This is a genomic window from Chryseobacterium aurantiacum, from assembly GCF_003020585.1.
GTDB classification, from domain to species: domain Bacteria; phylum Bacteroidota; class Bacteroidia; order Flavobacteriales; family Weeksellaceae; genus Chryseobacterium; species Chryseobacterium aurantiacum.
The window spans coordinates 1095760-1153430 of record NZ_PXUE01000002.1 but is presented as its reverse complement, the minus strand read 5'-3'; the positions used below and the strand labels follow the sequence as shown (position 1 = coordinate 1153430).

The 57671-nt window shown below is 35.5% G+C and carries 55 protein-coding genes and 1 tRNA gene (2 of these 56 only partly in view); 40 read left to right on the top strand and 16 right to left on the bottom strand.

The genetic code is table 11. From position 1 onward, the window contains the following. The 3 genes from C7D53_RS11545 to C7D53_RS11535 all read left to right on the top strand — a co-directional run. A protein-coding gene (locus tag C7D53_RS11545; protein ID WP_106916614.1) for a polysaccharide deacetylase family protein crosses the window boundary here: on the top strand, positions 1 to 12 show its 3' end. The gene continues 3387 nt to the left of window position 1, outside the view; 12 of the gene's 3399 nt are visible here — the last part of the coding sequence; its start codon lies beyond the left edge, outside the window; its stop codon occupies positions 10 to 12. 76 nt (positions 13 to 88) lie between these two features. Beyond that, complete coding sequence (locus C7D53_RS11540) at positions 89 to 2146, top strand: M13 family metallopeptidase (protein ID WP_106916613.1); 2058 nt, start codon at positions 89 to 91, stop codon at positions 2144 to 2146. Between the two features lie 302 nt (positions 2147 to 2448). Then, positions 2449 to 4545 carry a M13 family metallopeptidase gene (locus C7D53_RS11535; RefSeq protein ID WP_106916612.1) on the top strand — a complete coding sequence of 699 codons (2097 nt, stop codon included), beginning with the start codon at positions 2449 to 2451 and terminating at the stop codon, positions 4543 to 4545. 69 nt (positions 4546 to 4614) lie between these two features. Here C7D53_RS11535 and C7D53_RS11530 read toward each other — a convergent pair whose 3' ends face one another. Continuing rightward, positions 4615 to 5661: a hypothetical protein gene (locus tag C7D53_RS11530; protein ID WP_106916611.1), complete on the bottom strand. Its 1047-nt coding sequence runs from the start codon at positions 5659 to 5661 to the stop codon at positions 4615 to 4617. Positions 5662 to 6017: 356 nt separating this feature from the next. On the opposite strand from C7D53_RS11530, the gene C7D53_RS11525 reads away from it, so the two are divergent. From C7D53_RS11525 to C7D53_RS11480, 10 genes are all read left to right on the top strand, one after another. Continuing rightward, positions 6018 to 6464 carry a type VI secretion system contractile sheath small subunit gene (locus tag C7D53_RS11525; RefSeq protein WP_228422302.1) on the top strand — a complete coding sequence of 149 codons (447 nt, stop codon included), beginning with the start codon at positions 6018 to 6020 and terminating at the stop codon, positions 6462 to 6464. Positions 6465 to 6485: 21 nt separating this feature from the next. Then, a complete protein-coding gene (locus C7D53_RS11520) occupies positions 6486 to 7847 on the top strand; it encodes a DUF5458 family protein (protein WP_106916609.1) in 1362 nt (453 codons plus the stop codon). A 76-nt stretch (positions 7848 to 7923) separates the two neighbouring features. Next, positions 7924 to 8379 carry a hypothetical protein gene (locus C7D53_RS11515; protein ID WP_228422300.1) on the top strand — a complete coding sequence of 152 codons (456 nt, stop codon included), beginning with the start codon at positions 7924 to 7926 and terminating at the stop codon, positions 8377 to 8379. Between the two features lie 82 nt (positions 8380 to 8461). Continuing rightward, positions 8462 to 9496 (top strand): A/G-specific adenine glycosylase, encoded by a 1035-nt coding sequence (gene mutY / locus C7D53_RS11510; protein WP_106916607.1) that lies wholly within the window; start codon positions 8462 to 8464, stop codon positions 9494 to 9496. A 44-nt stretch (positions 9497 to 9540) separates the two neighbouring features. Then, positions 9541 to 10098, top strand: coding sequence for a gliding motility lipoprotein GldD (gldD, locus tag C7D53_RS11505; protein WP_076353585.1), 558 nt, complete (start codon positions 9541 to 9543; stop codon positions 10096 to 10098). A gap of 27 nt (positions 10099 to 10125) precedes the next feature. Then, on the top strand, positions 10126 to 11049 hold the full coding sequence (locus C7D53_RS11500; protein WP_076353587.1) for a PfkB family carbohydrate kinase: 924 nt from the start codon (positions 10126 to 10128) through the stop codon (positions 11047 to 11049). An 86-nt stretch (positions 11050 to 11135) separates the two neighbouring features. Continuing rightward, positions 11136 to 12503, top strand: coding sequence for a peptidylprolyl isomerase (locus C7D53_RS11495; RefSeq protein WP_106916606.1), 1368 nt, complete (start codon positions 11136 to 11138; stop codon positions 12501 to 12503). 115 nt (positions 12504 to 12618) lie between these two features. Then, positions 12619 to 13125, top strand: coding sequence for a hypothetical protein (locus C7D53_RS11490; protein ID WP_106916605.1), 507 nt, complete (start codon positions 12619 to 12621; stop codon positions 13123 to 13125). 67 nt (positions 13126 to 13192) lie between these two features. Further along, positions 13193 to 14182 (top strand): NAD(P)H-dependent flavin oxidoreductase, encoded by a 990-nt coding sequence (locus tag C7D53_RS11485; RefSeq protein ID WP_228422298.1) that lies wholly within the window; start codon positions 13193 to 13195, stop codon positions 14180 to 14182. A 14-nt stretch (positions 14183 to 14196) separates the two neighbouring features. Beyond that, on the top strand, positions 14197 to 14967 hold the full coding sequence (locus C7D53_RS11480) for an alpha/beta fold hydrolase (protein WP_106916604.1): 771 nt from the start codon (positions 14197 to 14199) through the stop codon (positions 14965 to 14967). A 517-nt stretch (positions 14968 to 15484) separates the two neighbouring features. Here C7D53_RS11480 and C7D53_RS11475 read toward each other — a convergent pair. Beyond that, positions 15485 to 16102 (bottom strand): HD domain-containing protein, encoded by a 618-nt coding sequence (locus C7D53_RS11475; RefSeq protein ID WP_106916603.1) that lies wholly within the window; start codon positions 16100 to 16102, stop codon positions 15485 to 15487. Positions 16103 to 16129: 27 nt separating this feature from the next. Beyond that, positions 16130 to 16429, bottom strand: a complete 300-nt coding sequence (locus C7D53_RS11470) for a rhodanese-like domain-containing protein (RefSeq protein ID WP_106916602.1) — start codon at positions 16427 to 16429, stop codon at positions 16130 to 16132. Between the two features lie 173 nt (positions 16430 to 16602). Between C7D53_RS11470 and queG the strand changes: the two genes are divergently transcribed. The 7 genes from queG to C7D53_RS11435 all read left to right on the top strand — a co-directional run bounded on the left by queG (position 16603) and on the right by C7D53_RS11435 (position 25271). Continuing rightward, complete coding sequence (gene queG / locus C7D53_RS11465; RefSeq protein WP_106916601.1) at positions 16603 to 17547, top strand: tRNA epoxyqueuosine(34) reductase QueG; 945 nt, start codon at positions 16603 to 16605, stop codon at positions 17545 to 17547. 354 nt (positions 17548 to 17901) lie between these two features. Beyond that, positions 17902 to 18585 carry a TIGR02117 family protein gene (locus C7D53_RS11460; RefSeq protein WP_106916600.1) on the top strand — a complete coding sequence of 228 codons (684 nt, stop codon included), beginning with the start codon at positions 17902 to 17904 and terminating at the stop codon, positions 18583 to 18585. 23 nt (positions 18586 to 18608) lie between these two features. Continuing rightward, positions 18609 to 19061: an SRPBCC family protein gene (locus C7D53_RS11455; RefSeq protein WP_106916599.1), complete on the top strand. Its 453-nt coding sequence runs from the start codon at positions 18609 to 18611 to the stop codon at positions 19059 to 19061. 155 nt (positions 19062 to 19216) lie between these two features. Then, positions 19217 to 19549 (top strand): hypothetical protein, encoded by a 333-nt coding sequence (locus C7D53_RS11450; protein WP_106916598.1) that lies wholly within the window; start codon positions 19217 to 19219, stop codon positions 19547 to 19549. 59 nt (positions 19550 to 19608) lie between these two features. Further along, entirely contained in the window at positions 19609 to 20697 is a 1089-nt protein-coding gene (locus C7D53_RS11445; protein ID WP_106916597.1) for an efflux RND transporter periplasmic adaptor subunit, read from the top strand. 28 nt (positions 20698 to 20725) lie between these two features. Then, complete coding sequence (locus tag C7D53_RS11440; RefSeq protein ID WP_106916596.1) at positions 20726 to 23848, top strand: efflux RND transporter permease subunit; 3123 nt, start codon at positions 20726 to 20728, stop codon at positions 23846 to 23848. Continuing rightward, positions 23829 to 25271 carry a TolC family protein gene (locus C7D53_RS11435; RefSeq protein ID WP_106916595.1) on the top strand — a complete coding sequence of 481 codons (1443 nt, stop codon included), beginning with the start codon at positions 23829 to 23831 and terminating at the stop codon, positions 25269 to 25271. The genes C7D53_RS11440 and C7D53_RS11435 overlap by 20 nt, the downstream gene beginning before the upstream one ends. A gap of 327 nt (positions 25272 to 25598) precedes the next feature. Here the strand turns inward: C7D53_RS11435 and C7D53_RS11430 are convergent, their stop codons facing one another. After that, positions 25599 to 26027, bottom strand: a complete 429-nt coding sequence (locus tag C7D53_RS11430; protein WP_106916594.1) for a cold shock domain-containing protein — start codon at positions 26025 to 26027, stop codon at positions 25599 to 25601. 717 nt (positions 26028 to 26744) lie between these two features. Between C7D53_RS11430 and C7D53_RS11425 the strand changes: the two genes are divergently transcribed. After that, positions 26745 to 27500: an SDR family oxidoreductase gene (locus tag C7D53_RS11425; protein WP_106916593.1), complete on the top strand. Its 756-nt coding sequence runs from the start codon at positions 26745 to 26747 to the stop codon at positions 27498 to 27500. Positions 27501 to 27575: 75 nt separating this feature from the next. Here the strand turns inward: C7D53_RS11425 and lgt are convergent, their stop codons facing one another. Next, positions 27576 to 28412, bottom strand: a complete 837-nt coding sequence (gene lgt, locus C7D53_RS11420) for a prolipoprotein diacylglyceryl transferase (protein ID WP_076353615.1) — start codon at positions 28410 to 28412, stop codon at positions 27576 to 27578. 293 nt (positions 28413 to 28705) lie between these two features. Here lgt and C7D53_RS11415 point away from each other — a divergent pair, with 293 nt between their 5' ends. The 15 genes from C7D53_RS11415 to C7D53_RS11340 all read left to right on the top strand — a co-directional run bounded on the left by C7D53_RS11415 (position 28706) and on the right by C7D53_RS11340 (position 45523). Beyond that, positions 28706 to 29401, top strand: a complete 696-nt coding sequence (locus tag C7D53_RS11415) for a VIT1/CCC1 transporter family protein (RefSeq protein WP_106916592.1) — start codon at positions 28706 to 28708, stop codon at positions 29399 to 29401. 242 nt (positions 29402 to 29643) lie between these two features. Next, positions 29644 to 30051 (top strand): type VI secretion system tube protein TssD, encoded by a 408-nt coding sequence (tssD, locus tag C7D53_RS11410; protein WP_106916591.1) that lies wholly within the window; start codon positions 29644 to 29646, stop codon positions 30049 to 30051. 267 nt (positions 30052 to 30318) lie between these two features. Beyond that, positions 30319 to 32178, top strand: coding sequence for a type VI secretion system Vgr family protein (locus C7D53_RS11405; protein WP_106916590.1), 1860 nt, complete (start codon positions 30319 to 30321; stop codon positions 32176 to 32178). A gap of 60 nt (positions 32179 to 32238) precedes the next feature. Continuing rightward, on the top strand, positions 32239 to 33321 hold the full coding sequence (locus C7D53_RS11400; protein ID WP_106916589.1) for a DUF2931 family protein: 1083 nt from the start codon (positions 32239 to 32241) through the stop codon (positions 33319 to 33321). A 10-nt stretch (positions 33322 to 33331) separates the two neighbouring features. After that, positions 33332 to 35143, top strand: a complete 1812-nt coding sequence (locus tag C7D53_RS11395; RefSeq protein ID WP_106916588.1) for a phospholipase effector Tle1 domain-containing protein — start codon at positions 33332 to 33334, stop codon at positions 35141 to 35143. Positions 35144 to 35147: 4 nt separating this feature from the next. Then, the gene (locus C7D53_RS11390; RefSeq protein WP_162926157.1) at positions 35148 to 35849 is read left to right on the top strand and encodes a hypothetical protein; all 702 of its coding nucleotides are present in this window, start codon (positions 35148 to 35150) and stop codon (positions 35847 to 35849) included. Continuing rightward, on the top strand, positions 35837 to 37261 hold the full coding sequence (locus C7D53_RS11385; RefSeq protein ID WP_106916586.1) for a PAAR-like protein: 1425 nt from the start codon (positions 35837 to 35839) through the stop codon (positions 37259 to 37261). Before C7D53_RS11390 ends, C7D53_RS11385 begins: the two co-directional genes overlap by 13 nt. Next, complete coding sequence (locus C7D53_RS11380) at positions 37242 to 38105, top strand: tetratricopeptide repeat protein (protein ID WP_228422294.1); 864 nt, start codon at positions 37242 to 37244, stop codon at positions 38103 to 38105. The genes C7D53_RS11385 and C7D53_RS11380 overlap by 20 nt, the downstream gene beginning before the upstream one ends. Positions 38106 to 38228: 123 nt before the next feature. Further along, positions 38229 to 38537: a hypothetical protein gene (locus C7D53_RS11375; protein ID WP_162926156.1), complete on the top strand. Its 309-nt coding sequence runs from the start codon at positions 38229 to 38231 to the stop codon at positions 38535 to 38537. Positions 38538 to 38556: 19 nt separating this feature from the next. Next, positions 38557 to 38976, top strand: a complete 420-nt coding sequence (locus C7D53_RS11370) for a hypothetical protein (protein WP_162926155.1) — start codon at positions 38557 to 38559, stop codon at positions 38974 to 38976. A gap of 158 nt (positions 38977 to 39134) precedes the next feature. Next, positions 39135 to 40724 carry a helix-turn-helix domain-containing protein gene (locus C7D53_RS11365; protein WP_162926154.1) on the top strand — a complete coding sequence of 530 codons (1590 nt, stop codon included), beginning with the start codon at positions 39135 to 39137 and terminating at the stop codon, positions 40722 to 40724. 517 nt (positions 40725 to 41241) lie between these two features. Further along, positions 41242 to 43584 (top strand): hypothetical protein, encoded by a 2343-nt coding sequence (locus C7D53_RS11360; protein WP_106916582.1) that lies wholly within the window; start codon positions 41242 to 41244, stop codon positions 43582 to 43584. Between the two features lie 34 nt (positions 43585 to 43618). Then, positions 43619 to 44152 carry a hypothetical protein gene (locus C7D53_RS11355; protein WP_106916749.1) on the top strand — a complete coding sequence of 178 codons (534 nt, stop codon included), beginning with the start codon at positions 43619 to 43621 and terminating at the stop codon, positions 44150 to 44152. A 631-nt stretch (positions 44153 to 44783) separates the two neighbouring features. Beyond that, entirely contained in the window at positions 44784 to 45218 is a 435-nt protein-coding gene (locus C7D53_RS11345; RefSeq protein ID WP_106916580.1) for a transposase, read from the top strand. Then, a complete protein-coding gene (locus C7D53_RS11340) occupies positions 45188 to 45523 on the top strand; it encodes a transposase (RefSeq protein ID WP_106916579.1) in 336 nt (111 codons plus the stop codon). Before C7D53_RS11345 ends, C7D53_RS11340 begins: the two co-directional genes overlap by 31 nt. Positions 45524 to 45643: 120 nt before the next feature. Here C7D53_RS11340 and C7D53_RS11335 read toward each other — a convergent pair. Next, positions 45644 to 45723, bottom strand: a tRNA-Leu gene (locus tag C7D53_RS11335). Positions 45724 to 45815: 92 nt separating this feature from the next. Beyond that, positions 45816 to 46583, bottom strand: a complete 768-nt coding sequence (locus tag C7D53_RS11330; protein ID WP_106916748.1) for an MBL fold metallo-hydrolase — start codon at positions 46581 to 46583, stop codon at positions 45816 to 45818. Between the two features lie 54 nt (positions 46584 to 46637). On the opposite strand from C7D53_RS11330, the gene C7D53_RS11325 reads away from it, so the two are divergent. Both C7D53_RS11325 and C7D53_RS11320 read left to right on the top strand, forming a co-directional pair. Continuing rightward, the gene (locus C7D53_RS11325) at positions 46638 to 48065 is read left to right on the top strand and encodes a nicotinate-nucleotide adenylyltransferase (protein ID WP_106916578.1); all 1428 of its coding nucleotides are present in this window, start codon (positions 46638 to 46640) and stop codon (positions 48063 to 48065) included. 13 nt (positions 48066 to 48078) lie between these two features. Next, positions 48079 to 48528 carry a GAF domain-containing protein gene (locus tag C7D53_RS11320; protein WP_106916577.1) on the top strand — a complete coding sequence of 150 codons (450 nt, stop codon included), beginning with the start codon at positions 48079 to 48081 and terminating at the stop codon, positions 48526 to 48528. Between the two features lie 70 nt (positions 48529 to 48598). Here the strand turns inward: C7D53_RS11320 and C7D53_RS11315 are convergent, their stop codons facing one another. The 7 genes from C7D53_RS11315 to C7D53_RS11300 all read right to left on the bottom strand — a co-directional run bounded on the left by C7D53_RS11315 (position 48599) and on the right by C7D53_RS11300 (position 52854). Further along, positions 48599 to 49069, bottom strand: coding sequence for a cupin domain-containing protein (locus tag C7D53_RS11315; protein ID WP_106916576.1), 471 nt, complete (start codon positions 49067 to 49069; stop codon positions 48599 to 48601). A gap of 41 nt (positions 49070 to 49110) precedes the next feature. Beyond that, complete coding sequence (locus tag C7D53_RS11310; RefSeq protein WP_106916575.1) at positions 49111 to 49851, bottom strand: ABC transporter substrate-binding protein; 741 nt, start codon at positions 49849 to 49851, stop codon at positions 49111 to 49113. A 26-nt stretch (positions 49852 to 49877) separates the two neighbouring features. Next, positions 49878 to 51200, bottom strand: a complete 1323-nt coding sequence (gene mgtE, locus C7D53_RS11305; protein ID WP_106916574.1) for a magnesium transporter — start codon at positions 51198 to 51200, stop codon at positions 49878 to 49880. A 157-nt stretch (positions 51201 to 51357) separates the two neighbouring features. Beyond that, positions 51358 to 51531, bottom strand: a complete 174-nt coding sequence (locus C7D53_RS20925; protein WP_162926153.1) for a hypothetical protein — start codon at positions 51529 to 51531, stop codon at positions 51358 to 51360. 36 nt (positions 51532 to 51567) lie between these two features. Continuing rightward, the gene (locus tag C7D53_RS21290; RefSeq protein ID WP_442878623.1) at positions 51568 to 51711 is read right to left on the bottom strand and encodes a bacteriocin-like protein; all 144 of its coding nucleotides are present in this window, start codon (positions 51709 to 51711) and stop codon (positions 51568 to 51570) included. A gap of 152 nt (positions 51712 to 51863) precedes the next feature. Beyond that, complete coding sequence (locus C7D53_RS21285) at positions 51864 to 52016, bottom strand: bacteriocin-like protein (RefSeq protein WP_442878622.1); 153 nt, start codon at positions 52014 to 52016, stop codon at positions 51864 to 51866. 289 nt (positions 52017 to 52305) lie between these two features. Beyond that, positions 52306 to 52854, bottom strand: a complete 549-nt coding sequence (locus C7D53_RS11300; RefSeq protein ID WP_106916573.1) for a pyruvate decarboxylase — start codon at positions 52852 to 52854, stop codon at positions 52306 to 52308. Positions 52855 to 53027: 173 nt separating this feature from the next. Here C7D53_RS11300 and rpsO point away from each other — a divergent pair, with 173 nt between their 5' ends. Beyond that, entirely contained in the window at positions 53028 to 53297 is a 270-nt protein-coding gene (gene rpsO, locus C7D53_RS11295; RefSeq protein WP_045494446.1) for a 30S ribosomal protein S15, read from the top strand. Between the two features lie 101 nt (positions 53298 to 53398). Here the strand turns inward: rpsO and C7D53_RS11290 are convergent, their stop codons facing one another. Both C7D53_RS11290 and C7D53_RS11285 read right to left on the bottom strand, forming a co-directional pair. Beyond that, on the bottom strand, positions 53399 to 53758 hold the full coding sequence (locus C7D53_RS11290) for a DUF4260 domain-containing protein (protein ID WP_106916572.1): 360 nt from the start codon (positions 53756 to 53758) through the stop codon (positions 53399 to 53401). A 126-nt stretch (positions 53759 to 53884) separates the two neighbouring features. Then, a complete protein-coding gene (locus C7D53_RS11285) occupies positions 53885 to 55306 on the bottom strand; it encodes a sugar MFS transporter (RefSeq protein WP_228422292.1) in 1422 nt (473 codons plus the stop codon). A gap of 443 nt (positions 55307 to 55749) precedes the next feature. Between C7D53_RS11285 and C7D53_RS11280 the strand changes: the two genes are divergently transcribed. Continuing rightward, a protein-coding gene (locus C7D53_RS11280) for a polyribonucleotide nucleotidyltransferase (protein WP_106916570.1) crosses the window boundary here: on the top strand, positions 55750 to 57671 show its 5' portion. The gene runs 346 nt beyond the window's last position; 1922 of the gene's 2268 nt are visible here — the first part of the coding sequence; the start codon lies at positions 55750 to 55752; the stop codon falls past the right edge of the window.

Here is a 57671-nt window from a genome sequence, read left to right as displayed (position 1 = left end):
GCAACTTCTTAAGATTTGTTTAAATTTGTTTTCCGGTAAAGTAACAAATAGTAAATAAATCATACATATTGTATAAATTGTTATCATAATGAAAAAACTAACACTTTCTTTGTTTCTAATAGCAGGGATTTGTACTCAAAACACAGTGAGTGCACAAGCTAAAGCTGTGAAAACAGCAGTTGCGAACGCAGATAAAGGTCTAGACCTTAGCTTAATGGACACGTCGGTACGTCCACAAGATGATTTTTATAACTATGTGAGTGGAACTTGGATGAAAACAGCTAAAATTCCATCTGATAAACCGACTTGGGGAAGTTTCAACAAACTTGGAGAAGACACGGATAACAATTCCATGACGATCCTGAACTCTCTTTTGAAAGATAAATTTGCTGATGGAAGCGAGGGTAAAAAAATCCAGGATTTGTATGCTTCTTACATGAACATGCAAAAAAGAAATGCAGACGGAATCAAGCCTATTCAGGAAAACCTGAGTAAAATTGATGCCATCAAAAATATGGCTGATCTTCAGAATTATCTGATCTCTGTAACTAAGGAAGGTGAAAATGTTTTCTACGGATGGGGAGTATATGCAGACCTAAAGAATTCTAATATGAATGCTGTTTATTTAGGTGAAGCATCTCTTGGTTTAGGAAGAGATTATTACCAAAAAGTAAACGAAAAAAATACAGAAGCTATTGCTGAATATCAGAAATATGTAGCTTCAATGTTAACAGAATTAGGATACAAAAATGCTGATGCAGCTGCAAAAGGTATTGTTGAATATGAAAAAAGCATTGCAAAAACATATTTAACAAACGAACAAAGCCGTGATAACACTCTTCAGTACAATCCTCAGACAATGGCTGAGCTTTCTGCCTTGGTAAAAGGAGCAGATATCCCTGCTTACCTTAAAAAAGTAGGTGTAAATACTGATAAAATTATCATCGGAGAACTAGGATACTATAAAAACTTCGACAAATTGGTAAACGCTCAGAATCTTCCTGTAATTAAGGATTATCTGAAGTTCCACATGATCAATGGAAGCGCTTCTTACCTAAGCGAAAAGCTGGGAGATATGAAGTTTAATTTCTTCGGAAAATACCTAAGAGGTCAGCAAGAACAAAGAGCATTGAACAAGAGAGGTTTCGAATTAATCAACAGAAACTTAGGAGAAGCATTCGGTAAACTATATGTTGAAAAATATTTCCCTGCTGAAGCTAAAGCTCAGATGGTAGAATTGATTGATTATCTAAAGAAAAGCTTTGCTGTTCACATCAACAACCTAGCATGGATGTCTTCTACAACCAAGGAAAAAGCAATGCAGAAATTGAATAAATTTACTGTAAAAGTTGCTTATCCAGACAAATGGAAAGATTATTCTAAACTAGAAATTACTCCTGAGTCTAAAGGTGGAACATTATACCAAAACCTTCAGAACATTGGTGAGTGGCAATACAACAAGGATTTAGCTAAAATTGGTAAGCCGGTTGATAAAACAGAATGGGGAATGACTCCACAAACTGTAAACGCTTACTACAACCCGGTATTTAACGAGATTGTATTCCCAGCAGCGATCCTTCAGCCGCCATTCTTCAACCCTAAAGCTGATGCAGCTGTAAACTTCGGTGGTATTGGTGCGGTTATCGGTCACGAGATGAGCCACGGATTTGATGATTCCGGTGCACAGTTTGATGCAGAAGGTAACTTGGTAGACTGGTGGACGCCGGAAGATAAAGCAAACTTCGAAAAAGCTACAAAAGCTCTTGCTTCTCAATATGACAAGTATGAGCCTGTAAAAGGAACATTTGTAAACGGAACATTCACAAACGGTGAGAATATTGCCGATTTAGGGGGTGTAAACATTGCTTATGATGCCCTTCAAATGTATTTAAAAGATAAAGGAAACCCAGGTAAGATTAGCGGATTCTCTCAGGATCAGAGATTCTTCCTAAGCTGGGCAACCGTTTGGAGAACATTATCAAGTGAAAAGTATATGATCAACCAGGTGAAGACAGATCCACACTCTCCGGGTTACTTCAGAAGTTTTGGTCCACTAATTAACGTTGACGCCTTCTACAAAGCATTCGATGTGAAAAAAGGAGACAAATTATACAAAGCTCCAGAGGATAGAATTAAAATCTGGTAAAAAATATAAACCGTTCAGCAATGAGCGGTTTTGTTTTTTTAGGGAGTAGGTAACAGTTGGTAGGTATTAGGGAAAAAGAAATTAGAAGTAAGAATGTGGGGTTGTATTAACTATAATCTATAAGGAACGGCTTCCATCATTCCCGTTTTTGGAGGGGTAGCAAATCGAAGATTTGACGGGGTGGTTACAATTAACAAAATAGCGTAATAATCATTTCTTATTCCACATTTTAATTATCCTCATCATATATTGTTAAAGTTCGTATATTTGATAAGTTTGTGTAAAATCAAAAATTATCTTCAATGAAAAAGCTAAATATTGGTATACTTGCCTTTTCGGGTATTGTATTTCTACATTCGTGTGGTGCAGCAAAGACTGCAGGGACAGAGAAAAAAACTGAGGCTACGGCAATTGCTGCAACGCCCGTAAAAGAACAAGTGAAAGAAGAGGGAATCAATTTATCCCATATGGATACAGCTGTTCGTCCGCAGGATGACTTTTTTAGCTATGTGAACGGAAATTGGGTGAAAACTACTCAGATTCCTTCAGATAAGGCCAACTGGGGATCTTTCAATGCTTTGAGAGAAAATGTAGATGACGCTTCATTGGATATATTAAATAAAATCCTTACTGAAAACTATCCTGCAGGATCTGAAGGGCAGAAGATCCAGAATCTTTATGCCTCTTTTATGGATACAACAAAAAGAAATGCAGATGGATTGGCTCCTATCAAGGGAGATCTTGCCAAAATTGATGGCATCAAAAACCTTAATGACTTGCAGAAATACCTTTTGGAAGCAACAAGATTAGGAGATAACTCATTTTACGGATGGAGAGCCGGAGCAGATATGAAGAATTCTAATATGAATGCAGTGTATCTTGGAGGTCCGGATCTAGGTTTGGGAAGAGATTATTATCAGAAAGTAAATGATGCCAATACCAAGACATTAGGACAATATCAGACCTATATTGGAAAACTATTTGGCGTTTTAGGATATAAAAACTCAGCTCAGGCAGCACAGAATGTTGTGGATTTTGAGAAACAATTAGCAAATTATTTGTTGACTCTTGAGCAGAACAGAGATGCCAATTTAAGATATAACCCTAAAAATGTATCAGAACTTTCAGGTTTGGTTAAGAATGTTGACCTTGCCAAATATCTTAAAGAGGCCGGCGTAAATACAGACAGGGTTATCATTGGTGAGCTGAAGTATTATCAGAATATGGATCAGTTCATAACCCAGAAGAATCTTCCATTATTGAAAGACTATCTGAAGTATCACCTGATTAATGGTAATGCAAGTAACCTTGATGAAAGCCTGGAGCAGATCAGATTTGATTTCTATGCAAAAGATCTACAAGGCCAAAAAGAACAACGTCCTATGAACAAAAGAGGTCTTACCCTTGTAAATACCGTTCTTGGTGAGGCTTTTGGTAAATTATACGTAGACAAATACTTTACTCCGGAAGCAAAACAGCAGATGGAAACCTATATTGATTATCTTCTAAAATCATTCAAATCTCATATTGCCAACATAGACTGGATGTCTCCTGAAACAAAAGTAAAGGCTCAGGAAAAACTATCCAAATTTACAGTGAAGATCGCTTATCCGGATAAATGGAAAGATTATACCCAATTAAAGGTTGAATCTCCAAAACAAGGAGCTTCATTATACTCTAACCTGCAAAATGTATCAGCTTGGCAGTACCAAAGAAGTTTGGATAAAGTAGGAAAACCGGTTGATAAAACAGAATGGGGAATGTCTCCACAAACAGTGAATGCATACTACAGCGGATCAAACAACGAAATTGTATTCCCTGCAGCAATTCTTCAACCTCCTTTCTATAACCCTAAAGCTGATGCCGCTGTAAATTTTGGTGGAATAGGGGCTGTTATCGGACATGAGATCTCTCACGGATTTGATGACAGTGGTTCTCGTTTCGATGGCGATGGAAACCTAAACAATTGGTGGACAGATACTGATCGTAAGAACTTTGATGCAAAGGTAGGTCAGTTGGCTGCTCAGTATAGTGGTTATGAACCTGTAAAAGGAAGCTTTGTGAATGGTAAATTTACAAGTGGAGAAAATATCGGTGACTTAGGCGGAGTGGCAGTAGCTTACGATGCCCTTCAGATGTACTTAAAAGATAAAGGAAATCCAGGAAAAATTAGTGGATTCACTCAGGATCAAAGATTCTTCCTTAGCTGGGCAACTGTTTGGAGAACAAAAGCAACAGATCAGTACATGATCAATCAGGTGAAGACAGACCCGCACTCTCCGGGGATGTTCAGAGCTTTTGGTCCGTTAGTAAATCAGGACTCATTCATCAAAGCATTTGACATCAAGCCAGGAGATAAAATGTACAAAGCTCCTGAAGACAGAATAAAAATCTGGTAGAATTATTACCAACAAAATTGTTAGAAAAGAAAGAATCCGTCTCCATTACATGTGAGGCGGATTCTCTTTTTAATAGGCTTTCTTATAATTTCGGATAACAAACTTTATTCCGGTTTCTATAATATCTCCCATGGTTTTGCAATACTTGAAATTGACATCATAGGTGAGTTTTTGCAAAGCTGTTCTTAGCTCTATAACATTGGCCTCCGGAGCAATATTTTCTTTTTTCATAATAGAAATAAGTTCATCGAATCTGTTTTTGCTGCTCGTCACCCTTTTTACAATTTGTGATCGTACTTCTTTCCGGTACTGCTCTATAGAATTGGGTTTCAGTTTTTCCAGGACCATATTAACCATAAAGCTGTTTTCTTTGAAATACTGAGGAAGATAGACTTTTAGGTTTCCCTCATAGCTTTGCTGATCAAAATCAATGGGACGAATTCTGTAAATAACCTGATCAAAATCGTGTATAGGAATAATAACATAATTGTAAGAACGCATATCGCCCAACAATCCAATAAGACAACGTTCATTGAACTTTACAAATTCCTTTGAAATCTGTGCCTTCTCCAGCTCTGTACAATTCGATAAGTGTTTCTGAATAAATACATCCCCGGGAATCCCCAAAATATGCTCTTCTATTAAGGTGTTTTTGTAAATTAGAAAATTAATTCTATTGGGAGAAAGCAGGTCTTCAAGTTCCAGTCCATAGATGCGGGAAGCATCAGCCTGTTTAATGTAAAAATTAGTATAATTATCATTCAGAATATTTCTTACCCTAATTCGGAAAGGTTTAGAATTTCCAAAAGTACAAAAATCGATGGTATCCACTTTCAGATAAGGTAAAGTCGCCTCATCTCCGTCAGAATGAAGCAGAGTGTAAATCTTATTCAAATTAGCCTCAATTTCTTTAAACTCATACTCCGAATATAATACACCAAGCCACAAAGTATCCTTACCCTCCTTATCCAGAATATTCACACTATCACTGAATCTTAGCAGGTCTTCATATAAAAAATGAATTTTTGTAGTTCTGTTATGTTTTTCCAAATACTGTTCCAATGCTTCCGAAACAGGATATATTGGTTTTCTAAAAGCAATCTTTACATCTTTCATTACGCTTTTTACTTTATTTAAATATAAAGAATATTTTTTTTCTTACACTGGAACAATTCCTATTTTAACACCTGTTTCATGTTTTTCCTAAATGTAAAATGCGCTACTATTTTATTTTATCCATCTATGGTTTATTTTTATTTATTTTTTCATAGCTTAGTGACATCATAAGAATTTGATTTTATGTTAAATAAGTGTAGTTAAATTTAAATAATTCAAGAAAAATCTTGACAAAATTTTGTATGTTACAGTTTTTTTTTAAATTTAAACATTGGATTGGTAATTTATTTGATACGTCTGTAAATTATTCAAAAACAGATCCAAACCAAAATAGTAAATCTCAAAATAATAATAATATGGCAATGTTTAATTATGGTGTTGGCGGAAACGAAGTAAAAGTAGACGCTAATGAAGCTATTCAGGAAATACAGGAAAATAAATCACTGATAGTAAGCCAGCTTACAACAGAAGAATCTTACACCCCTGAAATTGTAACAGGATTAAAAACAGTGGAAGATGTTTTCAAACACTTTCAGCCTTCTGTATCTGTACAGCATGAAACAGAAGATGGAGGAATGGTTGAAGAAGAATTCCGTTTTCAAAATCTTGGAGACTTTACTCCCAAAAGCCTTACTCAGAAATCAGACTATCTACAGCAACTGAGCATGGAGCAGGAGCAGTACAACAAAATTGTACGCCAACTGAAAACAAACAAAATTCTACGCAATATGCTGGAGAACGATCAGACAAGAGCTGCGTTCATAGAAGTATTGAAAGATGTGGCACAAGAACTTGAAAAATAATTAAAGACTTTACATTAAATCATGGATAGCAAATTACAGGCGCAGGAAAGCCAGCAGCAGGGTCAACAACAACACTCAGGACAACCAAAGGGTAATCCGCTTGCGGAACTCAACAAAATGGGAGGCTTTGGCTTTGTTGAATCCGTTGTAGACGGTATCGCCAATATGAACCCAACAAGAAAAGCTAGGAAAGAAATCTTTCTTAACGATGGAAATAAAGCAGAAGAAAGAAAAGAACTTCTTCAAAAGATTGCCCTTTGGGTAAGCCTTTTGGAAGGAAGCGAATCTGCAGATAAAATGGCTGAAACGTGCAAAACAAAAGCACAGCAAGCTGATCAAAACCTAAAGAAAAACCTAAAAAATACACTGGACGAAGTTCGTTTGTTAGAAACTAACTACAGAACTGTTGCTCAATTCTACAAAAATACAGAATTGGACAAAGTAGATAACGTAAGTATCGTTAACGCAAGCATCGATCAGGTTTCAGATCTAGATAATCCTTTATTTATTGATGCTATTTCTGAAGAATTTAAAAACTACTACGACCGTTTAGACCTTAGAGATAACTATTCTATCCTTGCCATTCCAGGATACTTAGGATCCAATAAGGTGATCGAGAAATGGGCAAAAATCTGTAACGAGAATAAAGTAATGATGGTTACAGACTTCGCTAACCTTGATAAACCGGATGACGTAGTAGACCTATTCCATTCTGCAAACCTTACTGGAGGAGAACTTCACAGAAGTAACGTTATTATGACGTGTAACTGGCTGGTAGGACGTGGAAAAGCTGAAGAAGTAGGTGAAGAAGAAAACGTAGAACTTCCACCTTCCACTTCATTGGCAGGGAAAATCCATAAAACACTGATGTCTCAGGTAGCAGCAGGTAAAAAACATGGTAACATCAACGAAGTAGACGCCGTAAAATTCGAGTTGAAGAAAAGTGAAATTTCTCAGTTAGAAAAAATGGGTCTTGTTCCAATGGTTAACGAATATGGGAAAATTATGGCTTTCTCTGCAAAGACATTGTTTACAGGAGACAATATCGGTCTTCAAACCTATTCCGTAGTTCGTGTATTCGACTATGTAACTAAAGTATTGCTAGACTTCCTGAACAGAAGAGCTTTCGAAAACTGGAATGCTAAAAACGAAGACGATTTAAGAAGACAAATTGTAACATTCCTTGATAACATCAAAGGACCGGACAAATTGATCGAAAAATTCAAAATTGTACGTTTCGAGCAAGACAGAGTAAATAAAGACAGAGTATGGCTTGATATCCGTATGACACCTTATTTCCCAACAAAAAGTTTCGTTATTAAATTAGACGGACATAAAGGAGATGATGGTAACGAATGGGATGCAGAATATTCTCAAGAATAAAAAAGCCTATTTTAAATAATAAAAACCGATGCAATTTTACATCGGTTTTTTTCTACCAATATCTATGAAATTGAATATGAATAAAAAGCTTATTATCGGATTACCTGCTTTATTGATGATGTTTTTGGTAAGTTGTGAAAAAAAATACCAAAGCCCGGCTCAATACGAAGAAGATCTTTTTGCAGATGAACGCCAAGAAGGAAAGGCCTATATCATGGACGAAGAAGAATGCTTCGATGGCAGTGAACTGGTTATCGCAAGTTCAGAAGTAAAGCTGGCAGATAGTTCAAAAGGCCGCGGAAAGGCATTTTTTATTTACAAGGTAAGATCCGGAAAAGTATTGAAGACCGTAAGGGATTCTACCTTAGAATTTCCAATGCAGTTTCTTTCTCCTTATCGGTTAAAGCTGAAAAATGATTCCATGTACGTTTATCTGAAAAATCTTGATGGGTACCGCCTCATTGCAAAAGACAGAAACCTTAAATATCAATGGCTAAAAGCAGCACCCGTATATTCTGTGAAGAAAAAGTAAAATAACCCTATCTTTGCAACATTGAAATGATGTTCAGAAATGAAGAGAAAATAATCTCTTTATGGCTTAAATAGATTGGTTTTTGGAAAAGAATAATACAGCCTCAGATTTTCTTCATGTAGGAAACAGGCTTTTGGAATGGTATCGGAATAATGCAAGAGATCTGCCTTTCAGACAGACGAAAGATCCTTATAAAATATGGATTTGTGAAATTGTATTTCAGCAGACAAGGATCAATCAGGGGCTTGGCCATTATAATAATTTCATCAAAAGATTTCCGGATGTAAAAACCCTGGCAGAGGCAGAGGAAAATGAAGTTTTGCTTTATTGGAAAGGACTAGGCTATTACTCCAGAGCCATCAATATTCATAAGGCTGCCCAGCAGATCATGAATGACTATCAGGGTGTATTTCCTGATCAGTATGAAGAGATCTTAAAACTAAAAGGAGTAGGGAAGTACACAGCGGCGGCGGTTTCAAGCATCTGTTTCGGTGGAAGAATGCCGGCTGTTGATGGGAATTTTTACCGTGTACTGAGTCGTTTCTTTGCAGACGATTTTGATATTTCAAACTCAAAGGCTTTTACCTATTTCTCAGAATTGGCAGCTTTGGTAATGCCGGAAAATGTAGGCGATTTCAATCAGGCAATGATGGATATCGGCTCCGAGATCTGTAAACCAAAGAACCCACTTTGTGGAGAATGCCCAATTAATGAAGACTGTATTGCATTTTCTTTGCAAAAAATATCAGATTATCCGGTAAAAACAAAAAAAGTAAAGGCCGTAGATCTGGCTTTAACCTATTATTTTGTTCATAGGAACGGGCAGTTTCTGATCCGTCAGCGAGGTGATGATTTTATCTGGAAAAAATTATTCGAGTTTCCTTCATCCATTTCAGCAGAGATGGAAGCTTTTATTACCCACTCAAAAACGATTTCTCATAAACTGACTCACAAAAACTTAAGCATTGAAATATTTAATGTTAATGTGACTTCAAAGGTTCTTTGGGAGGACTTTATTGCTGAAAATCAATATGAAATTACAGATATTCAGGGTTCCCACGAAAAATCCTTTCCGAAGCCCTTGGAAAATTACATCCAAAACTCATTGAAAGACTGAAATTTGTCTTCCGAAATCTAAAATCTAATTTGTACTTTTGCAAAATGATAAAAAAGGTCATTTTTATTTTTGTATCACTGCTTTTAATTTCATGTGGAAAAGATCCGGTTCCAAAACCTTACGGAGAACTGCGTCTGGAATATCCGGCACCGAAATATCAGAAGTTTGAAAACAACTGTGCCTATACATTTGAATATTCGGATTTTGCCAATATTACAGCTGCTAAAAAGCCCTGCTGGTATTATTTGAATTATCCTAAGATGAAGGCAAAGATTTTCGTGACCTATTATCCGATACAGAATGACTTTGCAGAGCACATTAAAGAAGCCGAAAAAATGGTTTATGAACATACCATTAAAGCAAGTTCCATAGATACAAAATCCTTTGAATATCCGGAAAAGAAAGTGTACGGAAATTTTTATGAACTGAAAGGGCAAAGTGCTTCCAATCTTCAATTTTACATTACAGACAGTACGAAGCACTTCGTTACTGCTTATCTATACTTTAATACGAGACCGAAACCGGACTCTCTGGCTCCTGCAGTAAACTATATCAAAAATGATATGAAGCATCTGCTGGACTCTTTTGAATGGAAAAAATAATTATTTTTAATATACATTGAAAAATATATGAAACTTTTAGTTGTAGGAAGTGTTGCATTTGATGCAATTGAAACACCATTTGGTAAAACAGACAAGATTTTAGGCGGTGCAGCCACTTATATTGGGATCACTTCATCTATTTTAGGGGTTAAATCCGGAATTGTTTCTGTAGTAGGAGGAGATTTCCCACAGGAACACCTTGATATGTTTACAAATAGAGACGTAAATATCGAGGGAATTGAAATCATTAAAGAAGGAAAAACTTTCTTCTGGTCTGGTAAATACCATAATGATTTGAATACCAGAGATACTCTAGCTACTGAAGTGAACGTATTGGAAAATTTTGATCCGAAAATCCCAGATTCAATGCAGGATGCCGAGATTTTATTACTTGGAAACCTACACCCTGGTGTTCAGTTATCTGTATTAGAAAAAATGAACAACCGTCCAAAGCTTGTTATCCTTGATACCATGAATTTCTGGATGGATTGTGCTTGGGACATCCTGATGGATATGATTGCAAAAACAGATGTAATTACCATTAATGATGAAGAGGCAAGACAACTTTCAGGAGAATATTCTTTAGTAAAAGCTGCTAAGAAAATCCACACAATGGGGCCTGAGTATGTAATCATCAAAAAAGGAGAACACGGAGCTTTATTGTTCCACGATAATAAAGTATTTGCAATCCCAGCATTGCCTTTAGAAGAAGTTTTCGATCCAACAGGGGCAGGAGATACTTTCGCGGGAGGTTTTGCAGCGTATCTTGCTAAAAAGGAGAAAATTGATTTCGAAACAATGAAATCAGCTCTAATCGTAGGTTCGGCAATGGCTTCATTCACAGTAGAAAAATTCGGAACAGAAAGAATTCAGGAAGTAGAGGAGTCTGATATGTTCCACAGATTGAGACAATTCAAAGAATTGACTACATTTGATATTGAACTGCAGTAAATAAGTCTTTTTAAGAAATATTTATAATAAAAAATTGAGTGAAATTCGTTAAGAATTCTAAATTTGCAACTTGTTAAAATAGTAAAATGACAAATAAACTAAAAATCACTTATCTTCTTGGGATTTTCATCATGATTTTTTCTTCCAATATGATGAATGCCCAGCTAAAACCAGGAGATTTAGTGGATGGTATTGCTGCTGTTATCGGAGATGAGATTGTCTTGGAATCTGATGTAACCGAGCAGATGAATTATGGAAAGCAGCAGGGAGCTTCAAACACAGATAAATGTGAGTTCCTTGAAAACCTTATCAGCAATAAACTTCTTGTATACGAAGCTAAAAAGGATACATTAATTGAAAACCGTTCTGCGGCAATCAAAGAACAGGCTAATGCAAAATACCGTCAGTTGCTTTCTCAATTTCCGGACGAAAAAACATTACTTGTTGCCTATAAGTTCAGAAACTCATATGAAATGAAAAACGCTATCGAAAAAATCGATACGGATCAATATTATGGGCAGGCAAAATACCAGAGAGTTACTGAAAAGGCAGACGTAACACCTAATGAGGTAACGGACTTTTATAATATGTATAAAATGCAGTTGCCACAGGTGAAAGATGAGGTTACTTTAGCTCAGATTATGATCTATCCAACCTTAACAGAAGCTCACAAGCAAGATCTTATCAACAGATTGAAAAAAATCAAGCAGGATATTATTGGTGGAGAAACTTTTGAAAGCCAGGCAAGAATTTATTCTGAAGATGAAGGTTCTGCTACTAACGGAGGATTATACAAAAACATCAATAAAGGACAGATGGTAAAGCCATTTGAAGCTGCAGCGTTAAACCTGCAGGAAAATGAAATTTCTGATCCTATTGAATCTGAATTCGGGTACCACATCATTCAATTATTGAAGAGATCAGGTAAAGTATATGATGCCAGACACATCCTGTTAAAGGCAACGCCAACTGATGAAGAACTTAAATCAGCAAAAGCAAAGCTAGACAGTATCAGAGGTCTTATTATAGATGGTAAAATTACATTTAAAGATGCCGCTTTCAAGTTTTCAGATGATAAAAAAACAAAGTTCAATGCAGGGATAATTCCTGGAGCGGACGGATCTGATAAAATTGAAAGAGAAAGTATCCCTGGAACCATCAGCTACGAATTAGCAGGTTTGAATAAGGGAGATATTACAACTGCATTTGATGATGAAGAGAACAGAAGAAAGGCTGTAAAGATCATTAAAATGGATGATGTTATTCCTGCACACCAGATCACCCTGGAAACAGACTTTAGCAGAATCAAGCAGATGGCTCTTAATAAAAAGAAAAACGAATTGGTTGAGAAGTTTGTTAACTCAAAGTTGCCAACTACTTTCATTTCCATAGACGGACGTTACGATAGTTGTAACTTTAAGTCCAACTGGAAGAAAGAGTCAATCAAAAAATAAAATCAAAACCTTCAGAATTTCTGAAGGTTTTTTTATGGGTATTCAGAAAGGCATAGTGTTTTTATTTCTATAAACTGAAACAATACTATTTGATATCTTTACAAAAAATCACAAGATGGAGGATGCTTTTTATCTTAAAGAATTCAACTCTGCTATAGAAAAAATTCCCAAGGAAGAATTTGAGCGTTGTAATTTGGAAGTAGCTATAGACATTGTTTTGGAATCTGCTGCTCTTAAATTGTATAAAGCGGAATGGTCTGGAGATCCGCTGTCACCACCAGATGCCACTGGAAGAATTTTCTTTTCAATCTGGATAAATGACTCATCTATTCATGAGGGAAAGATGTATTATAACATCCATGCGCTGAAGGTGAGAACATTGAAAAATTATACTATATCCAGTAGAAAATTTGCACAGGACTTTAGAAATGAATTTTTGAAATATCAGAAAGACTGGCCTAATGTAAGGGTAGATTATGGTCCGTTAACCCTCATGCAGGGATGGGTTGAGCTTAAAGCGGATAATTTACAGGAAAATATAGGTGAGCTGGTTCGAAATTTCTTAAAAATAAGTTTTATTATAGATAGAGTCTTGGCACTCTATAAAAAAGATAAAATTTAGTGGATTTTTTGTCCATTTTTTCATGAGCAGAAAGGCTTGGCAACCATTGTTTTTAGTATTTTTACACATGAGCAATTTTATAGATTTTAATTCGGCAAAAAAACTACATGACATGCAGGGAAACCAAAATAGAATTTCAGAGCTTTTCAATATAAAATATCCCATTATTCAGGCTGGGATGATCTGGCACTCAGGTTGGAGATTGGCATCAGCTGTTTCCAATTGCGGTGGACTAGGATTAATAGGTGCAGGAAGTATGTATCCTGATATCCTAAGAGAAAATATTCAAAAATGTAAACAGGCCACAGATAAGCCTTTTGGAGTGAATGTTCCTATGCTGTATCCTAATCTTGAGGAAATCATTCAGATTATTCTTGAGGAAGGAGTGAAAATAGTATTTACATCAGCAGGAAATCCGAAGACCTATACAGAAACCTTACAAAAAGAAGGAATAAAGGTTGCCCACGTAGTTTCATCTACCAAGTTTGCAATAAAATGTGAAGAAGCAGGAGTAGATGCTGTGGTAGCAGAAGGATTTGAAGCCGGAGGACACAATGGAAGAGATGAGACTACAACATTCTGTCTGATTCCTAATGTGAAAAAACATATTTCTAAACCTCTAATTGCAGCCGGAGGAATTGCATTAGGCTCTCAAATGAAAGCAGCTATGATTTTAGGTGCAGACGGAGTACAGATAGGTTCCCGATTTGCAGCCACCACTGAAGCCAGTGCTCATGAAAACTGGAAGAAGAAAATCATAGAACTTCAGGAAGGAGACACCCATCTTACCTTAAAGGAACTCGCTCCGGTAAGAATGGTTAAAAATAAATTTTTCAACGAACTGGAAGAGATTTATCAGGGAGGAAGAAATAAAGAAGCCCTAATTTCTTCATTAGGAAGAGCAAGAGCAAAAAAAGGAATGTTTGAAGGGGATATGGAAGACGGTGAGCTGGAAATAGGACAGGTTTCTGCCCTTATTGATGATATTCTTCCGGTAGAAACAGTCTTTAATCACTTATTAAAGGAATTTGAAGAAGCAAAAATGCCCAATTTTTAATATAATTTAATTCAATGGAAAGGAGAATAGTTGATGTAAAGGATAAAAAATTATATATAGAATACAATCATTCTTTTGAAAACAGGGCTACAATCGTTTTTTTACACGATTCTTTAGGATCAGTACAGCTTTGGAGAGATTTCCCTGCTAAACTATCCGAGAACACCAAATGTAATGTCCTTGCTTATGACCGCTTAGGATATGGAAAATCTAATCCCATGTCTACCCATGAAAGACCGGTTAATTATATGGAACTGGAAGCCGATGTGCTTAATGATCTTTTGGTTGAATTAGACATTCATAATGCCATTTTATTTGGTCATAGTGACGGAGGAACAATTGCCTTGATCACTGCCGCCAAATATTCTGATAGAGTAGAAGGCGTTATTTGTGAAGCCGGACATATCTTTGTAGAAGAGGTAACTCTAAAAGGAGTATACGATGCCTGGAAAGCTTATAAAACAACCAACTTACCAGAAAGATTACAGAAATATCATGGAGATAAAGTAGAAATGTTGTTTAAGGCATGGACGGAGACTTGGACACGAGATGATTACAGAAATTGGAACATCGAATACCTTTTAAAAGATATTACCTGTCCACTTTTATTTATTCAGGGAGAAGCTGATGAATATGGTTCCTTGGATCAGGTTGAAAAAACGGTTTCCCAGGTAAGTGGAAGCGCCGAAAAATACATAATTCCACAGATAGGACATACGCCACACAAAGAAGCCCCTGAATTAGTATTGGAAAAAGCAACAGAATTTATCACTACAAAATTTTGATAAAAAATCAATACATTATAAAAACACCTTGCCTACAGGGTGTTTTTTTATTTCTCCCAGAGCCCCGATTTGTACATATAGGGTACCAATTATGAAAATTGTATGCAAAAATAAACTGTAACCCTTACATACAATCTTATCATCTGTTTTAGGTTTTTAATGAACTCTATATCTTCCCCTTAAAACGTTCATTAATTGTGTTTTTATTTGGAAGATATTCTCTGATTTTAAAATAAATACCTAATAAATTTACTAGTAGTTTGGAAAGAGAATAAACCCCTTTTTTCTTTGTAAAATACATTTTATACAGAAAAAGTTACATAAAAATTACAATTATAACATCCTTGTTTGGTGTTATTTAAGTTTATTTTAGTGGTATTGAAATAATGATTTTATTAAAATTGGTTTGTTAAAAAGAGTCTAAACTTATAACGATGAAAATCAATATGAGTATATGTTTGGTATGAATGTGTTTTAAGAGGTGCAGGATCTGCATCTCTTTTTATTTTCGAATATATTATAAAAGCTGAATTTCAATTGAAATATTTTCCCTGGAAGGTACTTCATACTTCTCTTTAAAATATTCTGTTTTGAAGATACTATTAAGCTCCAGAAAATGCTTTAGAACATTTTTTCTTCCGGGCTTATACAGAAGATCAGGATAGATGGAGTATTCTTTTCTGATCATTTGGGTATAAGCTAAATAGCTCTTAAGGTCTTTTCCTAAAATAGAAAGATCTGCATCCAAAAGATAGTTCGTGTCATCATCTTCTGATTTTTGATGAAGTTTTGTAGCCAGAATTTGAGCAGAAACAGCCTTAATATGATCCTTGTTTAAGGTAAGCTCAGCCAGCCTTGTTTCTGCAAGTAATGCACTTTTTTCCTCATTGGATTTTGAAGTAGCATTATAAACGATATCATGATAGAATACAGAAAAGGAAACTGTTGTAAAATCTGAAATCCGGCTTTTCACAGCTTCAAGTTCCTTAAACATGTTTTCAAGATGAAGAAGATTGTGGTAGTGTCTGCCTTTTTCAGAATATTTTTTTTCAATCTCAGACCATAGCGTATGGATTAAATGATGGTCTTCAGAAAAGGGCAAACAAAGCTGTTCAAATTGATCCTTTAGATTCATGATGACTAGATATAAAAAAAGGAACTTTTAAAAAGTTCCTCTATTTGCTTCAAGAACAGCCTTTAGCTCAGCCCAGCCTCCGCCGTTATGACCGTCCTTTAATCCTTGTGAATTAAGATATTCTAATGCTTTTCCACTTCTGTTTCCACTTCTGCAGAATAGGATCACCGGTTTTTCAATAGACAAAATTTCGTCTTGTCTGTCTTCTACCTCACCTAGGGGAATATTTTTAGCACCGTCTATATTTCCGTCCATTTCAAGCTCCATTGGCTCACGAACATCAATCAATTCATAGTTTCCAGATTGTATTACTTCTATTAAAGACATAGTTGTTTATTTTTAAGCATTAAATTATAAACGAAATTACGTAATTTTTTTTTGAAAAAAATCTTAATTAAAACATAAATTTTCAGAATGGAAGTTATATCAACGTTAAATAAAGCATCTGGCATGCAATTAGAAAATTGATAAAATAATCTTAATTTTGCAGAGTGAAATTTATGAATGCTGGTGCCGAAAAATATTCTCAACTGATCAAGTCTAAGGCTCAAAGTTTTGGATTCCAGAGTTGTGGTATTTCCAAGGCAGATTTTTTAGAGGAAGATGCCCCACACCTTGAAAAATGGTTAAAGAATAACTTTAATGGAGAAATGAAGTACATGGAAAACCATTTTGATAAAAGACTTGATCCAAGACTATTGGTAGAGGGTTCTAAATCTGTTATTTCACTTTCCTATAATTACTTTCCCGAAGAAAAGATCTCTATTCTTGAGAATTTTAAAATCTCAAAATACGCCTATGCAGAGGATTATCATGAAGTAATCAAGGAAATACTTCGAGAAATGGTGGCTGAATTGCAAGAAGAGATAGGAGAATTCGGATTTAGAGTTTTTGTAGATTCGGCTCCTATTATGGAAAGAAGCTGGGCCAGAAAATCAGGCATTGGCTGGGTGGGAAAAAATGCCAACCTCATTACAAAGCAAAATGGATCTTTCTATTTCCTGGCTGAGATTATCTGCGATCTGGAACTGATTCCCGACCATGAAACTACAGATCATTGTGGAACCTGCAGAAAATGTATTGATGCCTGCCCTACAGATGCCATTGTTTCAGAAAAAATTATTGACGGTAGCCGTTGTATTTCTTATGCCACGATAGAATTAAAGAATGAAATTCCGGATCACTTTAAGAATAAAATGGAAGACTGGATGTTTGGATGCGATATCTGTCAGGATGTATGTCCCTGGAATCGATTTTCGGCACCTAATCAACAGAGCAGATTCAAACCCAATCAGGCCTTAAAGAACTTCAAAAAAGGAGAATGGAAAGAACTTACCCAGGAAATTTTTTCCGAGATCTTCAAAAAATCACCCGTGAAAAGAACCAAATTTGCAGGATTAAAGAGAAATATTGAGTTTTTACAGAAGTCCTCAGACCAAGTTTAGGTGAAACTTTTGGTGATAATCCCTTATCTGGAATTTTTCTGATTTCCAAATTAAAGCTGACGATCGACCATTCCTTATGTTTTGGACAGTAAGGAGGTTAAGATTTGATAGAATAAATTGCTTTAAAAGCCTTTCCTAAAAAGAAAAATCGACTTTCAGGAGATTAAAATCTCACCGAAAATCAACGTTTTTTTTGAACTCTTTTTGGAGCCGTTTTTACTCTTACTTTAAATCTTTTCTGGGATTTGGTATTTTTACGCATATTTGTGAATATTTCGTAACTAAATATAGTCATTTTTCCGATTAAAACAAATACTTTTACGAAAAATCACATATTAAATTTTATTAAAAAACATGACTTTGAAAACCATATTGATGTTTATCCTGAAAGCAGTAGGAATTATTCTAGGAATTGTCATTATTTATGCACTTCTAGGGTTATTGATCCCTTATATTCCGGTTTCAGCAAAGGATGACGGAGAAAAAAAAGATATTCCCATTTATATTTATACCAATGGGGTGCATACTGATATTGTAATGCCTGTAAAAAACGACCTGAAAGATTGGAGCCTTATGATTCCGTTTGCAGATACCAGATCGAAAAAAACAGATTATAATTACATTGGAATAGGATGGGGTGACAAAGGATTCTATCTGGATACTCCAACCTGGGCAGATCTTAAATTTTCAACTGCTGTTAAGGCCGCTTTTTGGTTAAGTGATTCTGCGATGCATTCTACTTATTACTATACAATGAAAGAAGGCGATGACTGCAAAATGATTATGATCAGCAGAAGCCAGTATAAAAATCTGGTCAAATTTGTAGAAGATAAATTCGACAGAGATCAAAATGGAAAATTCATGCTGATTCCTACGAATGCAGTGTATGGTGATAATGATGCATTCTACGATGCCAAAGGAACCTATAGCTTTCTTTATACCTGTAACACATGGAGCAATAATGCCTTGAAAGCTGCGGGGCAGAAAGCTGCACTTTGGACACCCTCTGACTTTGGAATTTTTCAGCATTATAAATAAAAAAGATTTAAGGAAAACTATTTATGAAGCATAGGCTTTTTCGTGAACAACAACTTAACTGTGATATAGAAACGGCATGGAAATTTTTTTCATCAGCCAATAACCTTTCAGAAATTACCCCGAAGAATATGGGATTTATTGTTCTTACTGAAATGGAGGATGATGAAATCTATAAGGGAATGCTCATTGATTACTATATTTCACCCGTGCTGGGCATCAAAATGAAATGGCAGACAGAAATTACCCATGTAGATTTTCAAAAAAGCTTTATTGATTTTCAAAATAAAGGACCCTATAAATTATGGAACCATCACCATGAGTTTATTCCTAATGAACATGGTGTTCTGATGAAAGATACCATTGATTATGAATTGCCAATGGGATTTTTGGGAGAAATAGCACATTCTTTATTCGTAAAAAAGAAGCTGGAATACATCTTTGATTATCGTTTTCGGGTACTGAGCAGATTATTTTAAAACTACGGGGGAACTATCCAATACTGTGTGACTTTTGCGATACCACCTACATTGTTTAAGTTTTTTTAACATTTTAAACACAGGAACTCCATTAAAAATGCCTATTTTTGCAGAACTATCGTTTTTACTAAAAAACTAATTGTGTTCTGATTGACATGGCAGGTCTGAGGTCATTTATCTACTTCTATATTATGTTGGTTTTTACCCTTTTCAATTCGAATTGGGTAGAAAATTCATTGCAGAATATTCCTCATCTTCCTCATGTAAGTAATATTCACCTGCTGGATATCTACGAAGAAGCAGATATGAACACGCATGCGTTGCCTGCTGCTTCCAAAATTGTAAAACACTCTCCACGTAAGGACGATCAGCCGGTTGGTGATTTTTCAGCCATTCTGAAAATGGCTCCAAAAATTATACTGCCCAATATTGCAGTTTCTATTATCTGTGGAGTCAAATCCTTTCTCCATCTCCTCCAGTTGTACTAGTTTAAGTTATTGAATTTCAATTTATTTTAACGAAGATTTTATAACCTAAACATTTAAGAATGTATTTTAAAAACGTAATAATTTGCAGTTTTGCAATATTATTCGCTGTGTCATGCAGTAAAGACAAGAAAAAAAACAACGAGAAAGAAAAAGAAGTTCCCGTTCTGGAAATCAAGGAAAAAGACACGTTGGTAAGTAACCAGTTTGTAACGGATATCCAGGCCAAGAAAAACGTAGAAATGCGTTCCAGAATTGGAGGAATTATACAGCATATTTATGTTAATGAGGGGCAATTTGTACATCAGGGACAACCTTTATTTAAGATTAATGACGCTGAATTGCAAATGGAACTTTTGAAAGCAAATGCTGGCTTAAAACAGGCTGAAGCTGATGTTCGTATTGTAGAAGTAGAACTAAAGCAGATTCAGAGTTTACATGCTAAAAAGTTTGTAGCCAACAACGAACTGGAAATGGTAAAAGCCAAACTTTCATCAGCGAAAGCTAAGCATGCCTTTGCTGATGCTGAAAAAAGAACTGTGCTTCAAAAAATAAACTTTACCAAGATCACAGCCCCTTTTGACGGAGTTATTGACGTTATTCCTCTTAAAGATGGAAGTTTAGTGGAAAATGGAACGCTATTAACAACGTTATCCCAGCTTAATGAGGTCTACGCTTACTTTTCCATTCCGGAAAACTTATACTTTGAGCTTTTGGCCAATGATAAGATTGGAAATCACCAAAAAATTGAGCTTACCTTGCCAAATGGCGTGAATTATCAATTTAACGGAGCCCTAAAGACCGCTGAGGGAGAAATCGACAGAACTACAGGTTCTATTCGGTATAAAGTGCTTTTCCCCAATCCTGACCGCCTGATTAAACATGGTACTTCAGGAAAACTTATTATTTCCGAGAATCAGGATAATGCCATTCTTATTCCACAAAAATCTACTTTCTCCATTCAGGATAAAACCTATGTTTTTGTAGTGGATAAGCAGAATAAGGTGAAAATGACCAATATCAAGATTGGAGCTACATTAAGAGACTCCTATATGGTGGAAAGTGGTCTTAAAAGAGGTGATTTAATCATTTATGAAGGAACTCAGTCTTTAAAGGATGGAGATATTATCAAAATCAAAAAGAAGTATTAACCTTTCATAATCTTTAAATCAACTTACTATGGTAGAAATGTTTATAAGACGAAAGGTTCTTTCGTTGGTTATTTCCATATTATTTGTACTACTGGGAATTATGGCACTCTTAAAGATGCCGATTACCCAATTTCCGGATATTGTACCTCCTTCGGTAACAGTAACGGCAAAGTATACAGGAGCAAATGCTGAAGTATCAGCGAATGCTGTGGCTCTTCCATTGGAACGTGCCATCAATGGGGTTCCGGGAATGACGTATATGTCAACGGTAACTTCGAATGACGGGCTTACCTTAATTCAGGTTTTCTTTGAAGTAGGAACAGATCCGGATGTAGCAGCGGTAAATGTCCAGAACAGGGTAACAACCATCCTTGATGAACTTCCTGAAGAAGTAATTCGTGCAGGAGTAACTACAGAAAAAGAGGTGAACAGTATGCTGATGTATCTTAACATCACGAGTACAGATCCAAGTCAGGATGAGCAGTTCATTTATAATTTTACAGACATCAATGTTCTGCAGGAGCTAAAGCGTATTGATGGAGTAGGCCGTGCAGAGATCATGGGGCAGAAAGAATATTCCATGAGGATATGGCTTGATCCGCAGAAAATGGCAGCATATAATATTTCGGCTGATGAAGTAATCACTTCATTACAGAAGCAGAATATTTCTGCAGCACCAGGAAAAGTGGGAGAAACGTCGGGCAAAACTTCCAGTCAGCTTCAGTATGTAATCAAATATAAAGGAAAATTCTTTGAACCTAAGCAATACGAAGAAGTTCCCATCAGATCTGATGTAGACGGAACTATTTTAAAGCTTAAGGATATTGCCAAGGTCGAATTTGGAGCAATGAACTACGGAATGGTTTCCAAAACAGACGGAAGACCTTCAGCATCTATTATGATGAAACAGCGTCCGGGTTCCAATGCTTCAGAAGTTATTGAAAGTGTAAAGACCAAGATGGAAGAACTAAAAGGTACTTCTTTCCCTCCCGGGATGGAGTACAATATGGCGTATGATGTATCCAGATTCCTTGATGCTTCTATTAGTGCCGTATTGACAACTCTTATTGAAGCCTTTATCTTGGTGGGAATTGTGGTATTTATCTTCCTTCAGGATTGGAGATCTACTTTAATTCCTGTATTGGCGGTTCCGGTTGCATTGGTGGGAACATTTGCTTTCATGAATATGCTGGATTTCTCGGTAAACTTATTGACCTTGTTTGCCCTGGTTCTCGCCATCGGAATTGTGGTGGATAACGCAATTGTCGTCGTTGAGGCCGTCCATGTAAAAATGGAAGAAGGCATGAACGCAATGGATGCTACTATTACTGCTACAAAGGAAATTGCAGGTGCAGTAGTAGCAATTACCATTGTTATGTCTGCTGTATTTATTCCTGTAGCATTCCTTGATGGTCCGGTAGGAGTATTTTACCGTCAGTTTTCATTGACGCTGGCCATCAGTATTGTCATCTCAGGGGTGAATGCATTAACACTTACCCCGGCGCTTTGTGCTATTATTTTAAAGCCTCACAATCATAATAAAAAGAAGACCATTGTAGACCGATTCTTCCAAAGCTTTAATACAGGTTTTGACAGATTAACAAACGGTTATGTAGGAGTTTTGTCCAAATTTGCCACAAGAACTACAGTTACGTTTGGATTATTATTTTTATTTGTCGGATTGACGTTTGTGACCAGTAAATTCCTGCCAACCGGATTTATTCCCATGGAAGACCAGGGAATGGTGTATGTGAGTGTAACAACACCACAGGGAGCAACGGTAGAAAGAACAGAAAAAGTCTTGGATGAAGTAACAGTCATTGCCAAGAAAATAAAAGGCGTAGAAAATGTAACCACACTTGCCGGATACAGTATTGTAACAGAAATTGCTGGTTCGTCCTATGGAATGGCGATGATTAACCTTAAAGACTGGAAAGAGAGATCTATTTCAGTAAATGATTTGATCACAGAACTTTCAGATAAAACAAAAGGAATTGCAGATGCCCAGATTGAGATCTTTGCTCCGCCCACTGTTCCTGGATTCGGAAATACCAGTGGTTTTGAATTGCGTTTGCTAGACAGAACAGGAGGAACTATCGAAAATACAGATAAAATCACCAAGGATTTTGTAAAGAAACTGAATGAAGCTCCTGAATTGCAGAACAGTTTTACCAGTTTTGATGCTACATTCCCGCAATATATGATTAATGTAGACTATGATATGGCTGCGAAAAAGGGAATTTCAGTAGACAATGCCATGTCAACCCTGCAAACTATGCTTGGATCTTACTATGCAACCAACTTTATCCGTTTCAGTCAGATGTATAAAGTAATGGTTCAGGCAAGTCCGGAGCATAGAGATACCCCTGAAAGTATCCTGAATTTATATCTGAAAAATGATAAAGGTGAAATGGTTCCGTTTTCAACATTTATCACCATCGAAAAAGTATATGGACCTGAAGTCTTAACGAGGTACAATATGTATATGTCTGCCATGATCAACGGAGAGCCGGCAGATGGTTTTAGCTCCGGTGATGCCATTGCCGCTGTAGATCGTATTGCCAAGGAAACCCTGCCGAGAGGTTTTGATATCGAATGGTCCGGAATGACAAGGGAAGAAATTTTATCAGGAAACCAAACCATTTACATATTCATGATCTGTCTTTTGTTTGTGTATCTTTTATTGGCAGCCCAATACGAGAGCTTCCTTCTTCCAATGCCTGTACTGTTAAGCCTTCCAACGGGAATATTCGGATCCTATATCGCATTGGTACTAACGGGATTGGATAATAATATTTATGCACAGGTAGCTTTGGTCATGCTGATTGGTCTTTTAGCAAAAAATGCCATCCTGATTGTAGAATTTGCTGTAGCCAGAAATAAACAGGGATATGATATTATTCCGGCTGCCATTGAAGGAGCAAGACAGCGTCTGAGACCTATCCTAATGACCTCCTTTGCTTTTGTAGCAGGACTTATTCCGCTTTGTATTGCATCAGGGGCCGGAGCCATCGGAAACCGCTCCATTGGTACAGCAGCAGCGGGAGGTATGTTACTTGGAACAATCTTCGGGTTGGTAGTAATTCCGGGACTGTATATATTCTTTGCGAAACTTGAAAATAAGAAGAAAGATGAAAAGATTAAATCATAGAAGCATATTGTACGGCATTGCAGCACTAAGCTTAGTCTCATGTGCTGTTCCAAAGGTGGCTGACCTGAAAAAAGCCCAGGAATTACCGGAGATGCCTGCTAAAATAGCAAATTCAGAAGAATTTAAGCAACTTAATCTGAAAGGCTATTTTACAGATTCTCATCTTTTGGAACTTTTTGATAAAGTAGTGCTAGCCAATCCTGATTTTCAGATTGCACAGCAAAGAGTAGAGATTGCCAATAGCTTTTTACAAAGATCAAAGATGGATCTTTTGCCATCCCTTGAAGTGGGAGCAGAAGCTTCAGGAAACCGATATGGAAAATATACAATGGAGGGAGTGGGTAATTATGATACCAATCTTTCTCCTAATATAACCGAGGACCAGAAGATTAACCGTGATTTCACACCCAATTATTGGCTGGGAGCAAGAAGCAGCTGGGAAATTGATGCCTGGGGAAAATTGAAGAATAAAAAAATTGCTGCTCAGAAGAAATATCTGGCTTCCACGGAAGGCTTGCGATTGCTTCAGGTAGAGCTTTTTACTGATATCGCCAATCTGTACTACCAATTGGTAGCTCTCGATAATCGTCTTGCCATTTACCAGAAGAACTATAATCTTCAGCAAAGAGCCTTTGAAATTGTTTTGGCGCAACGGGAAGTAGGAAAAGCTACAGAACTTGCCGTTCAGCAGTTTAAAGCTCAGAATAACAACTGGCTTGCAGAAATTGAACATATCAAAGTAGAGATCGTTACTGTTGAACAGGCCATTACTACTTTAACGGGAAGCTATGGCGGAGACGTGAAACGCGGAAAAGTACTGATGCCTACCAATATGGATATTTTAAATAAAACCATTAATGTAGAAGCCGTTATTCATTCAAGGCCGGATGTTGCTGCAAATTATTATGTATTGGAGGCTTCTCAGGCAGACGCAAAGGCTGCAAGAGCTGCTTTTTATCCAAAGCTTGACCTTGGAGTAGGTATTGGAATGAATTCATTTTCTGTGGAAACCCTTTTTAAACCAAGTTCACTGGCAGGACAGTTGTTGGGAGGGTTAATGGTTCCTGTTTTCAATAAAGGGCAGTTGAAGTATGAATTTAAAGTAGCAAGTAAAGAGCAGGAAATTGCTTTTTTAAACTATCAAAAGAGTATTACCACTGCATTCAATGAGCTTCAGTCTATTTTGAAACAGACTAAGATCTACGAACGTGTTTTAAAATTGAAATCAGAAGAAGTAGGTTTTCTTGACCGAGGTGTTGAGGTATCAAATGATTTGTACCTGACAGGGTATGCCAATTATTTTGAACTCATCAATTCTCAGAAAAGTAAGCTTATTGCTGAGCTTGATCTGTTGCAGTTCCAGCATCAGAATACCAGAAATAATGTTCTGTTATTTAAAGCGCTGGGTGGAAAACTGGATTAAATATGATCATAGGTAGGGTGAACTTTTTAAGGATTCAGGAAGAATACTTAATTATTTCACTCTCCTAATGGTTTGAAACCATAATGTTTTTCGGTTTTATAAACCGACCATTTTTATTTTTACGATGAAGAAAGAAGTTGTCTCAAAGCGAGGCAGCTTCTTTTGATTTTAATCAAAACCTGTAAAACTATATTTACGGTTAAGGAAATAGCACCCAGAACTGAAATTGATTTTTGTAAAATAAAAAAGAGACTGTCCTTTTAAGACAGTCTCTTTCTGTATTGTTCAAACGTATCTGTATCAAACAGATCGTTTTATGAATAAATATTATTTAACAATCTGAATGTTAACAGCTGAAAACCCTTTAGGAGACTTTTCTTTTTCAAAAGATACTTTGTTTCCTTTTTTTACAAGTTCTGTACAGTTGTTATTATGGAAGAAGATATTTTCTTTCGTGTTATCTTCAGTAATGAAACCGTATCCTTTTTCACTGTGGAAAGTAATGATTCCTAATTTTCTTGGATCTTCCTCAATAATCGGAGCTGCACCCAATTGAATTTCATCAAGGTTTACTTCCTGTCTTTGTTCAGGTGGAGTAGAGGTTAATCTTCCGAATTCATCCACATACATGAATACATCCTCCATATCCTTTCCTTTGTTGTTGTTCGTTTTACGATCTTCGCGTCTTAGCGCCTTTTCTTTTTGCTTTTGAATTTTTTTCTTGAAATTTTCCTTTTTAGAAAAAGAATCTGCCATAAATTATTTTTAGTATTTAGTTTCTATAAATTGTATTGTTCACACTGGTCTGCTTTAGACCTTAAAGTCCACCACTGTTTTCTGTCCTGGGATTTCCAATCATACAGAGCTTTAAAATTCCGACAAGTATTGTTCTTGGTAGAAGAATAAAATGTTAAAAATAGGACTGCTCAAAAAGCAAAGACTGAATAATATATATTCCGGTCGTTACAGAAAACAAAGTATTGACTTGGTTATTAATGTACAAATATACAACAATAAAACGAATAATACAGTTTTAAATGATTGATTATCAGAAATGGATTTAACAGAAATTCGCTAAAATAGGCTGCTGTAGGAATATAACAGTGAATATCGCCAAACCAAGAGGGGATAAAAAATCCCCAGTGAGCTGAGGATTAAAAAAATATATTAAAATTGAAGTGGTGTGTGTTAATACGGGTGGGAGAGCATCAAATGTTATGCCTAAAATTCACTTAAGTTAGAAAAAGAAGCCAAGTGTTTAATAGAAAAACCGACTATCTTACCGTATCTGTCTGGTAAATAGTGTTGTATTGTAAAATGACTGTTTATATAAAATTTAATATTTTTTTGCTTATTTTTTTAACTCTAATTATTGAAGAGTTCAAATTTTAAGATAATTCCCGAAAAATTCACCATGTTGAGATGACTTTTATTATCCATCTTTGCCTCAATAACATTTAAAATATAAAAATAATGTCAACACAAGATGTAAATGGAAAAGTTGTTTTAATAGCCGGCGGAGGTAAAAACTTAGGAGGATTATTGAGCAAGGACTTTGCTGCAAAAGGAGCTAAACTGGCTATACACTACAATAGTGAAAGCTCCAGAGCTGAAAGCGAGAAAACACTGGCAGAAGTTCAGGCGTTGGGGGCTGAAGCATTCCTGTTTCAGGGAGATCTCACGAAGATAGACAATATCACTCAATTTTTTGATGAAACAATTTCTCGTTTTGGAGGAGTAGATATTGCCATTAATACAGTAGGAATGGTATTGAAAAAACCATTTTCAGAAACCACAGAAGAAGAATATGATACCATGTTCAACGTGAATTCAAAATCTGCTTATTTCTTTTTACAGGAAGCAGGCAAAAAATTGAATGACCACGGGAAAATCTGTACCATCGTTACCTCACTACTGGCTGCATACACAGGATTGTACTCCACATATGCAGGTGCAAAGGCGCCTGTGGAGCATTTTACAAGAGCAGCTTCTAAAGAATTTGGAGCAAGAGGAATCTCTGTAACGGCAGTGGCTCCCGGTCCAATGGATACTCCTTTTTTCTATGGTCAGGAAACTGATGACGCAGTAGCTTATCATAAATCAGCATCCGCATTAGGAGGACTTACAGATATTAAAGATATTGCTCCATTGGTAGAGTTCTTGGTAACTGAGGGCTGGTGGATCACTGGGCAGACTATTTTTGCCAACGGAGGTTATACAACCAGATAATTTAAATTAAGTTTAAAAAAATACCCCACTGAAGATCATCCTTCAGGGGGGTATTTTTATTGGTAGTTAATAAGATTATGAAGTTTTCATTTTGGACTTTTCCAGTATACTTTTTCCAATAAAAAATAAACCTAGAAGAACAAATGGAATACTTAGAAGCTGTCCCATATTCATACTCATTCCATGTTCAAATTCAACCTGGTCTACCTTGATGAATTCAATCAGAATTCTCATGATAAAGATTAAAAGAATACTGATCCCAAAATAGAATCCTTTTCCGATCTTGAATATATCTTTCTTGTAAATGAAATAAATTAAAAGGAAAATTACAAAATAAGAGATGGCTTCATAAAGCTGCGCTGGATGCCTTGGAAGATCATCTACCTGTCTGAAGATGAAAGCCCATGGAACATTCGTAGGTGTACCTATAATCTCAGAGTTCATAAGGTTTGCCAGTCTGATAAAAACACCTCCCAATGGAAGTACAATAGCTATGGCATCCAGAACTTTCATAAAAGGGATAGAGAATTTTCTGGAATATAATAAAAGCATTATGACAAGCCCGATACCACCCCCGTGGCTGGCTAATCCTGCAAATCCTACAAAATGGTATACCCCATCTGGCCCTTTCTGAATGGGTAGGAAAATTTCAAGGATATGCTGGGAATAATAATCAAAATCATAAAAAATACAGTGACCCAATCTGGCTCCGACCAAAATTCCGATAAGAGCATAAGAGAATAAGGATTCATGAGCCTGCATGCTCAAATTTTCTTTTTTATAAATGCTTTTTAAAATATTAAAGCAAAGAACTAACCCTGCAAGAAATAATAGGCCATAGTATTTTACAGGAATTCCTAAAATATTAAAGATTTCAGGATTCACATTCCAATCGATGTATAATAAATTCATTGATAGTGTTGTTGGATTTACGGGTGCAAATATAAGAAAATAGGAACGGTTGATTAAGATAGAGAGGTTTTGGAAGCCTTGTGGCCTGTTTTATAACATCTTAAAATAGTATTTTTCCATTTTTTTATCCAATATATTTTCAAGTGATGAGGTTGTTATATGGTATAATTTAAAATGATTCTTGAAGAAACATTTTATAACTTTAACCTGAGTTTAAGATGAAAAAATAAGTCGTTTTTAACTTAATTTTCTTATTCCTATTCATCAACAATCAATCACAGAAATATTCTTATATGCATCATCAACTTGAAAAACATTATGTAAATAGGGTAGGATGGCTTCGGGCAGCAGTACTGGGAGCCAATGATGGACTATTATCCACAACCAGTATTGTTATTGGAGTAGCCGCAGCACAACCCGAACGTCATATCATTATTCTTGCCGCTTTAGCCGGAATGATTGCCGGAGCAATGTCTATGGCTGCTGGTGAATATGTTTCCGTCAGTTCACAGGAAGATACGGAAAAGGCCGATTTAATGCGGGAAAAAAGAGAACTGGAAGAAATGCCGGAAATAGAGCTACGGGAACTTGCCAGAATTTATGAGAAAAGAGGTTGTACAAAGGAAACAGCGATGCAGGTGGCCACTGAACTTACTGAGCATAATGCATTGGAAGCCCATGCCCGGGATGAATTGGGAATCAATGAAATTACTCAGGCAAAACCCTTACAGGCTGCTATGGCTTCTTTTGGATCATTTGCTGTAGGGGCATTATTACCGTTTACTGTTTCTCTTCTGGCTCCTATTAAGCAGATGGTTTATTTTCAATATGGATTTTCCATTATGTTTCTGATGCTTTTAGGGGCAATTTCAGCTAAGACCGGAGGTGCAGGAATTAAAGTTGCTGTTCTGCGGATCTGTTTTTGGGGTACCATAGCCATGGGAATTACAGCTTTGGTTGGTCGTCTTTTTGGGGTAAATATTTCATAATTTTCTGGTAGAAATCATCCATGAAAACATCCCCTTCTGTCTCTTTTTTCTGAATATTTAATGAGGTAATCTTTTGATTAGTAGCTGTTATGGATCCTAACAATTGTTAGTCGTAGAAATACTACACTTTTTGAAATTTCCGATCAGATGTTATTTTGTTATAGCATTTACTTCTATCTTTGGTGATATAGAAAAGAACCAATCAACAAATCACAAAATATTAACGATTAAAATTTACGATCATGGCAGAAAGAAATTCAAGAGGAATTTTAAAATTCAACAACGGAGAAGGGCAAAAATTATTAAAGCTTAATTACAACGTATCAAGAGCTACAGACGTTTCAGGACGTGTAGCATCTGATCCTTCCAACGCTCTTATCAAGATCACCGTAGAAGCTACAGAAAAATCTGATATTCTGGAAAGCCTTCTGAACGGAAAGTACAAGCCTACAGTGGGTGAAGTAACATTCAACAAATCTCACGAGGAAGGAACATTAACAACATTGAAATGGCAAAACGGGTATGTAATCCAGCATGAAGTAGACTTCGATGCAGTGGATGACAACAGTATGTACATCAGTTTTGTTATCAGTGCTGAGCAAATTGATCTAGGAAACTCTGCTTATGATGGCGCATGGCCTTCAGCATAAGAATCCGATTTCTTAAAATTAAATCAACATAAAACAGAATGGTATTCCGAGATGAAGAATATTATTCTGTTTTTTCGTCTCAAATCGTTTTTTGTCAGAATATTGAATATGCTGATGAACTTTCTCGTGAAATTCTCATGATTTTAAAGATTAAATTAATAGAAACAGGTTTTATGTTGCGATAAATTTATAATTTTATATAAAGGTTGTTTGTTTTTAGAGTTTTTATTCAAAAAAATAACAGCCCACCAAAACACTTTACATAATATGAATAATAATACCTCGAATTCCGAAAAGATTTCGGAGAATCATATTCCTGGAATCAACCGTGTGGTGAAGCTGGATATTGTGATTGAAGGCAAAATGATTAAGCATTTTAAGCATTTCCGCCTGGAGCAAAGTGTGAAGAAACACCATCATTTTGAACTTACATTAGCACATGATACCTTAGATGGAGTACAAAACCATGATTTGGAAGAGGCTCAGCAGTTTTTGGGAAAACGTTTAACTGTGGTTTTCAAATATAAAGATGTAGAAGGAAGTCCGGAAAGAACCTTTGTGGGCGTCATTACAAAAGTAGGTTTCAGTCAGGAAAATCATAGTCTTGGAAACATTGTTTTAAAAGGGTATAGTCCTACAATGCTATTGGATGCAGCTCCCCATACTCAAAGTTTTGGGGGAGATCAGCCTGTTAATATGGGAATCATTGCCACTAATGTCATTAAGCAAGGAATTGAAGGAAGTAAATTTGATGTGAAAATTAATGCTAAGGCATCTTCTCAAATCCTTTATAGCTCTCAGTATAACGAAACCCATTACAATTATCTCTGTAGAATGGCAGAAGCGTATGGTGAACAGTTTTATTATGATGGTGAAGTTCTGCATTTCGGAAATATGCCGCCTCAGGATAAAGCCCTGGAACTGATCTACGGAAGCAATGTTTCCGATGTGAATGTTGAATTGAAAGCTGTTCATATTAAACCCAATTTTTACGGATATAACAGTAGTTCCAATGCCAAGCTTGCCTCTGGAGAAACACCAATTAAGCATGTAGGAAATCTTGCAAAAACAGCTTATAAGAATAACGATAAAATATTTAAAACCCCATCACTCCAAGTTGCTCCCATAAAAGCAGCAACTGATATGGATGTAGTGATTTCCCAAACCAGTACTGCAGGCAGTAAAGCAGTAGATGTATTTACCGTGTCTGGAGGTACAACGATTCCTTTTTTATACCCGGGATGCGTGGCTGATATCAATATGCGACAAACGGATAGCAATAAAACGTCTTATTTTACCAAGCTGATGATGACAGAGGTGATTCATGAAGTAGATGCATTGGGTCGCTATAAAGGAAGATTTGAAGCCATTGCCTCAGATACAGGATATATTCCGACGCCTGACTTTATTGTTCCCATTGCAGAACCACAGATTGCAACGGTAATATCCAATACAGATCCGTTGGCACAAGGTAGAATCACTGTAAGATTCGACTGGCAGCTGCATGATACGACTAACTTCATTCGCATGATGGCTCCTGATGCCGGAGGAACAGATCAGATTACCCAAAACAGAGGATATGTAGCCATACCGGAAGTAGGAGATCAGGTGATGGTAGGTTTTGTACATAATCATCCGGACCGTCCTTTTGTAATGGGGGGAATGTTTCATGGTGGAACGGCTCTTGGAGGCGGAGTGGATAATCACCTAAAATCTATACAAACCAGAAGCGGAATAAGGGTTTTAATGAATGATGCAGAAGGAAGTGTAACCATTATTGACCCAAGCGGCAATAATTATTTTATGGATGGAAAGGGAAATATTACCGTAACAGCCCCTAAAAATATGACTTTCAATGTAGGTGAAAACCTTGCCATTAATGTAGGGAATGATATGAAGACCAGTGTAGGAAATGACAACGCCATTAATATTATCAATAATCATAAGTTTACCTCAAAAAATTATAAGCAGACGGTTAACGAAAATAAAACGGTTAATATAACGGGCGACTTAAAAGAAACAACCTCTACCACCACTCACAAAGCTAAAAATGGGGATATCCTATTGCAAAGCTCCGGAGTAGCTAAAATGCTCGGTAAAATAGATGCCAAGGTGAATAAGGGATAAAATAAACACATAAAAATTAATTGCCTATTATTTTAAATAAATAGTTGCAATACATTCATAATGAATAAAATAATAAAATATCTATTAGGCTTTTTGTTCTTTACTCAGATCTCGTGTCAGGAAAAAAAAGACCAAAAAACAACTGAACCAATGACAAAATACGAATGGTCCGAAGGGAGATCTGCATCTTTGGGATATCCGATGGAGGTATATAAAGGAGGAATAGATTGTGAAGGAGGAGAATGGGTAAGTTTAGATGATGGAATGATTCCCGGAAATGATATCTGGGGAAGCGTCAATAATGGAATGTCAAAAGGTTTTAAAAGTCTTCCAACCCGTCTGGATTTTATCTGGATGTCTTATATGGAAAATCAGTTTTATCTTGTTGATACAGATATTGATACCAATAAAATTAAAGAATACTTCAGACAAGGATATGATGTAAAAGTAACGAATGGAAGCGGGGATATTGAGCATTTAAATTATAAAACCATTTGTGTAGGAATGGCTCCCGGAGGAGTAGTGGTGGTATGGGTTGAAGGTATTGGGGTTCAAAAAGAAATAGGCAGATACCAAGGAAAAAAAGTAACAATCCCTGAGTCTGAGATTGCAAAGTTAGACAGCCATCAGAATCGGTTTTGGAGAAAGGATTATCTGGATATGGTTCATACCCGTGATCAGATTATTCCTGCTAAAGTAAGAGAAGATAATAAAGGAAAACCAATTCCGCTTGGGCTTTGGGATACCTATAGAATACGATACAGCTGGAAACCGGTTTTTGAATTTCCGGATAAAGCTAAGTTGAACCCTTTGGCCAACGTAAAACTATCAACGGTTAATGGAGAAAAAGAACAGTTTGATACCGCCCAAACACCATTGTCCAAAAATGAACCAAGAGCAATACCTAGAAGAATGGTATTTGACTTTGTAGGGGCTGATGGTAAAGAATACGGAGCCAACTGTGACTTAAACGAGAAGTCAAGCTTTGAGGCATTTAAAACAGTATTCGGAGATAATCCCAATTCAACCAAAGCAGATATAATCATTAAAGTTAATGAGGCCAATAGTTATTTTACCATAAAACTGAAAGGTGAAAATGGTAAAGAAGCTTTTATAAAAGCTGATAAAATAGAGGTTTTTTAAATCAAATAGTATGGGAAAGACTTTTGTATATAACACAGGTAATGCAATACCTCCTATAGATGAATTCCATTTGGAAATAGGAGTCTTTTTCGATGGTACTTTAAATAATCTAAAGAATACAGAGCTGCGGGAGAGCTACAGAGACGGAAAGAATAAAATAGAAAGTACAGACTCTGTAGAAGTAATGAAGGCCAAAGAAAAAGCCATAAAAGCAACCAGGGAAAAGCAGGAAGAAGAATTCGATAATTTGGATGATAAGGATAATTCCGAATATGCCCAGTATCTAAGGTCTAGCCACAGAGGTTGGCTGGATAGCCAGGGGGTAGATAACAGCTTTAGTAATGATCACACCAATGTTGCACGCATGTACAAAAGTTGTGAGCAGAAAAAATATGGAGTCTATGTAGAAGGGATAGGTACCCTGAATAATAATAGAGATGTGGATGACGGATTTCAATACGGTTCCGGTAAATCCGGAGTAAGAGGCAAAGTAAGAATAGGCTGTGAACTGGTTGCAGATAGAATTAAAGATCTTTTGCTGGAAGTAAATACAAAGAAGAAGCTGACAAAAATTGTAATAGATACATTTGGTTTCAGTCGCGGTGCCGCTGCTGCAAGAAATTTCGCATATGAAATTAATGGAAACAAAAGAACACAGGATATTGAAATTAAAAAATCAAGAAAAGTAGTTGGATACAGAGAAAGTGGCTCCTACGGAAATGATGCATTGGTTGCAGAATATGAAGATACATGGCTGGATAAAGATAAAACAGAAGTAGATCCAAAGTATCTCGTGGACGGGAAACTTCCAAAATTTGGATTTTTAGGATATTATCTTTTAAGCAAAAAAATAGTTTCCGCTAAGCAATTGGATGATCTGGATCTGGAAGTTCGTTTCATAGGAGTATATGATACCGTTTCCTCTTATGAAGAATTTGGCGATATGGGTACAATGGAAAGAGTAGGCTATAGAGGGATATTGCACGCTTCCATAGGATCTCAATTTAATTTTGCAGATGATGTAGAGCAGCTGCAGCTAAGAAATCCAGGGCCATTCCGTAAAGCAGTTCACTTCACGGCAGAGAATGAACATCGTGAAAATTTCTCCCTCACAACATTTACAGCAAAAGGAGTAAAAGAGCCCAAAGATAATCCTCATGTTATTGAAAAGGAATTTCCGGGTGTTCATTGTGACATTGGAGGAGCCTACGAAAACGGAACAGAAACAGTAGATGAGATAGAGACATCCAATCATAAACCACTCTGGGCATTACAAAATAGAAGACAGCAACTGATTGATGAACATTGGTTCAAAGGCCCACAGATTACAATCAATAATACAGCCCTTAATATTTTAACGTTTGGGAGCGCATACCGCAAAATAAAAGGGGTAAGGTTTCTGAGAAAAGAATATAGCTATATCCCGCTTCATTTCATGGAGAAGCACGGAAAAGAAATTTATGACCATCAAATGGTTTCAAAAACAGAAAGCAGTTATTCTATAAACCACGATGAGAATTTGGTTGCGGCAAAAAATAGATTGAAACAATACGTTTTTGAAGGGGGAGAACCATGGACGTTTGTAAGTGATGAAGATATGAAGAAAGAAAAAGAAAGAATAATGGCTAATGAGCCTGTTCAGCATCCTACAACTACCATTGAAAACGGAGAAAAGATTACGAATATCCCTGCAGTGAACATTCATGTAGACAGATGGCAGGATTTATTAAGAACTTTAAGAAACGGATATCTTCACTGGTCTGCCAATAGAGACTGGATGGGAATGGATCCGAATAGTGATTATAAAAGAAAGGTATATTAAGAAGATGCCCAATATATTGCAGAACCTTCACCAGAAAAAATTTCGGTTGGAGACCATTGTAACAGAACAAAAAAATCCGTTTTATTCCAGTAAGAAAAGCTATGCAAGAGAAGTTGAGGTTTATTATTATGGAAAAGTAAAGGATGAACATGACTTTCAGGTTTTAGTCACCAATTTTGTTTTTTCTGAGGAAGAAGGCACAATGGATAAGTTTTTAAAAAAGATCAGTTATTTATTTGATGAAATAGAATGTAAAGTAGATGCAGAAGGAAATATTACTACGATAGATAATTTGCTTTTTTTGAAAGTAAGATGGGGTAAGATTCAGGCAGATTTGTCCGAAACCCATAAAGGAGAAGCTGTAGACCGCTATTTCAGTCAGATCAGTGATATATTGGAAGATCAAACGAAGCTGATCGATTTTTTGGGAAGCTATAACATGTTTGGACTGCTTTTTAATGGTTTGCTGGGGTCATTTGATACCAAAAGAAAAAGAGAATCTTCCGATGGATTTACAGAAATTATGACGCCTGTAAAAGACGGTGATAAAACGATTCTAAAAATCTCCGCAGAAAACCTGGACCAAACAGAGGCTGATGACTTCGGAGGATTATTTGTATGCCGTGGAGATCAGTTTGAAGAAGGATTTATAGAAATAAAAAAAGACAATTTCCATTTAAAACATTCATTATTATGGGTAGGTTAGATAACGAAGGAGGAGGAGCAGCCACTCAGAATCCAGATACAACTCAGGACAATGACCAGATGAAGGCGGATAACAGGCAGAAGATGGATGATAAACGTGCTGAAGACGAAAGAAAAGAAAAAGCTGAAGCCGGTTTGAAAGTTGTAATAGATACAGCAACCTTGGAGTGTACACAATGTACCAATCCCAAGGGAATCATGGTTGTGAATTATAATACCCCCACCATACAGGAAAAGAAAACCGCTACCGTAAAGGAAAAGGGCCCCAAGAGTCTTGTTTTTACAGGGAATTGTCTGAAAAGTCCTTATGCCAAGCTCCCTTGTGCAACAGTGATGAATGTAGGAGAGTGGAAAGGGGTAGGAACATACCAGTCTCAGGAACAGCTTGTCCTATTACAGCAAAGCACAATCCCCTGCATGTATGGAAATGTTGATATTAAAATTACAGACAGCGGACAAATTCATCAGCCGGAAAGCATTGAAGCCAAAGGAGCTCCGGTGCCGGAACAAAAAGACGACGGAAAATGTTTCTGTGACAGAGATATAACGTTAGATGAATTAAAATTAATAGTAAAGCAACTCAGAGCATCCGAAAAGAAAAAATCCACCGCAATATTTGCTGATGAAAACTGTCCCTTACCGGAAGCAGATTCTACCTATGAAAGGCTGCTTCAGGAAATAAATGCAATGTTTAATACCTACCATATCAATACCTGTATAAGGAAAATACATTTCTTCGCTCAATGTTACCATGAAACAGCCAGGTTGGGAACTACTTTGGAGTATGCAAGCGGCGTAGGGTATGACCCTGGGAATCATCCTGAATCAAAACAGCATGGGCATACTATTGTTGGAGATGGCCCTAGATATAAAGGAAGAGGAGCCATGCAGCTGACCTGGAGAGATCAACAAAAGGAATATTTCAGCTATGTAATTTCAAAAAAACCTCAATTGGTACAAGGAAAAAAAATAGATGATTTGTTTGATAGAAAAAAACAATATCAGGAAAAATACATCTATACCCGATATAAGCTTGATGAAAAAGGGCAGCCGCTGTTAGATAAAAAGAAAAAAAAGATAAAAGAAAAAGTAGTTGATCTAATTGATGTGGATGGAGCAGGGCTGCTAGCTAACAATCTATATTTTGCGATTGACTCAGCAGGATGGTTTTGGGATATCTATAAAACTGTAGAATATAGTGCAAAGGCCAATAAAACCAAATACAAGGAAATTTTACATAAAAATTTAAATGAAGTTTCCGATTATGGTGATAAATATCTCTCTATAATATCAAAATTCGTGAATGGTGGCGGGAATGGAATGGCGGAAAGAAACGTTTATTATAACGAACTAAAAACGAACGTATTTAAGTTTAACACAAAATGCATCAACCGTGATAAAATTAAAAAATAATATATTAAAGACAGTATCCGTTCTTTGCTTATTTTCTTTAAGCTTCCTATCGGCCCAATCCAATTATTATGATTTGGATAATGATAATCTCCAGGATCATGTGATGCTGGAAAATGGTTTGGTAACGGTTCATTTTGGGAACAAAAAGTCAGGAAGCTTTGAATTACCGGAAATTACTGCCCTTAATAATACAAGCATAGGGTATACAAATCCTTCAGAGCTTACAATATATTATGCGGGAGACCGCGGATTATACGGAACTGTAAATGTTTTCTATAAAAAAGAATGGTGTATAAAAAATATCAACTTCTATAATCCATGTCAGGAATGCGAAGATCAGAATTTTAAAATTCTGACAAAAAGCATTAACCTTCCAGTTAAAGATATAGATTCTGAGAAGCTGGAAATTGATTCAAAAGGATTTAAATCACTAACATTTTTTGATAATCAGGGAATACTCAAACCTTATAAAGACCTTAAGAAGCTTTATGCCGATTTATCTGGTTATTCTTTGCTTGCCAATCGTTTTAATGAAACAGTATTACTGAATTTTAAAAAGAAATTTTCTTTATCTCAAAGCAATCTGGATGACTATAATAACATAGCATTTGCCCTTTCAAAAAATGGAAATCAGAAAGTGGCTATTGAGCTTTTGAAACAGATTATTGCCAAATTTCCAGGCAGAACCGTTGCATATCTTAACCTTGCAGACAGTTATTGGAATATAGGTGAAAAAGATGAAGCAATAAATAACTATAAGGAATATGTCTCTTTAATGAAAACTCAAAAAAAGGAGCTTACAAAGATTCCCGGGTATGTTCATGCAAGAATAGAATCAAAATAAAATTTCTTCTAACTACAAACTCTCTTTTTCATGATATTGATTGCGTGCGGCTTTGTAAAGAATTTTAAAGGAATAATACGGTTCTCTATTATTTTGATAAGCGTTTTTTTCAATGCTCAGGAAGTGAAAATTTGGAATAATATATTAAAAACCAATATCATAATACATCAAAAAGTGACTGGTGATAGTGCCTCTTTATTCATCGATAAAAAAGAAAATAAATGGTTGGGTAAAAATGTAAATATTAAAACTGTTAATTATTGGAATAATGCCTCAATAGATATTTCTGCTGATTGCTGTAAGAAAAATGTACTCATTATTAAGCGAACCTTTTTAGGAAATAATATTGTAGGAGATCAACTTTACTTCAAAAAAAGCAAGAATATGTACTACTTTAAAACCCTTAAAGAGTTTGAACAGAAGCCAGAATAAAATGATAAAAAATGTCTTATTGACTTTTTTACTGTTAACGGCAAGCAATATTTTCTCACAAACTAAAAAGAAACTGCCTGTTCTGCCAATTTCCCAATCATATTCATTGGGTTTCAATACGTATGATAAAGAGTTTAAAATGTATCAAAACCCCTTTATTATGAACAATGGTAAAAAGTATAAGATACAGGGATATGGCAGTGCCAATTATTCGGAAGGGGAAATTCTGGAAATATCTCCCAACAAAAGATTTATTGTATTGGATCACATTTCAAAAGGCTATGCTGAGGATGGTATCAGTAGAAAGCTATATGAAAATTATATGTGTGTAATTGTTGATGTTTTCAAGAAAAAAGTAGTAAAGTATATGCAGGGAGATTGTAGTGGCAGTTGGAATAAGGATAATAGATGGATAAGTGGTGATACGGTTATTTTTTAAATGAATTTCATTTCAAATAATTCCACAATGACTTAAAATAGTAATTCTATCACTTCTAATGTTGATTGGTCCTAAAAGAAATACTCACTAATGAAAAAAATATTAACTAAATTAGTCTCAAAATATATATTCATTCTTTTTTATAATTGATGTGGGGTATGAAACTAAAATGTAAGGCTAAATATAAAATGATAAGATTTTTATTTAGTTTTGGCTCTCTTTTCCTGTTTATACAAGTCTCTTCTCAGACTAAGATGGATGTAAATAAGAGAAAATTATTCTATCAACAATACGATAATAAATCATATAATCCGGATAAACTGTTGGCGAGAGCAAAAAATATGCTTAAATACGCACAGAATGATTATGAAAAAGCCCTTGCTTACTCTAATTTGGGTGATTGCTTGTATGGGCAAGGAAATTATTTGGAATCTGTAAAAATTTTGCAAAAAGCAGATTCTCTTATTAAGAAGAGCGACTCTATCCAAAATCGAATAACGATATTATATTCACTTATAAATTCATACCGAAGAGCAGGACTAATAGTAGAATCAGAGGAAACGTGGGAATTGGTAAAAGAGCTTGATAAGGAATCAAGCCCATTTATTAAGACTGCAAATTTATTATATACTCAGGCAAAAATTTTTGATATTGATGACAATTTTTGTAAAGCAGCAGATAGCAGAAAAAAATATATTCATCATATCAGAAAAATACCAAGCACTATGCCTACTTTAGAGTATAAGAATATGTTCGATTTTGCAATGCTGGCGCAATTGTGTTATGAACAAATTAGATGTGGTAGAATTGATGAAGCTAAAGAAACTTTAGAAAAAACTGAAATTACTCTCAAAAGAATTAAAGATAAATCTCCTATAAATTTATATGAGTTTTATTTATTGGATAAAGCACTTATTAATGTCAAAGATAATAATTTGCCCGAGGCGAGAAAAAACTTTGATTTGGCTTATTCTCAGCCAAATATAGACAGAATTGTTATCAAAGAAATTCTAATGAATAGATTACAAGCCAATATAGATACACCCACAGAGCAATTAAAATTTTCGAAAATCATTTCTGATATTACCAATTCTCAAATTACAGTTACAAAGAATCTAACAATAGAAGAAACCACTAAAGATAAAAACAGTATAAAAGAAAAAAAAGAAAGTATAAAGCTAAATCTGATCATTTTTATTTTTATTACCATTGTATTAATCATCTGTGTTATTTTCTTTTTTAGGGTAAAAAATAAAAAAATAAAATCAAGATATCAAAAAATCATTAAGGAGCTTGAAAATCCGCTTTCAGAGTCTACTATTTTTTCAGAATCCCAAAAAAATGCAGGTGATTCCGCAAAGGACAAAATCTTAATAAGTGAGGAGACAGAAAGAGAAATTCTAAAAAGACTGGACACTTTTGAAAAGAAAAGACTTTATACAACTAAAGGAATTTCTGCTGCACAAATGTCTGTAATGCTCAAAACAAATACAAAGTATCTTAATTACATTATAAAAAAATATAGGAATTCGGATTTTTACAATTACATCAATACCCAACGAATCAATTATATTGCGAAAGAACTTCACGATAATCCTCACTTACTACAATATAAGATTTCTGTATTAGCTGATATGTGTGGCTACAATTCTCATAGCCAATTTGGGAGTATTTTTAAATCAATTAAGAATATTTCTCCCAGCCAGTATATTAGTTTTTTAACTTATGAACAGAAAAATAAATCTTAAGTTCACCAGAAAATATTTTTTAATCAAAATATCTATACCATCATTTTCAGTTTTTGCTGTTTAAGTGATGGCTTTGTCATGTTATTTTTTAACTCTTTCCAATTATAAATTTTAAGTTGATACTAAATTATGAGCATACTCATGATTCTAGCTGTTCTAAAATTCTAAATGTTCAATGATACTTTAAAAAAAACCATTATACAATTAAGTGATATTGATTATCAGTGTTTTAATGTGCGGTTAAACTATCTCAATTCCTGCTACTTTATAGTGTTTTTGTTTTCATTCTCTAATAACAATACTAGTTTTGCCTCGTGAAATTTTATAAGAAATGAACATCTTATATTGTATAACATTGCTATATCCCAACTAGGAATAGGATTGAATATCTACTCGAAAAACAAGGACGTTTGCAATGAGAAAAAGGATTAAACATACTTTTCGAATGCCTTAATAATATCATTTTAAAAACACTAATTAATATACAATAGAAATCAAAAAAATACAACTCTAGGGAATGAAAAAACACATTTACGGACTAATTATTTTCTGTCTTTTTAGTAAAAATATAAAGGCTCAAAACGGATATATTTATGTTCACAAAAAGGCTATAAGTGAAGTGGCCTCACTCAATTTTAATTTTAATTTAACTAATTCCGGAGGCAATTCTGTTGCCAATTTTACCCTTAATGATAAACCAGAGGGATTTAATTCATTTGATATAGGAAATAGTCATGATGCAGGAGAAGGGCAATTATGGACTGTTGTCAATAATAATAGTATTACACAAGAGGTACATACTGTTGCCGGAACAATTTATACGAGGCCGGTGGGCAGCTCTAATTGGCTTGGAACCTCAATTACTAATGCAAAATCTGTAGATGGAATAGGGCAGAATACTGCTGTATATTCCGATGCATCTGGTAATGTGGGATTGTACAATAATGGAAATTCTATTGTTATTTGGTCACCCGCTTCCCATTCTAATGTAGGAATTGTAGATGTTGCTTCTGGTGGACCTACAGGAATTATAGCCGTAGTGGGGGATAATGGAATGATCTACAAATACACAGGAGATGGAACTAATGACTCATGGATTGTATTTTCTAAAGTAACGAATAATGGGACTAGTCTTCCATTTCGATTAGATATACATCCAGGTACAGGAGATATTGTTTTTATAAAGAATAAAGGTGATGGGAATATTTACCGAATATCTTCTTCGGATCCCTCTTCAGCAGTACCGGTTCTCGTTACTAATGCACCTTCAGGTAATGCACCAGACAATGCACGTGATATTGCCGTTAGTAATAATGATAATGTGTATGCAAATTATGGTGTAACTATCTCTCGGTATACCAATGGTTCATGGACTACAAACCCAAAGTCAAGAAATTTATTTGGTCTTACGGCGGGGGTTAGTGATCAGGTTTGGTCAATTAATAAAAATAACTCCAACCTTATTCAACATACAATTTATACTAGAACATCCACAGGTGATTGGCTAGATGATGAAAGAGTAAGAACCAGTACAAATGGTAATTCTATCATGATTCCAGTTCCGGCAGGAGTTTATAACCTTTCTGAGATAGTTCCGTCGGGATGGAATAATAGTGATATCAAATTATATGATCCTACTAATAACAGTTCTGCAAATTTGGCGAGTTCCACCTCTACAATAAATGTTTCTGCCAATGAAGTGGTTAATATAGTTTATAGTAATGTTTTAGAAAACCCCATAGTAACACCTGCTGTTTGTGCTACAAACTATATCTTAACTTTTGGGCAAGGTGCTTCTACCTATGGAAATGCTGCACAGGGATTTACTTCATATCATTATTTTGCTAACGGACAAGTGGCTGATGGCTATTATACTTTAGCTAAAACAAGTGCAGGATGGTTTGCGGGTGGACCGGTGCCCCCTTTATTAAATCATACTCCTAATGATCCTAACGGTTACTTTGCACTTTTCAATGCTTCATATGCAACAGATGACTTCTTTAGGCAAACGGTTACAGGTTTATCTGTAGGTACAAAGTATGAATTTGCCTTTTGGGTGGCAGATCTAGGCCCGTCATTCTCCATACGTCCAAATGTTACAATGGGAATAGTAGATCCTAACAATGGAACTTTATTGGCTTCTATTAATACAGGAGATATTTCATCTACTATCTGGAAGAGGTATAGCTTTACATTTACTGCAACTTCTACAACCGGAGAAATATTTTTAAAGAATAACTCAGTTGGAGGTGATGGAAATGATATTGCCATTGATGATATCACTTTTGCACCGGCTCCTCCGGAAATACCCAACGTTGAAATGACAGGCGGGGTGACAACTATATGCAGCAATATGAGTAGTAATCCTACACAATATCAGTTTACAAATTCTCTGGCAGGAGGAGTTTGGAGTTCAGATAATCCCGGCTTAATTACAATTAACCCTAATACAGGGCTTGCTTCAGCCGTTTATGGAGCTTCTGGAACTGCAGAAATTATTTATAATCATACCAATGCAAGTGGCTGTGTCAGCGAATCAAAATTAGTCGTAAATGTAGGGAATTGCTCTTGCTATAATCCGGTGACAAATACAAATGCGGGCATAGATACAAAATTTGGTATAACTCTACAACAAAGGGCTGGTACCGATAATGGAAATTGGCCAATGGTCCGAAAATCAGCACATGCTGTTTTAGAATCTAATACCAAAGGTTTTGTGATGACGCGGGTTTCAACCACTGGATTATCTGCAATCATATCTCCACAAGAAGGGATGATGGTATATGATACTGCAGCAAAATGTTTGAAAATATATAGCGATGGAACTTGGAAATGTTTTTCTACTCCATCTTGTCCGTAATTATTATTCCTCTTTTAAATTTAAACCATTAGACATGAAAAAAATTATAACGCTAAGTGCAATATTTCTATATAAAATATTTTTTGCTCAAGTAATTTTTGGTGATGCAATAGGAACGGCATCTAATAAAACTTCCGTATTGCTAGAATTTGCAAACACAAATAATAAAGGTATTATCCTACCTTATGTAAAAAGCCTGCCCGGCGCAGCCACTCCTGGAACGATATTGCTGGATGCTTCCAACTCTTCAAAAGCAAGAATTAAATATTATAATGGGGCTTGGCAGGATCTAAGTGGAAAAGACGGTAACGTAGGAGCGGTTCTTACTCAACAAACAAATAATATCGAAAATACTAATGCGAAAGTTATTATTGGATCTAATACCAGTTCTGCAGATGGAGTATTAGTATTGGAGTCCGTAACAAAAGCGATGATTATACCTATTGTAAGCGATGTTAATAATATCCCCAGCCCCTCTCCTGGAATGATGGTGTATATTAATAAAGTTGGTGCTAAAAGATTAGCTTTTTTTAATGGCTCTATTTGGTCTTTCTGGGCATCAAATTAAGCTATTATAAGACTAATATCACTGTTGTTATTAAACAACAGTGATAAATGAAAAATCATTGCCTTCTTATTTTCCTCAAAATTAAAAAACACAATTTCAATATATATAGTAAATGAAGAAGGCAACATTTTTAATATCCTCCCAAAACCTAATAGAATTTTCATGAAATTTAATAACTATAACCATGCACGAACATTTTTAATAATAAATTGTTTTCTGCTCATTGTTACTTTTCTATATCTATTTTTTTTAATTGTTTTTTATAATATTTCTGAAATACTATTCATGATCATTTCTCTTACATTGATCATAATCTGGTTAATTAATAATTTGATTTTTACTAATAAAATTGAAATTGACAGCACGAGTGAAGTCCTTAGTATTATTATTTCTCATCCTTTTATGAAAAAGCATATCCATAACTCAAAGATGCTTACGGAATTTCCAAAACAAAGACTTGTTAAATACAAGATAAAGAGGACGCTATTTAAAACAAATCTTGAAATATCATTTAGACGAGGAGAGATGTACAAGTCTAGTTTCCATAACCAATCATTCAAATTTTATGGATTAAATAATGCTCAGCAGTTATGTTTAGAAAGAGAATTAACAAAGATTATAAATCAAAACAATGAGTTTATATAAAGACATACATATAGGGAATCTGATTAAAATAAGGGCCAATGAAGCGGATATAGATATTTTAAGAATTTGTAATTTTTTCAGCTTAAATGCTGTGGAAATTGAAAATATGTACAATCAACCATCTTTAGATTCAGAAATTCTTCTCAGATGGTCTAAGCTTCTCGAATACGATTTTTTCAGACTATATTCCCAACATCTTATATTATATTCTCCACCGGCTTCCTTTAAGCAAACTGAGATATCTGGTAAAAAGCATTCATTACCCATATTCAAGAAAAATATTTATACAAAAGAAGTTATAGATTTTCTTGTAGAACTTGTAGAGTCCGGAGATAAAACCATAAAACAGATAATAGAAGATTATAAAATTCCCAAAAGCACTTTACATAAATGGATAGACAAGTACAGAAAAAAATATTGAAACCTGATTACAAACGAATCTATAATGACTTGATTGATAGAAAGTATCCGGAGAAAAAAATGGAAGTTAAATCTATGCTGGAGAAGAAAACATTGTCTACTCTAGATATTATTAAATTAAACCAAAGAATATTTGGGGAAAAGGAAGATTGTATTTTGAATCAGAAACATCGGTCATATGATAAAAGAGCCATTTTAGAAATTCTCGATTACCAGAGGATAAATAAATTGAATAATAAACAAGTGGCATTAAAATTCAACATGAGCCGTAATACCATTGGAAAATGGAAAAAGATATTTTTATAAATTAATATTAACCTTTTCAATTCAGATTTAATTAATTCTCTAGAGAATTGAAATTTTAGAATAGAAGACTAGTAAAAAATAAAAACCTCTGAAAATTAAATGATTTCAGAGGTTTTTTTGTACCCAGGACCGGGATCGAACCGGTACTCCTAAGAACTGGTGTTTGAGACCAGCGCGTCTACCAATTCCGCCACCTGGGCTTGATGTTTACTCCAAACGTAGTGTTTGTTTCAAATTGGTGTGCAAATATAGGAACTTTTTTCAATGTTCAAAAGCTTTTCGAAGATTTTTTTTAAAAAACTATTTCCAAACCATCGTAGGCAAGATGCATTCCGGATGGAAGCTGCTTATCTTCAATATCATGCACTCCCAAGTGATGACTGATGTGGGTTAAAAATAATTTCTTGGGTTTTAACTCCTCAAACAATTTGATCACATCAGGGAGGATGAAATGAGCCGGATGCGGGTCAAATTTTCTAATACAGTTTAGAATTAAGACGTCCAGATTCTTCAGTTTTTCCTTTTCCGTATCAGAAATAAAGCCGGCATCTGTAATGTAGGCAAGTTTTTTAAACTTATATCCGAACACAGAAATTTTATAATGAATTACTTCAATAGGCGTAATCTCTGTATCCAAAACATGAAACGGCTTGTTTTCAATTTCGTGAAGTTCAAAGGCTGGTGCTCCGGGATATCTTACATCTGCAAAAGCGTAGGGAAAACGATTTTTTATTTCGTGGGCAACCCTCGAATAACAGTAGAGTGGAACATCTTTACCACTTTTAAAAATAAGCGGACGCATGTCATCCAGCCCAATCACATGATCATTATGTTCATGGGTAATGAGGGCAATATCTACATTATGTTCGTGATTGGTAAGCATTTGCTGCCTAAAATCCGGACCGCAATCTATAAGTATTTTTTTATTTTCCTCCGTAGTTACCATCACGGAAGAGCGTAAACGTTTGTCTTTGGGATTTTCCGAAGTACATACTTCACATGTGCAGCCTATAACGGGCACACCTTGCGAAGTACCAGTTCCTAAAAATTTCAACTTCATTTTGTTTTGAGGTTGGTTTAATTTTGGTAAATTTACAAAAAATTTCATGTCCTAATGTATCAGAAACTAACTCCTAAACAAAAAGCATTAACAATTAATCTAGATCCTACTATTTATGGTACTTTCGCAGAAATTGGAGCAGGGCAGGAGACTGTTCGTCACTTTTTTAGAGCAGGAGGGGCTTCCGGTACGATTGCTAAGGCAATGTCTGCTTATGACAAAGATTTTAGTGACGCCATCTACGGAAAGGAAGTAAAAAACAGGTATGTTACCCAAAACAGACTTCGTAAAATGCTTCGCTATGAAGTAGCATTAATTGAAGAAAGAATTTCAAGAGATAACAACCCTGATAGAAAATTCTTTTCCTATGCTAACACTGTGACTACCATTAATTTTGATAAGACAGTGAAAGGCCATGGCTGGGTGGGTATTCGTTTTCAAACAAAAGAAAATGAGGATTACAATGAGATTGTAATTCACGTAAAATTCAAAGAGAATGATGCTACCTTACAGCAGGAAACCTTAGGAAATTTGGGGGTAAACCTTATTTTCGGAGCTTTTAATTACTTTGATAATCCAAGAACATTAGTAGAATCTTTATACGATGATGTAGCAAAAGACAATCTTGAAATTGATATGATTGATTTCAGTGGTCCTGCTTTTGAGTATGTAGATAATAGGCTAATGTCCCTTCAGTTGGTGAAAAACGGAATGACTGATGCGGTGATCTTTAACTCTCAAGGAAGTAATATGCTTCCTGCGGACGTATTGTACAAAAAAAATATTTTTGCCGTAAGAGGAAGCTTCAGGCCCGTTACCAAAGTAAATATTGACATGCTTCGAAATGGAATGGATATGTTCTTTAAGGATGCCATCTGTACCCACGAAGAAACAGAGGTTCTTATTGAAATTACCATTTCCAACCTTAGAGCAGATGGGGATATTGATGAAAGAGATTTCCTGGACAGAGTAGATATTTTAGGAAAACTAGGATATACTGTTATTATTTCAAACTTCTCAGAATATTACAGACTTATCGATTATTTTGCCTCTTATACAAGTGGTGATATCGGAGTTGCAATGGGTGTAAATAACCTATTGATGGTATTTGATGAGAAATATTATAAAAACCTTTCAGGAGGAATCCTTGAAGCATTTGGTAAGTTTTTCAGAAACGGAATGAGAGTGTATCTGTATCCTTATAAAGATCCGGAAACGCACCAGTTATTAGACTCTTCTAATCTTAAAGTAGAAGAAAACCTAAAGGAGTTGTACAAATATTTCAAGCGTAATAATCGTATTGTTGATATTACCAACTATAACCCAGAGTTTTTGGAAATTTATTCAAGAGAAATACTAAGAAAAATAGCATGTTGCGTTAAAGGTTGGGAAACTCAGGTTCCGGACGGAGTGGCTGAAATGATTAAAGAGCGTGGAATGTTTGGATATAAAGAAGAACTTCCTTTAAAACAATTCTCTTAAAAAAAATAAAACAATGTCAGAATTAAAGAAAAGACTTTCCTCTATTCTTGAAAGTCCTAAACACAATACAGAAGAGAAACTTGAAAAAGTTTGCCATTTATTGGATCAGGAGATTTCTTATTTCAACTGGACCGGTTTCTATTTTAAAAATGGAGATAAGGATGAATTGATCCTTGGCCCTTACGTAGGAGCTCCAACTGATCATACCATTATTCCTTATGGAAAAGGGATCTGCGGGCAGGTTGCTGTTTCCAATGAAACATTTGTAGTGCCAGATGTACACGAAGAAAGCAATTACCTAAGCTGTTCAATTGATACAAAAGCAGAAATTGTAGTTCCCATCTTTAAGGATGGAAAAAACATCGGTCAGATTGATATTGATTCTCATACAGTAGATCCTTTTACCAATGAAGATCGTGAACTATTGGAATGGCTTTGTAACGAAGTTTCCAAGGTTTTATAATTGAAACTCAATAAGAATAAATAAACAGACTCCAGCTTTTTTAGTTGGAGTTTTTTATTGAATAATGTATTTATGATGGATTATTAGTAGTGATAACAAACATGATTAAAGGTTCATCACCTGTATTTTCAATAGAATGATAGCCTGTAGAGCTAATGGCTGTAATATCTCCTTTTTGAAGTGTTTTTTTACGAATAGGCCCCTGTGTTCCGGCTCTTTCACGATACTCTCCGGTTCCATGTACCACAACATACAATTCTTCCTCATTTCTTTCATTGTGAGTATGAAACCCAGATTCGTCGCCTTTGTTCAGTAAAACCATATAAGCAGCAAGACGATTATTGGCTAATTCTTTCTGATCGAACATCTGTATCATATGCACCGTTCCGTTTCCGCCATACATATTTTCACGTTTGTCAATGCGTGCGAAAGTTCGTTCTTCCTTTTCAAAAGCCATTACATAGAGATTGATGTATTTTGAAACTTCTTCTATAACATGATCAAATTCTATTCCTTCAGATAATATAACGGTACCAGACATAGGGGTTAAATGTTTAAGGTTTAATGTTGGGGTTAAAAAAATCAACTTTGCTGCATCAGATGAATTTCAGCAAGCAGTTCCCTGAAATAATTTTCACATTTTGCAATATGTGTTCCATACCAGGAAAATGCCTCACCATCTACAATCATAATCTTTTTATCAGGGTAAAAGGCTTGCAGCTCCTCAATATGTTTTTCTTTAAAAGGAAACGGTTCAGAAGAAAGCATGATCACATCAGCATCTGCCAGATCTTCAGTTTTGATTTCAGGATAACGGGTCTTGTCTTTAAAAATATTTTCAAAGCCGATTTCGGTTAAAATTCTATTGATAAACGTATCTGCACCAATGGTCATGTAAGGGTTTTTCCAAATAAGATAGGCTGCTTTTACAGGAGTTTCAAGTTTAGCCTGATGAAGAATTTCATAGATTTTAAGATTGAATACCTGTGCTCTCTCTTCCTTTCCTAAAAGCTTTCCAAGGTTTTTGAGAAGATAATAATTGTCCTCAATGGTTTCAACATTCGTTACCGTAACTTTGAAATCATCCATTAAAGCTTCCACTTGCTCCTTAATATTTTCCTCCTTATTGGCCAGAATCAAATCAGGTTGCAAGGCTTTTATCTTATCAATATTAATGTTTTTTGTTCCGCCAATTACAGCTACATTCTTTACCTTATCCTGAGGATGAATACAGAATTTTGTTCTGCCTACAATCTCATTTTCGGTCAGTCCTAAGTCAAATAATGCCTCCGTAATAGAGGGTACAAGTGAAACGATTTTCATATTGGCATTTTAGAAGATGCCTAAAATTACAAAAGTTTTCCGGTTAAGAAAAGTCCTGCTACCGTAAAATAAATGATAAGTCCCGTAACATCTACTAATGTTGCCACAAAAGGAGCAGAAGAAGTAGCTGGATCCAGATTTAATTTCTTTAAAACAAACGGAATCATGGAACCTGATAAAGTTCCCCACAATACAATGGCAATAAGAGAAACAGAAACACTTAATCCTACATAAACCCAATATTGGCCATAATCGAAGAGTCCTATTTGCTGCCAAAGCATAATTCTGATAAATCCGATGGTTCCCAAGATAAGACCCAGGCATATCCCTGAGATAATTTCCTTTCGCATCACATACCACCAGTCTTTCAACCCAATTTCCTGAAGAGCCATTGCACGAATAATCAGTGTTGCAGCCTGAGATCCCGAGTTTCCACCACTGGAAATAATTAGCGGTACAAATAAGGCAAGAACTACAGCTTTTTCAATTTCTTTATCGAAATATCCCATTGCTGAAGCAGTAAGCATTTCGGAAACAAATAAAATGATCAGCCATGTTGCTCTTTTTTTGATCATCTCCGTCCAGGAAGTTTGGATATAAGGAAGATCCAGGGCTTCCAATCCCCCGAATTTCTGAATATCCTCTGTATTCTGTTGCTCAATCTGGTCAAGAATGTCATCTATTGTTACAATTCCTACCAAAACACCAGCTTCCGTAATAATGGGAAGAGCACCACGGTCATATTTTTCAAAGTAGGTAACTGCATCCTCTTTTGAAGTCGTCGTCGTAATTGCTACAAAGTGATTGTCCGTAATGTCAGAGACCAAAGTATCCTCTTCTTCCAACAGTAGGGTTCCAATGGCAAGGTCATCAATCAGGCGGTTTCTTTCATCCACTACATACAGGTAGTTCATGGTTTCCACCCTTTTTCCTACCTTTTTGATTTGCTGAAGACATCTCTTTACAGTCCATTCCTTACGAATCTGGATATAATAGGGAGTCATCAGACGGGCAATAGAATCCGAATCATAACCTAGTAGTTTCAAGGCAATTCTTCTTTCCTGTGGATTAAGATGATTGATAGAATACTTGATCAGTTCATCCGGAAAATCTTCAAAAAGAGAAGTCCTGTCATCAGGAGTCATGGCATTCAGGATCTCAGAAACCTCGTCGCTTCCGATGCTTCTGATTGTATCTTCCTGAAAGTCCGGATCAAGATGGGAAAAAACCTCCGCTTTGTATTCTTTCGGAACCTTCAAAAACGCGAGCAGCCTCTCATCAGCTGGAAGGTTGCTGAGAGTTTCGGCGATGTCGGCAGGATTAAAGATAAGTTCTTCTCTAGAATTCAAAACGTCAAATTTTTAGGATATGCAAAAATAATTCAAATTTTTAAGACTGAGCCATAAACTGGGAAATTTAAGGATTAATTAAAGTTTAAAGTCATCAATTAAAGCAAAAAAACACCCGCCGAAGCAGATGTTCAAAAATTAAATTTAAAAATATCCTTTAGTCAAGAATAAGTGGTTCACATTCTATAATAGGAGAGGGAAGACAGAAGCCTCCCGTACAACATTCTCCCGGATTACACTGTGTGCTGTTTCTGCATTTTTTAATCTGAATACTTCCCTTAACCTCTTTCTGTTCTTTTCGGTTCAGCTTTTTGAAATTTGGATTTTTCATGGTGGTGAAGTTTAATAGTTAAATAAAAATTGTTATTTAGTCTTCCATGCAGGCATATTCCATGCAAATACCTCTGCAGCAGGCTCCATAAATGCATTCATAATGTTCGGTACACCTTCTTGGGCCGCTACCTTTAATCTGTTTTGTCTCTTCTCTACTGAGTTTCTTTAAATTTTTCATACAATTTAGATTTTAATGCATTACTAAAATAATAAATATTTTCATATTATTCATTAATTGGTGAAAATAATTAATTGATATTCAGTTTTTTATTTACTTTATAAAAAAAGACACCTGCTAAAAAACAGATGTCAGATGTATTTTTTTGTGTTTTATTCCAATGGACAAGGATATAAGACGCATACGTTACGGCAACATGATCCGCCCGGACATTCGAAATGTTCAAAGCATCGCTTGATAACTCCACTACCTTTAATTTCTTTCTGTTCTTGTCTGCTGATTTTTTTAAGATTTGGATTTTTCATGTGATTTAGATTTTAATGTTGAACTAAAATAGTAAATATTTTTTAATTATTCAATATTTGGTGAAAATATTTAATTGAAAATCAATAGTTTGTAATGGTTTTTCTTTTCGAACCATTATATGTAGAAAGAGTAATTGTGGATAGAACTAATAACTGACAGACTTGTCGACGGAAAAAATAGTAGAAAAGCAATCCTCAGTGAATCATTGAGAAATGATTTGTGAAATAAAATTGATCATTCACAAATTGCCTTATAATAGAAAAGAAAATGAAAAATTAAATCCTGAAGTTACAGCTCGTTTTCTGTAGGCTTCAGTTTTCGGAGCTTTTTTATAATCCCCTTTATGGCTCCTTCGGTCCCTATTTTTACAGAGTTTACTGTAGACCCCAATAAACGCATGTTTTTGCGGTAGGTATCATGATCGGTTTCAGTCACAAGGTTTCCGTCTGCACCAAAAAGCTTCATGCTTACCACCACCTGATTAGAGAATACATACTTTCCAAAGCCTACCTTGAAATATCTGACCTTAGAAACAATGGCAAAGTCTGCGTCATTATTTATGCAATAATCCATGATGGTTTTTTTATCAATGCTGTCAAAAGGAATCTGAACTTCGGCACGAAGCATTTTATTTCTTCTTCCACTGAAATTGTCGGAAACGGCATCGAAGAATGCATTGTTGGTAGGTTCCTTTATTTCATCAAGATCAGGCTCTACCTCGGGATTGAAGTATAGAACTCTCTTTATTTTATCGTCAGCATTTTTCTGTGCTTTTACAGATGTAAAGCCAACTAATAAAAAAGTAGTAACTGCTGTAAAGAATATAATTTTTTTCATTTGTAATTCGAATGCAAAATTACTGCCTTTTCCTTGGATTGCATAAAATTTATTAAGAAATTTTTAACATTTTTTTCTATCAATTTTGATTTATGAAATCAATAATGTTTGTGGAATCAAAAAATAGTTGTAATTTTGCACCCGTTACATAATAATCATTAAACAATATTGGAATGTACTTAACAACAGACAAAAAGCAGGAAATTTTCGCACAACACGGGAAATCTGCACAAGACACAGGAAGCGCAGAAGGACAAATCGCTCTTTTCACTTTCAGAATTAATCACTTATCTCAGCACTTAAAGGCTAACCGTCATGATTTCAACACAGAGAGATCTCTTGTGAAATTGGTAGGTAAGAGAAAAAGTTTACTAGATTACCTTAAAAAGAAAGATATCGCAAGATATAGAGCTATTATTGCTGCACTAGGTTTAAGAAAATAATCTATAAAGATTTTCAAAATAAAAGCAACTTCGAAAGAGGTTGCTTTTTTTGTATGTGACAAATTTAAATTAGAGTTTGTTTTTAGGACTTTTAATAGAACTTATTCAGTCTTTTTTCCAATCTTTCCCAAATGGGTATTCTGAAAACTATCAGGATATTTCAATCCATAGCCTAATACTCTATCAAAAGCGGAATGGGAGAATAAAATAGCCCCAATCACTTGTAAATAGGGTAGAGATAAAGCTGTTCCGATGAGGTAAGCAACAATAGCTACTCCAAAGTGGTGAAAAAGGTTGTAGCAAAATGCACCTACCTTATTGTTAATGGTGTATCCCAGCATGGAAATATCGGGAGCAAAGAAAAGCCCTGCAAACCACCACCATGAATATTCTGTTTGGACAAAAGCAAATATTCCTAATAATAGAAATGCTGCATATTCAAGTTTTAGTTGGATTTTCATTGATTTAGGGGTAAGAGATTTTATAAATAAGTAGTTTTTTTCAAGGAGAAGTTACATTGCTGTCTCATAAAAAAGAAAGCGGAATACCTAGAGATATCCCGCTTCTGTATAATTGATGTAATTATTTTAATGTCCTGACTTAGATTCAGTGCTTTCTACATGTCCAAGATATTTGGTACAATAGGCCCCGAAAATTAGAATGACCAAGTAACAGAATACAGGAATGATAAATGAATGCTGTACTCCAAACTGATCGGCAAGATATCCCTGGAAAATAGGAACAATAGCACCTCCCAAAATGGCCATTACTACTAATGATGATCCTTGGCTTGTATATTTTCCTAATCCTGAAATTGCCAGCGTATAGATATTGGAGAACATGATAGAGTTGAATATTCCGATTCCCAAGATGCTGTACATGGCCATCTCACCGTGATTTACCATTGCAGAAATTAACAATACAACGTTGATGGCTGCAAAAATAGATAATGTTCTTGCGGGAGCTGCTTTACCAATGAAGAAAGCAATAAAATTAAGTACAATAAATACAAGGAAGAAGCTGATCTGAGCAAAGTTAAGATTTACAATGCTGAATATCACAAGAAATACAGCACCGGCTGCTCCAAGCATATAAATGGCCTTTTTTCCCTGGCTTAATGATTGATTTAGAGAAATGGCCCCAAGAAAACGCCCAATCATTGCACCTCCCCAATAAAGAGAAAGATAATTTTTACTGATAATTTCATCGAATCCCATAATTTGAGGCTGTTCAAGAAAGCTGATAATAAAGCTTCCTACGGCAACTTCTCCACCTACGTAGCAGAACATTGCGAAAACTCCAAATTTCAGATGACTATATTCTAAGGCTCCCCAGCCTTTTACAATTTCTTCTTCTCCCGTTTGGAATGATGGAAGTTTCACTCTTGAAATTAAAAGGGCAACCAATAAAAGGATTCCTGCAAAGATCAGATAAGGGATTCTTGTTGCCACTGCACTGAATGATCCATCCGGAGCGGAAAAGAACTCAAAAATTAAGTGGCCTCCCAATACCGGAGCAATCGTTGTTCCGAATGCATTGAATGCTTGGGTCATGTTTAAACGGCTGGATGCAGATTCTTCACTTCCCAATAAGGAAACATAAGCGTTGGCTGTAATTTGTAGCACTGTAAAACCGAGTCCAAGAATAAACAAAGCTCCTAAAAATAGTGGGTAATAGGAGAATGTGGCTGCCGGATAAAATAGGATGCAGCCGAATGCCGCCAGAAAAATTCCAAATAAGATTCCCTTTTTATAACCTAGTTTATTGATGGGGTCTCCTTTGGAAATAGAAATCATAAAATAGATCAATGAACCGATAAAATACGCTCCGAAGAAACAGAACTGTACCAGCATAGATTCGAAAAAGGAAAGCTTGAAAAGTTGTTTCAGATAGGGAATCAAAATGTCATTCATACATGTGATGAATCCCCACATAAAAAACAGCAGGGTGATGGTAATCAATGGAACCGTGTAATTCCTGCTTTGTAGTTGTACTTCTTTATTATTCATAAACATTTATTTATCTGTGGTAAGGAGAGTATATCCTTATCTTTTTTGCCTACAGCATTCTATTTTTGAAGTAGGGCAAATATAGGTATCAGCCCCTATTTTTGCAATTATTTTAGCAATTTTTATAATGATATGTATATCTTTTGTTTGATGAAAATATTATTTCCATTTTTTGAGACAATAATACAAAAACAACAGGATTTTTCAATGCAATATCTTCAAAAAAACACATTTTTATTTTCACAAATAATGAATAACTTCAGAATACCAATGAAAATTTTTGAATCTTTCATCTACTGATAGCCAATTTTTTGTATTTTAAGAGCCTATTAATGCAATCGAAAAATTTAATATTTCATTATTATATAGTACCTTTGCACACGAAATTTAAAGAGTTTAAATATTAATTCATACTCAATACGGAGTATTAAGAAGACAAATTTATGAGTATACCTCAAGCGTTTACAGAGCTGATTACTCTTGCCGATGGCAGAGAAATCACTATTGAAACAGGGAAATTGGCTAAGCAGGCTGATGGATCTGTGGTAGTAAAAATGGGCGGAACAATGCTTTTAGCAACTGTTGTAGCCAATAAAGAAGCCAACCCAGGTGTAGATTTTTTACCATTAACAGTAGATTATAGAGAAAAATTCTACGCAGGTGGAAGAATCCCTGGAAACTTCTTCCGTAGAGAAGCAAGACCTTCTGATCAGGAGATTTTAACAATGCGTTTAGTAGACAGAGTACTACGTCCGCTTTTCCCTGAAGATTTCCATGCGGAAGTACAGGTGATGATTTCGTTAATTTCTTATGACGGAAAGACTATTCCTGATGATTTAGCAGGTTTGGCAGCGTCTGCAGCTATTGCTATTACTGACATTCCTTTCAATGGGCCAATGTCTGAGGTAAGAGTAGTAAGATTTGACGGAAAACTTTCTATTAACCCAAGCTACGAAGAATTGAAGAGTTCTGAGCTAGATATTATGGTTGGAGCTACAAAAGACTCAATCGTAATGGTAGAAGGGGAGATGAAGGAAATTTCTGAGCAGGAAATGTTAGAGGCTATTAATTTTGGTCATGCTGAAATTAAAAAGCAAATTGAAGCTCAGGAGAGATTAGCTGAAAAAGTAGGAAAAGCTTTCCCTAAGAGAGAATACTCTCACGAAAATCACGATGAAGAAATTCGTGAAAAAGTATGGAAAGAAACTTATGATAAAGTATATGAAGTAGCAAGAACTCCATCCGGTAAAGAGGAGAGAGGAGAAAAATTCAAAGCGGTTCGTGAAGAATTCCTTGCTCAGTATGCAGAAGATGCAGAAGAATTGGAAAGAGTAACTCCTTTCGTAAAAGTATATTATCATGATGTAGAGAAAGAAGCTATGCGTCAGATGATCTTGGAAGACAATATCCGTCTTGATGGTCGTGATCCTCAAACGATCCGTCCAATCTGGTCAGAAATTGATTACCTTCCGGGAGCTCACGGTTCTGCAGTGTTTACAAGAGGTGAAACTCAGTCTTTAACAGCGGTAACTTTAGGTTCTGTTAAGGATGCTAACATGGTAGACAGTGTAATTACTCAACACGACGAAAAATTCTTTTTACATTATAACTTCCCTCCATTCTCAACTGGTGAAGCAAGACCTTTAAGAGGAACTTCAAGAAGAGAAGTAGGACACGGTAACCTTGCTCAGAGAGCATTACAGGCAGTTATTCCTGAAGAAAATCCATATACAATCAGAATTGTTTCTGATATCTTGGAATCAAACGGTTCCTCTTCAATGGCAACAGTTTGTGCGGGAACACTTGCACTAATGGATGCCGGAGTAAAGATTACAAAACCTGTTTCCGGTATTGCAATGGGATTAATCACAGATGCAAAGTCTGGTAAATTCACAGTACTTTCTGATATCTTAGGAGATGAAGATCACCTTGGAGATATGGACTTTAAAGTAACAGGTACTGCAGACGGTATTACAGCTTGTCAGATGGATATCAAAATCCAGGGACTTTCTATGGATATCATGGAAAAAGCTTTGATGCAGGCTAGAGACGGAAGATTACACATCTTAAATAAAATCACAGAAACTATTTCTGAGCCAAGAGCTGATGTGAAGCCTCACGCTCCGAAAATGGTAGTAATGGAGATCTCTAAAGACTTCATTGGTGCTGTAATTGGGCCTGGAGGAAAAATCATTCAGCAAATGCAGAAAGATACGGATACGGTTATTGCCATTGAAGAAATTGGTGAAATCGGACGTATTGAGATTGCAGGAACAGACAGAGAGAAAATCAACGCTGCTGTTGCTAAGATCAATGAAATTACTTTCGTACCAGTTGTAGGTGAAGTATACAATGGTAAAGTAGT

Bases quoted from the DNA above. Each gene is read 5' to 3' on its own strand.
- C7D53_RS11475 (WP_106916603.1), bottom strand. From the start codon at position 16,102: ATGAATCTAAAGGATCAATTTGAACAGCTTTGTTTGCCCTTTTCTGAA.
- C7D53_RS20925 (WP_162926153.1), bottom strand. From the start codon at position 51,531: ATGAAAAATCCAAATTTCAAAAAGCTGAACCGAAAAGAACAGAAAGAG.
- C7D53_RS11455 (WP_106916599.1), top strand. From the start codon at position 18,609: ATGAAGCATAGGCTTTTTCGTGAACAACAACTTAACTGTGATATAGAA.
- C7D53_RS11355 (WP_106916749.1), top strand. From the start codon at position 43,619: ATGAAAAAAATTATAACGCTAAGTGCAATATTTCTATATAAAATATTT.
- C7D53_RS21290 (WP_442878623.1), bottom strand. From the start codon at position 51,711: ATGAAAAATTTAAAGAAACTCAGTAGAGAAGAGACAAAACAGATTAAA.
- C7D53_RS11460 (WP_106916600.1), top strand. From the start codon at position 17,902: ATGACTTTGAAAACCATATTGATGTTTATCCTGAAAGCAGTAGGAATT.
- C7D53_RS11485 (WP_228422298.1), top strand. From the start codon at position 13,193: ATGAGCAATTTTATAGATTTTAATTCGGCAAAAAAACTACATGACATG.
- C7D53_RS11515 (WP_228422300.1), top strand. From the start codon at position 7,924: ATGAATAAAAAGCTTATTATCGGATTACCTGCTTTATTGATGATGTTT.
- C7D53_RS11480 (WP_106916604.1), top strand. From the start codon at position 14,197: ATGGAAAGGAGAATAGTTGATGTAAAGGATAAAAAATTATATATAGAA.
- C7D53_RS11490 (WP_106916605.1), top strand. From the start codon at position 12,619: ATGGAGGATGCTTTTTATCTTAAAGAATTCAACTCTGCTATAGAAAAA.
- C7D53_RS11285 (WP_228422292.1), bottom strand. From the start codon at position 55,306: ATGAATAATAAAGAAGTACAACTACAAAGCAGGAATTACACGGTTCCA.
- C7D53_RS11390 (WP_162926157.1), top strand. From the start codon at position 35,148: ATGCCCAATATATTGCAGAACCTTCACCAGAAAAAATTTCGGTTGGAG.
- C7D53_RS11320 (WP_106916577.1), top strand. From the start codon at position 48,079: ATGTCAGAATTAAAGAAAAGACTTTCCTCTATTCTTGAAAGTCCTAAA.
- C7D53_RS11425 (WP_106916593.1), top strand. From the start codon at position 26,745: ATGTCAACACAAGATGTAAATGGAAAAGTTGTTTTAATAGCCGGCGGA.
- C7D53_RS11520 (WP_106916609.1), top strand. From the start codon at position 6,486: ATGGATAGCAAATTACAGGCGCAGGAAAGCCAGCAGCAGGGTCAACAA.
- C7D53_RS11400 (WP_106916589.1), top strand. From the start codon at position 32,239: ATGAATAAAATAATAAAATATCTATTAGGCTTTTTGTTCTTTACTCAG.
- gldD (WP_076353585.1), top strand. From the start codon at position 9,541: ATGATAAAAAAGGTCATTTTTATTTTTGTATCACTGCTTTTAATTTCA.
- C7D53_RS11540 (WP_106916613.1), top strand. From the start codon at position 89: ATGAAAAAACTAACACTTTCTTTGTTTCTAATAGCAGGGATTTGTACT.
- C7D53_RS11330 (WP_106916748.1), bottom strand. From the start codon at position 46,583: ATGAAGTTGAAATTTTTAGGAACTGGTACTTCGCAAGGTGTGCCCGTT.
- C7D53_RS11385 (WP_106916586.1), top strand. From the start codon at position 35,837: ATGGGTAGGTTAGATAACGAAGGAGGAGGAGCAGCCACTCAGAATCCA.
- C7D53_RS11340 (WP_106916579.1), top strand. From the start codon at position 45,188: ATGGATAGACAAGTACAGAAAAAAATATTGAAACCTGATTACAAACGA.
- C7D53_RS11440 (WP_106916596.1), top strand. From the start codon at position 20,726: ATGGTAGAAATGTTTATAAGACGAAAGGTTCTTTCGTTGGTTATTTCC.
- C7D53_RS11415 (WP_106916592.1), top strand. From the start codon at position 28,706: ATGCATCATCAACTTGAAAAACATTATGTAAATAGGGTAGGATGGCTT.
- C7D53_RS11435 (WP_106916595.1), top strand. From the start codon at position 23,829: ATGAAAAGATTAAATCATAGAAGCATATTGTACGGCATTGCAGCACTA.
- C7D53_RS11290 (WP_106916572.1), bottom strand. From the start codon at position 53,758: ATGAAAATCCAACTAAAACTTGAATATGCAGCATTTCTATTATTAGGA.
- C7D53_RS11345 (WP_106916580.1), top strand. From the start codon at position 44,784: ATGAGTTTATATAAAGACATACATATAGGGAATCTGATTAAAATAAGG.
- C7D53_RS11315 (WP_106916576.1), bottom strand. From the start codon at position 49,069: ATGTCTGGTACCGTTATATTATCTGAAGGAATAGAATTTGATCATGTT.
- C7D53_RS11405 (WP_106916590.1), top strand. From the start codon at position 30,319: ATGAATAATAATACCTCGAATTCCGAAAAGATTTCGGAGAATCATATT.
- C7D53_RS11300 (WP_106916573.1), bottom strand. From the start codon at position 52,854: ATGAAAAAAATTATATTCTTTACAGCAGTTACTACTTTTTTATTAGTT.
- C7D53_RS11445 (WP_106916597.1), top strand. From the start codon at position 19,609: ATGTATTTTAAAAACGTAATAATTTGCAGTTTTGCAATATTATTCGCT.
- C7D53_RS11325 (WP_106916578.1), top strand. From the start codon at position 46,638: ATGTATCAGAAACTAACTCCTAAACAAAAAGCATTAACAATTAATCTA.
- C7D53_RS11470 (WP_106916602.1), bottom strand. From the start codon at position 16,429: ATGTCTTTAATAGAAGTAATACAATCTGGAAACTATGAATTGATTGAT.
- C7D53_RS11495 (WP_106916606.1), top strand. From the start codon at position 11,136: ATGACAAATAAACTAAAAATCACTTATCTTCTTGGGATTTTCATCATG.
- C7D53_RS11365 (WP_162926154.1), top strand. From the start codon at position 39,135: ATGAAACTAAAATGTAAGGCTAAATATAAAATGATAAGATTTTTATTT.
- tssD (WP_106916591.1), top strand. From the start codon at position 29,644: ATGGCAGAAAGAAATTCAAGAGGAATTTTAAAATTCAACAACGGAGAA.
- C7D53_RS11310 (WP_106916575.1), bottom strand. From the start codon at position 49,851: ATGAAAATCGTTTCACTTGTACCCTCTATTACGGAGGCATTATTTGAC.
- C7D53_RS11500 (WP_076353587.1), top strand. From the start codon at position 10,126: ATGAAACTTTTAGTTGTAGGAAGTGTTGCATTTGATGCAATTGAAACA.
- queG (WP_106916601.1), top strand. From the start codon at position 16,603: ATGAATGCTGGTGCCGAAAAATATTCTCAACTGATCAAGTCTAAGGCT.
- C7D53_RS11360 (WP_106916582.1), top strand. From the start codon at position 41,242: ATGAAAAAACACATTTACGGACTAATTATTTTCTGTCTTTTTAGTAAA.
- C7D53_RS11430 (WP_106916594.1), bottom strand. From the start codon at position 26,027: ATGGCAGATTCTTTTTCTAAAAAGGAAAATTTCAAGAAAAAAATTCAA.
- lgt (WP_076353615.1), bottom strand. From the start codon at position 28,412: ATGAATTTATTATACATCGATTGGAATGTGAATCCTGAAATCTTTAAT.
- C7D53_RS11395 (WP_106916588.1), top strand. From the start codon at position 33,332: ATGGGAAAGACTTTTGTATATAACACAGGTAATGCAATACCTCCTATA.
- C7D53_RS11530 (WP_106916611.1), bottom strand. From the start codon at position 5,661: ATGAAAGATGTAAAGATTGCTTTTAGAAAACCAATATATCCTGTTTCG.
- C7D53_RS11450 (WP_106916598.1), top strand. From the start codon at position 19,217: ATGGCAGGTCTGAGGTCATTTATCTACTTCTATATTATGTTGGTTTTT.
- C7D53_RS11525 (WP_228422302.1), top strand. From the start codon at position 6,018: ATGGCAATGTTTAATTATGGTGTTGGCGGAAACGAAGTAAAAGTAGAC.
- C7D53_RS21285 (WP_442878622.1), bottom strand. From the start codon at position 52,016: ATGAAAAATCCAAATCTTAAAAAAATCAGCAGACAAGAACAGAAAGAA.
- rpsO (WP_045494446.1), top strand. From the start codon at position 53,028: ATGTACTTAACAACAGACAAAAAGCAGGAAATTTTCGCACAACACGGG.
- C7D53_RS11535 (WP_106916612.1), top strand. From the start codon at position 2,449: ATGAAAAAGCTAAATATTGGTATACTTGCCTTTTCGGGTATTGTATTT.